Genomic DNA, 57,466 nt, shown 5'->3' on the forward strand with positions numbered 1-57,466 from the left:
CGGTCGGCGCCGGCAGCGTGCTCGCTGCGTGCTCCGACGGCACCGCGACCGCCGCCCCCGGTTCGCTCGACACCGGGTCGCTCGGATCCGGTTCCGCGTCCGGCTCCGCCGCCGGCACGAACTTCACGCCGGTCGCGCCCAACAAGGTGGACGCCCTCACGGTCCCGACCGGGTACGAGCATTCCGTCGTGATCCGTTGGGGCGATCCGCTGTTCGCCGACGCGCCCGCGTTCGACTTCGACAACCAGACCGCCGCCTCCGCCGAGAAGCAGTTCGGTTTCAACAACGACTTCGCGGGCCTGCTGCCGATCGAGGGCCGCCCGCACGCGTACCTGCTGGTGGTCAACCACGAGTACTCCACCGAGCCGTTCATGTTCCGCGGCTACGACAAGGAGAACCCCACCGCCGAGCAGGTGCGGATCGGCTGGGCCAATCACGGCCTGTCCGTCGTCGAGGTGCAGGGTGAGGCCGGATCCGGCCGTCTCACACCGAAGTTCGGCTCGTACAACCGACGGATCACCGCCCTCACCGAGTTCACCGTGACCGGGCCTGCCGCGGGCAGCGCGCTGCTGAAGACGTCCGCGGACCCCACCGGCACCCTGGTGAAGGGCACGCTCAACAACTGCTCCGGTGGCCTCACCCCTTGGGGCACTGTGCTTTCCGGCGAGGAGAACTTCAACCAGTACTTCGCGGGAGCGGCCCGGGTGACCGACCCGACGGCCGCGGCGCACCTCAAGCGCTACGGCGTCGAGGGCGACGCGTCCGAGCGCAAGTGGGAGCGCGTCGACCCGCGCTTCGACGTGGTGGCCGAGCCCAACGAGGTGCACCGCTTCGGCTGGGTGGTCGAGGTGAACCCGTGGGATGCGTCGTCGACCCCGGTCAAGCACACCGCGCTGGGCCGGTTCAAGCACGAGGCCGCGACCATCCACGTCACCTCCGACGGCACCGTCGTCGCGTACAGCGGCGACGACGAGCGGTTCGACTACATGTACAAGTTCGTCTCGTCCCGCAAGATGCAGCCCGGCAACAGCCAGGCCGCGATGCGCCACAACATGACTCTGCTCGACGCCGGAACGCTGTACGTCGCGAAGCTCACCGGCGACGCGCCCGACGCGATCGACGGCTCGGGCACGCTGCCGCCGTCCGGTGTGTTCGCCGGCAAGGGGGAGTGGATTCCGCTGCTGCGCACCGGCGACGACGGCCGTGGCGAGTCACTCGTCGCCGGCATGAGCGCCGACGAGGTGGCCGTGTTCACCCGCCTCGCGGGCGACAAGGTGGGCGCCACCAAGATGGACCGTCCCGAGGACTTCGAGCCCAACCCCAAGACCGGCAAGGTCTACGTGGCCCTCACCAACAACACCAAGCGCGGCGAGGAAGGCAAGGCGCCCGCCGACACCGCGAACCCGCGCAACAACAACAAGAACGGCCAGGTCCTCGAGATCGACGACCAGCACGCCGGCACGTCGTTCACGTGGAATCTGCTGCTGGTGTGCGGCGATCCCGCGACCGCCGACACGTACTTCGGTGGCTTCGACAAGTCGCAGGTGAGCCCCATCTCGTGCCCCGACAACCTCGCGTTCGACCCGCACGGCAACCTGTGGATCTCCACCGACGGCAACGCCCTCAAGTCCAACGACGGCCTGTTCTCGGTCGTCCTGGAGGGGGAGCGCCGCGGCGAGACGAAGCAGTTCCTCACGGTGCCGATCGGCGCCGAGACGTGCGGCCCGATCGTCGACGAGAAGCGCGTCGTCGTGTGCGTGCAGCACCCCGGTGAGACCGACGGCGCCAGCATCGAGTCGCCGTCGTCGCACTGGCCCGACGGCGGCGCCGCGCAGCCGCGGCCGTCCGTGGTGGCGGTCTGGAAGTCCGGTGGCGGACGGATCGGCCTCTAGCCGCACCCGCGTCCGAACACGCAGATGGGGTGGAGGACTCGCGTCCTCCACCCCATCGCGGTGTCTTCGGTTACGCCTGTTCCACCGAGATTGCACCGGCCAGGTCGGCGATCGAGGGATTGCGTCGGAGCGTCTGCCCGCCGCTCACCTGCACCACCTGGCCCGTGACGAAGGCGGATTCGTCACCGGCGAGCCACGCCGCCACGTTCGCGACATCTTCGGCGACGCCGACCCGCCCGAGCGGGATCTCGCGAAGGTAGAGCGACCGGATCGGCGGGTAGTTCAGCCCGCCACCCGACATCGGGGCGTCCGCGACGCCACCCGGGGCAATGGAGTTCGCCCGGATCCCGCGGTGACCGTATTCGTTGGCGACACAACGGACGACGTGGTCGATGCCGGCCTTGGTACCCATGTAGGCGGCATGGTTCTCGAACATGATCGACGCGGTGACCGAGGAGATCTGGATGATCGAGCCGCCGTCCGCCATGTTCGCGACGAGTCGCTGGAAGAACTGGAACGGCCCGGTGAACTGGACCGCCGCCATCTTCTCGAGATCCTCGCGCGTGGTGTCCTCGAACGGGGTCAGCAGACCCCACCCGGTCGCGTTGACGCCGACGTCGATGCGGCCGAGCCGCTCCAGGGCGGTGGCGACGAGCGCGTCCAGGTCCGACTCCGACGTGATGTCGCACTGCTGCCACTGCGCGCCGATGTCCTCCGCAACCGACGACAGCGCGTCCGGGCGCCGACCCGCAATCAGCACTGCGGCACCGTCGTCGACGAAGCGGCGGGCGATCGCGTGCCCGACGTTGCCGGGCGCCACCCCGAGCACGATTGCGGTCTTGCCGCTCAATTTCTTGGTCATGCCGGCCACTCTCCCCGAAAACGGGTCAGCGCGCGGTCAGCTGCCGAAGAAGTTGCGGGCGTACATGTTGATGTCGCCCATCGATCCGCTGTAGACGTTGAGGTCGATGGCGGCGTTGACGCCCGGGATCCGGCCGCTGTCGGTGTACTGCCAGAACGCCCAGTTCCGCCAGCCTCCCGGCAGTGGCCCGGGGGCGTTGCCGCCGTTGTAGTCCGCGATCCACAGCGGGTAGTTCGAGAACTCGGTGGTGTTGGCCATCGCGGTGCGCCAGAAGTTGGGGTACGTGTAGATGATCGGGGTGCGGCCGGTGAGACCCTGCACGGCGTTGAGGTAGCGGCGGGTCCAGTCGATCAACTGCGGTGCCGCGAGGCCTCCGGTGCTCTCGAGATCCAGGACGGGCGGTAGTCCGCCGATCTGGTTGACGGCGATCGCGTTCGCCGCGAAGAAGGCCGCCTGCGCCTCGGGCGAGGCCGACGGATCCGCGTAGTGGTAGGCGCCGCGTGCCACACCCGCGAGCCGCATCGCGATGGAATCCTGCGCGAAGTGCGGGTTGGTGTAGAACAGGCCCTCGGTGGCCTTGACCATCCCGAATTCGTACCCCGCCCCGCGCACCGCCGACCAGTTGATGGGAGCACCGTTCGGGTGCTGCCACGACGCCACGTCGACTCCCTGCGGGTTCGCCACCGCGACGGCGGGTGCTGCGACTGTCACCGCTCCCGCCAGAAGGAGGGCAGCGACACGCGGAAGGGATCGACGACGGTTCCTCGGCATTGCCCGAGACTAAACGACTTCCTCACCGCGCGCGCCGATTTCGATCCAGCGTTCATCTTCTCCCAGTCACTTCACAGGCGCGTTCGAAACCGTGTACTAACCGAGCCAGTCCAGCACCGCGGCCGCCGTCCACGACTGCTGCATGCTGCCGAGGGGTTCGCCGGTGAACGGCTCGTAGTATTCGGCGAAACTGCCGTCGGCGGCTTGCCGCAGCCCCTCCGCCCGCAACATCAGCGACCGCTCGGCCCACCCGCGGCGCGCGAACGCCCACGAGAACAACCACGTCATCACCGGCCACACCGGGCCCCGCCAGTACTCGCGGGGCCGGAAATCGCGGGACACGGGCGACGTGGACGGCGGGACCGCGTACCGCAGATCCGGGTGCGTGCAGAAGCGGGGCCCCTCGAACGTGTGCAGCAGGGCCCGTTCGGCGTGGCGATCCAACCCGCCGCACAGCAGCGGTGCGAACATCGCGATCGTCTCGGTACCGATCCACCGACCGGTGCGCACGTCGAAGTCCCGCGCCGCGCCCGTCCGCTCGTCGGTCGTCGCCGCGACACCCTTACGGAAGTGGTCGGCCCAGTAGTGCAGTTCGCGGACATCGGCGTTGGGACGCGAATGCTCCTCCCCGATCACCGCGAGCACGTCGCACGCCAGCGCGAACACGGCGCTGACGAACACGTCCTCCACCGCGAAGCTCATCTTCTCGGCCAGCGCGTCGTCGTCGTACCGGACGCTCTTCATCTCCTCGAGCAGCCACAGGTAGCGGTCGTACTCGCCGTTGCTGGGACGCTGCGAGACGTCGGTGACGACCGTGACGTCCTCGCGCCGGTACGGCGGGACGGGACCGGGAATCACGTTGGCGTAGGCGGCATCCCATCGGGGCGAATTGTCCATTCCGGACTCCCAGCCGTGGTAGAGCGTGACGCGGCCGGCGCCGTCGCGATCACGGGCGTGCGCGAGCCACCGGTGCCAACGCATCAGGTCCGGCCACCGCCGGTCCAGGAACTCCTCCGCGACCGCCCGGGTGGTCCGGCCGTGTCGCCGGGAGTGGTCGAGGATCCGCTGCACCGCGATCGCGTGCACCGGCGGCTGCATGATGCCGGACGTGTCGATCCCGATCGGCGCGTACCCCGCCAGTTCCCGGCACGCCCAGCGCGCCGGCCCCGGGAAGTACCCGTCCACTCCGTTCGCGAACACGATGTGCGGGATCATTCCGTTGGCCCACTGCGCCGACAACAAAGTGTCGAGTTCGACGACGGCCCGTTCGACGGACAGCGGCGCGAGACCGACCGCGACGAACGCCGCGTCCCAGCTCCACATGTGCGGATACAGCCGCGGGGCTGCGGTTGTCATCGCCCCCAGGTCGTTGCCGCGCAGGAGGTAGGCGGCGCGGGCCGCGAGCTGCGTCGGAGTGAATCCGGGGTCGATCATCGTCCCATTCTGCGACTCACCCGGCGAACGCGCGCGTCCAGGTGAGCAGGTCGTCCGCCGGCCACGTGTTCACGACCCGATCGGCCTCGACGCCGCAGCGGATCGCGCGCTCGCACCCCAGCCCCTGCCAGGCCAACTGTCCCGGCGCGTGCGCGTCGGTGTCGATCGAGAACAGACACCCGATGTCGACAGCCAGATCGATCAACCGGCTCGGTGGATCGCGGCGCTCGGGCCGGCTGTTGATCTCGACCGCGACGTCGTGGTCGCGGCACGCCTGGAACACCTTCTCGGCGTCGAACTTCGACTCCGGCCGGTTACCGCGCTTGCCCTCGACGAGCCGGCCGGTACAGTGGCCCAACACGTTCACGCGCGGGTTCCGCACCGCGCCGAGCATGCGCCTGGTCATCTCGCCGCGGTCGGCGCGCAGATGCGAGTGCACGCTCGCCACCACCACGTCGAGTTCGTCCAGAAGGTCCGAATCCTGGTCCAGCGCACCGTCATCCAGGATGTCGACCTCGATGCCGGTGAGGATCCGGAAGGGCGACAGCTCCCGGTTGAGATCGCGCACCACCGCGAGCTGGTCCCGCAGGCGCTCGGGCGACAACCCGTTCGCGACCGTCAGCCGCGGCGAATGGTCGGTGAGCGCGCAGTATTCGTGCCCGAGGCCGGCGGCCGTCCGCATCATCTCGTCGATGGGGCTGCCGCCGTCGGACCAGTCCGAGTGCACGTGCAGGTCGCCGCGCAGCGCCGGCTGCAGGTCACCGCCGTACCCGATCGGCTCGGCCGCGTCACGCAGTTCCCGCAGGTAGTCGGGGACGTTCCCGGACATCGCCTGCTCGACGATGACCGCGGTCTTCGCACCCAGACCGGGCAGTCCGGTCCACCCGCCGCCGCGCTGACGCGCCTCCCGCTCACTCTCGGTGAGCCCCGCGACCACGTCCGCCGCCCGCCGATACGCCCGCACGCGGTACGTGTCGGCGCGGCCGCGCTCGAGCCAGAACGCGACCTCGCGCAGCGCCTGCACCGGATCCGGGTTCGCCATATCTCCATGGTGCCCCGCGAACCGCGGAGACAGGACCTATTCGTCGGTGACGGTCAGGGTGACCTCGATGTTGCCGCGCGTCGCGTTCGAGTACGGGCACACCTCGTGCGCCTTCTCGGTGAGCGCGAGCGCCTCGCCACGGTCCAGGTGCGGCAGCGAGACCTCGAGTGTCACCGCCAGACCGAAGCCACCGGAACCGTTGGAGCCGATACCGACCCGCGCGCCGACAGCGGAATCGGTGGTGTCGGCGCCGGCCTGGCGAGCGACCAGTTGGAGTGCCGAGTGGAAGCACGCGGCGTACCCGGCGGCGAACAGCTGCTCCGGGTTGGTGCCGTTACCGCTGCCACCCATTTCCTGCGGGATCGCCAGGTCCAGGTCCAACCGGCCGTCGGACGTGCGGGCCCGGCCGTTGCGGCCCTCGCCCGTAGCCAGTGCCTCTGCGGTGTAGACGATGTTCACGATGCCTCTCCTCGGTTGATGTCGAACTCGGTGGAGTGCAGATTGCGGCCGACGCCCATGAGGACGTCGCGCAGCCGTTCGAGGTCCGGCCCGCTCAGGCCGGTGGCCTGTGCGAGACGGGCCGGGATGTCGGACGCCCGTGCACGCAGCGCCGCCCCGGCGTCGGTGAGTCGGACGGTGACCCGTCGCTCGTCGCCGGCCAGCCGCTTCCGGTCGATGAGCCCGGCGACCTCGAGCCGTTTGAGCAGCGGCGACAACGTGCCGGTGTCGAGTTGGAGGGCGTCGCAGATCTCCTGGACGCCGCGCCCGTCCCGCTCCCACAGCACCAGCATCACGAGGTACTGCGGGTAGGTGATGTCCAGGTCGGCGAGCAGGGTCCGGTAGGCAGCAGTGGTGGCACGGGAGGCCGAGTACAGCGCGAAGCACACCTGCCGGTCGAGCGCCAGATCGTCAGTCACACCCCCGAAGGTAGACCACAATAATGTTGTGCACAACATAAATCTGCGCGCTGGGCTCGACGGTGCCATGCTGGAAACAGAGTGCCGACTCTTCCGGCGCGAAAGGCATGACGATGAGGCATCAGAAGCACGAACAGCGCAATCGGATGCTCGTAGCGGCCGCAGCGGTCGCGGCCGGGCTACTCGGCGGTGCGATCACCGGATGCGACGACAACATCGACTCGAATCCTGGACTACCGACCACCAAGGACGAAACCGAAGAAACCGAAGAAACCGACCCCGAGGATCCGAGCGGACTGCAACAGACGAACTCCTTCGGCTACATCCCCGAACACGAGAGGACCCTCGAGACCGATCCGATCGGACCCGAGGGTGGCAATATCGAGAACGACCCGTTCGAACTGGGTGGTGGCTCGAGCCTCCCCGGCGGCAGCCGACTGCCCGCCGAGGCGACACTCACCACACCCACCGGTTGACGAGGGGCGATGTCATGACAGGACAGGAAGGCCGAGGGGAACGGTGGCGGCTCGTGGTCGCCGCAGCGGCCGTGTCGACGGCCCTGCTGGGCGCAGGCGCGATCGGCGTCCTCGCCGCTACCGAGGACGCGAACCAATCCTTCCCCCAGATGACCTTCTCCCAGATGCCGCAGACGACGACCGAGGACACGGGGCTGCAACAGACCGATTCCTTCGGCTACATCCCGCAACACGAGACGACGCTGCCGACCAACGGCAACGGCCCGGGAGCGCCGGGGCCGTTCGGCAACGGCCCGTTCGACAATCCGGGTCCGCCGCTGCCGGGCGGCCCGGGACTGCCCGCGCACGCCACCGTCGCGCCGACGCTCACCTCACCCGCGGGATGAGCTTCGGTCTAACCTCGAGGGCATGTCCACACCGCACCCGACAGCCCTGATCACCGGCGGTAGCCGCGGCCTCGGTGCCGCGATCGCCCGCGAACTGGCCCCCACCCACCAGCTGATCCTCGGTGGCCGCAGTGCCGAGTCCCTCGAGCCGATCGCGGGGGAGTTGGGCGCGGCCCCGTGGCCAGTGGACCTCACCGACTACGCCGCGGTGGCCGAAGCGGTCACCGACATCGACCGACTGGACGTCCTGGTACACAACGCCGGCGTCGCGGACATCGGAACCATCGAGGAGACGTCGGTCGACACGTGGCATAGGACGTTCGAGGCCAACGTCGTCGCGGTCGCCGAGCTCACCCGGTTGCTACTGCCGGCGCTACGCGCCGCGAACGGGCATGTCGTACTGATCAATTCGGGATCGGGACTACGCGCCAACGCGGGTTGGGGCGCGTACGCCGCCAGCAAATTCGCGCTGCGCGCATTCGGGGACGCGTTGCGGCTCGAGGAGCCGACACTGCGGGTCACGTCGATCCACCCGGGGCGCATCGACACCGACATGCAGCGCGCGATCGTCGCCACCGAGGGCGCCGAGTACGACGCCGGCAAGTTCCTCACCCCGGAAACGGTGGCGGGTGCGGTCCGGAACGCCGTCGAGACGCCCCGGGACGCGCACCCCACCGAGATCGTGCTGCGACCGATGCCGAGTAAGCACTGACTGGCCGCTCCCGCATCTGCCTCGGATATTCACGACCGCTGGATCATGCGGTGAATTGCTCGCGCAGATCCCTCTTCTTGAACTTGCCGGTAGCCGTTCTGGGAATGGTGGAGACGAACTCGAACCGCTCGGGTAGCTGCCACCGTGCAAACTCACCTGACAGGTGCTCACGGAGCTGCTCCGGGTCCGCGGTCTGGCCGTCCCGGAGCACGAGCACCGCCAACGGACGCTCACCCCACCGCGGATCGGGCACGGCGATCACCGCGGCCTCCGCCACCGACGGGTGTGCCATGAGGTGGTTTTCGAGATCGACCGAGGAGATCCACTCGCCGCCGGACTTGACCAGGTCCTTGGAGCGGTCACAGATCCGGATGCAGCCGCGGTGGTCGATGCGGACGATGTCTCCGGTGCGGAACCAGCCGTCAGCCGTGAAACTGTCTGCGCCCGAACCATTGTGGTAGGAAGCCGCCACCCAGGGTCCCCGAACCTCCAGCTCACCCATGGCGACGTCATCCCACTCGATGAATCCGTCGTCTTCGTTCCGGGCTCGGATGTCGAAGAACGGCATCGCGACGCCCTGCCTGGCCCGGAACGCATACTGCTCGTCGGCCGCAGCTTCCCGCAGATCCACCGGGAGGCGGCTGACGGTACCGACCGGCGCGGTCTCGGTCATTCCCCACGCCTGGACGACGGTCAGACCGTGACGGTCATACCCCTCCAGCAGGCTGCGCGGCGCCGCCGCTCCACCGACGATCAACCGGTCGAGATGACGCAGATCCCAACGATGCGGTTCGGAGTCGAGTGCGTCGAGCATCGCCATCCACACCGTCGGCACCCCCGCAGTCATGGTGACCTTCTCGGCCTCGATCAGGTCGAGCACACTGACCGGGTCCAACTTCGGTCCGGGTAGAACGAGCCGCGCGCCGAGCAGCGCCGCTGCGTACGGCAGACCCCACGCGTTGACGTGGAACATTGGCACCACCGGCAGCAGCGTGTCCTGCACCGAGACGCCCAGAGCATCGGGCAGTGCCGCGGCCATCGAATGAAGCACCAGCGCCCGGTGCGAGTACACGACGCCCTTCGGTCGACCGGTGGTGCCGGACGTGTAACACATCGCGCCGGCTTGGCGTTCGTCGAGAACAGGCCACTGCATCGGTTCGGCCTCATCGATCAGGGTCTCGTAGTCGAGCATTCCTGCCGGTGCCGCACCGCCATGGGAGACGACGATGACATGGTCGAACTGGTGCGTGAACCGGAACCCGTCGAACACCTCGAGCAGGGACTCGTCGACCACGATCACCCGGTCCTGCGCATCCCCGACGATGAAGGCCAGCTCGTCGGAATGCAGGCGTGGGTTGAGTGTGTGGACTACCGCCCCCATCGCCGGGACCGCGAAGTACATCTCGAGGTGCTCCGCTTGATTCCACAACAGCGTCGCCACCCGGTCACCGTCCCCGATACCGAGACCGGCCAGCGCGGTGGCAAGCCGCCGCGCCCGCCGCGCACACGCCCCGAGAGTGGTCCGGGCAATGCTGCCGTCGGGGCGACGAGAAACGACGTCCTTTCCACTGTGGAAACGCTCGGCGCGCTCGACCACAGCGGTCAGCGACAACGGGTAGTCATCCATGGTCAAGCCATTGATCACGTAAAACTCCTAGATCGGGGATGGGCATTACTCGACGGCCGTAGATCCGGCACTGATCACGGCAGGGCCGGGTGTCCGGAAGAATCACCCGGACACGGGGCACGAAAGTCGGTTCCGTGCCCCGCTGTGCAACAAGCCGGTGCGCTAGGCGTGGTGGGTGAATCCGACCTGCCCCGGGCGACGGTTCGGCGCGTAGCCGAGCTTGGCGAGGGTCTCGTCGGCGTCCGCGTAGGTGGTGCCGATCTTGTAGATGTCGCGGGCGTCCTTGCCGGTGGCGACCTCGCGTCCGAGTTCACCGGCGATGCGCACCAACTGTTGGATCTGCTGAACCGAGGTCATCTTCTCGCCCTTGCGGCCCCAGATGGTGTCCTCGTTGCCACAGCGGGTGTGCAGGCCCATCGCGATCGCCATCGTGTTGACGGGCAGCACGCTGCGCATGAGGGACTCCAGGGTCAGGGCAGCTCCGTCCGGGACGCGCTGGATGAAGTTCATGATGTTGTACGGGTTCGGGCCCTCCATGCCGCCACCGATGCCGGTCCAGGTCACGTTCAGCGGGCCGGTGTAGACCCCGCGACGGATGAGCCGCTCGACGCTCTCGAGGCCGGTGATGCCGGTCAGCGCGAACAGGGGCTGGATGCCGGCGGCCTGTAGGCGACGCAGGTGCTCCTCAACCCAGGCCGGTCCGGCCGGGATCGTCATCTCCCGGTACGTCTCCTGCAGTTCCGGACGCGCCAGGGATGTGCCCGCGATGTCGTCCGCGGTCAACAGCTCCGCGATGTTCATCTGGCTGGTGTTGATCGCGATCGTAACCTGGTCCGGCTTGGGGTCGAGCTCGGCGAGCATGTGCCGGGTGTCATCGGAGAGCCACTTCGCCTCGGCGCCTTCACCTTCCGGCGCGAACGAAATCGATCCGCCGACCTGCAAGACCATCTCGGGAACCGCTTCGCGGAGCCGTCCGAGGAGTTCGTTGAACTTCGAGAGCCGCTTTGAGCCCTTGCCGTCGAGTTCACGAACGTGGATGTGCAGTACGGACGCGCCGGCCTCGTAGCAGTCCACCGCCTGCTGGACGTGCTCATCCATCGTCAACGGCAGATCCTCGCGGAAGTCGTCCGGCTCCCACTCGGGACCGTACGGCGCCGCCGTGATGACCAGCTTCTCCTGATTTTCGGGGAAGAGTGCGTCGTCATGGAAATGCATGGTGGTGCTCCTGTCGGAAGTATTGGAAAGTGTTGCCGAGTAAGGGTGTTCGATGAAACCGAGAGTCCGCGGCGATCAGATGACAGCGCCGCCGTTAGGACTGATGACCTGACCGACGAGATAGTGCGTCTCGCCGGCGAGGTAGACGGCAAGAGAGGCGTACTCCTCGGGAGTGCCGAGCCGGCCCACGGGAATAATCTGGTACAGGTTGCGCTTCTGCTCTTCGGTGGCGTTGTCGAGGTACGCCTGGAACGGCGGCGTCAAGACTCCTCCGCAGGCGATGGCGTTGACGTAGATACCCGCGCCCGCGACATCGAGGGCGACGGTCTTGGTCAGGCTCACGACTGCAGCCTTGGCGGCCGAGTAGCCGGGGCTGTGCGTGCTCGCGGTAGAGGTGCCGGCTATCGAGGCGATATTGATGATGCGGCCGTAACCCTGAGGCTCCATCAACTTCAATGCCTCACGGGTGCAGTAGAACACGCCGTGGACGTTGACGTCCCACCACTTGAGCCAGTCCTCGTCGGTGAGGCTGCTGGTGATGCCCATGGACTGGCGCTCCATCGGGGTGGTCACGTAGGCGTAGTGCCGGGCGCGCCGGACCTCGTCGGCGGGCAGGTTCGGCACTCGCGCAGCGTTGTTGACCAGGATGTGGACGGTTCCGAACTGCTCGACGGCCCGGGCGAACATCTCGACCACCTGCGCCTTGGACGAGACGTCGCAGCGCAGCGCCAAGCACTTGCGCCCCAGCGCCTCGACCTCGGCGGAGACTTCCGCCAGCTTGTCCTCTTGAAGGTCACACAGGACGAGATCCGCGCCCTCTCGAGCCATGGCGAGCGCAATCGCCCTGCCCAGACCCTGCGCCGCTCCGGTGACCACGGCGACCTTGTCGAGTAGCTGCTGCATTTCTCTGATCTCCCTCGATGAATGGAATGACAGGGCCGTCACGACGCTCAGACGGCCGACGGAATCGGATGAGCGGGGATCTATCCCGGGGACACGAGCGTGTCTGCGCCGACGGACGATGCCTCGCCGGAGGCCTTCGACTCCACCAAGGCAAGCTGGCGTAGGCCGGCCGGGTAGAGCTTCATGCCGAGGCCCAGGACCACGATGGACACGACGGATGCAAGTGGGACCCACTGCAACGCACCGAGCAGACCCAGCCGATCGGACAGCAGTCCGACGACGAACGGCCCGAGGGCCAGCCCGAAGACGTTGTTCGCGAGTACGCCCACGCCGAGGGCCGAGGCTCGGATCGACGGGTGGGACAGGCTGGCGACGACCGCCGTCGTGGCACCGGAGAATCCGGAGCAGAAGAACGCCCCGACCCCGATCAACACCATCTGCACGGGCCCGTTCGCGAGCTGGAAGCCGACCATCAGGGACGCCATCGCGATGCCGGCGAACGCGATCGCTGCACTCCACCGGCGTTCGGGTCGCCGGCGACCGAACCGGTCGGCAGCGACGCCACAGAGCACCGTTCCGGCGCCGATCAACAGTACGAAGACCGATGCCGCCAACCCGGCATCCGTGGCCGCCATGTCGTGGTAGCGGTTGAAGTAGCTGGGAAGCCAGGCGAGCAGCACACCCGAGACGAAGAACTGGATTCCGGCACCGACGTATGCACAGGTCAACGAGGCGTTCGTGAGCAGGCTCGAAATCGGGGCACGTCCATACCCGGAGGCGGGGGCCCCTGAGATCGGCCGGTCGGCGGCATGACGCGCCAGCCGCTGCTCGTTGACGAGGACCCGGAACAGGATGATCAGACACAGACCGAAGGCCGCCATGGCCAGGAAGGCCGCACGCCAACCGAGCCGATCCGCGAGCACGCCGCCGAGCGCGACACCGACGACCGAGCCGAAGAACGCCGCACCGAGGATGGCGCCGCTGAGCGAGGCATGCAGGCGCGGGGCAAAGACTCCCAGCATGACGGCCATGCCCACACTCGCGTAGGCGGCCTCACCGAACCCGAGCAGGAATCGTGCGCCGAGCAGCTGGGAGTAGTTTCCCGCCGCGGCGCACAGGATGGTCGCGACACTCCACAGCACTGCCATGAGGACCACACTGCGGACGCGACCCCAACGGTCGGCGAGCAGTGACATCGGCAGCGCCAACACCCCGACCATCAGGGCTACGACGCTGGTCAGGGCCGCAAGTTGCGAATCCGACAGATCCCACTCCGCCTTCAGCACGGGGAATACGGAACTGAGTACCTGCCGGGACATGTAGTCCGACATCATCAGACCGAAGATCAGGGTGAATACCACCCACGGGAAAACCTTCGAGTGGGCGCCGGTGCCGAGGACCTCTCGGGATGGCGTGGATTCCTGGGGCTCCAGTTCCATGCGTGCTCCTGTTCTTGAAGGGCGCGTTGAGGCGACGCGTCTCGGATGTGGCCGGTTCGGAAAGCTCGCTGCGAACCGGAACGAGGCTGTGGTTGCTCGACGTACGTGTCGGCACGAACGGCAGCGAATCGAAGGCTGTGCGTCAGGCCCTGCCGGGCGTTTTGCACGCTGGGGATCGCCCAGCGAAAGCGACCGCGCTGACCGATTCGACAACTGCGGTGACACAGGTCACGCTATACGGATTGGGGCGAGAACACTTGTCCCGTTGGGACGAATTCTTTGGCAGCTTGGGACAGGGGCTGGGGTAGTCGATGACAGTGGTGAAGGTGCGGAGTTCGGCGCTGACCGGGTACGTCGAGTTGACGCAGTCTCTCGGCGCGGACCCAGATCCGTTCATGCGTGCCGTGGGCATCGACCCGACGGCCTTGGCCACGCCGAATTCATGGCTCCCTGCGGAGCGCGTCGACGAATTGTTGGAGCGAACCGCTCTGGCAACGTCCTGTGTGGACTTCGCGGTCAAGATGGCGGACGGCAGGGGGGTGTCGATACTCGGAGCAGTGGGTTTGGCCGCCAGGGAAGAGCCGGACGTCCGTAGCGCGATCGCGCTCATACTGCGCCACATGCGGGTACACAACGAGGCGATTCAGATTCTGCTCGTCGAGTTGAACGGCCTTGTCTCACTGCGGATCGAGCCCGCACCCGGGATGACACTCGGGCGCCAGTCCATCGAACTGGTCATCGCCTCGTTGGCGCGGATACTCAGCGCGTTTCTCCCGGACGGCTGGCGACCACTGTCCACCTGCTTCGTCCACGAAGCACCGACCACGCTCGATGTCCATCACCGCGCCTTCGGGGCGGGCGTCGCATTCGAACAGGACTTCAACGGTTTCGTGCTCTACTCGAGCGATCTGGACTCCGTCAATCCGTTGTCGGACCCGATGTTCCAGCCCTACGCAAGGCAGTACCTGGACCTGCTCGCGCCGCCGGAAGATGCCTCCGCCGTCGGACGGGTACGCGAGATGATCGAGGCGCTTCTGCCGGGCGGAAGGTGCACTGCCGCCCGGATCGCGCGCAGTCTCGGGATGGACCGGCGAACCCTGCACAGACACCTGTCACAGGCGGGCGAAAACTACTCGTCCGTGGTCGATTCCGTGCGCTCAGATCTCGCGCGACGGTACATCACACGTGGCGACCGTAGCCTCACCGACATAGCGGGTGAACTAGGGTTCTCGGACTTGAGTGCCTTCTCGCGTTGGTTCCGTCGACAGTTCGGCACGAGTCCAACGAAATGGGCTGCACACCAGCACGAAACCAAGTCGGCCTGAGAGGCAGACTCTCAGCACCCCGGTCACGGGTGCGGTCGGGAACGCCGTCGAGACGCCCCGGGACGCGCACCCCACCGAGATCGTGCTGCGACCCGTATCGAGGTGAGGGCGGCCGTCACCGTCACGTCGTGATGGTGAGGATCGCGCAGGGATCGGTCATCTCGAAGGCGTCGACACACCCGGCCGGGAGCAGCACGGCCTCCTCCGTCACCGGATCGACGAGAACGACCAGCGCAGCGGGATCGGCGGCCCGGGGCGGCTCCCCGAACCGCATCGTCGCCGTGGCCGCACCACGCCGCACCATGACGTTCAACGCCCGAGTGGGCGCCTCCACGCGGCACCCCGGCGCCCACTCGCCCGGAAATGCGATCGTCTGCAGCGGCGCGACGACGTGGCGCACGACGCCGGCCGCGGCGTCCGGGGCGTCCGGGTCGGCCCCCGGCCCGAACGGAGCTCCGGTCAGTTCGATCGGGACCGCACCGATCGGCATGAACAGTCGGTCGAATCCGTCGATCACCGAGAAGGTCGACGACGTCGGTTCGTCGGCGATGCTCACCCGCCACAGATCGGTCTCGGCGACCACCTGCGTGGTGCCCTGACCGTTGCGCCAGCGCACCGACACCCGGTCGTCGCGAGTGGTGCGACGCGCCGGCGCCCCGAGCGAGTACGGTCCGTCGTTCACAGTTCCTCCGGTGACATCTCCCGCCATTACTTGTCCAGTCTTGTATATACAACCCGGCGGTGCCGCGCGCGCCCGGGGGAGCGGCACCCGCGTCGGCCCGTACGAACGACTGTGGGGTGTGGTCCGGCGTCACCTGGACACCGGGCCACACCCCACCGACAGCGGAGCGGCGTTGGCCGTCTCGTCAGCTGACGATCATGTCCTCCTGCGCCCAGTACGCGCGGGTGCTGGTGATCTTGGCGTCGTCGTCGAACGTCATGACGTCGATGGGCTCCATGACGTAGGTGGTGTCGCCGACCTTCGAGACGGTGCGGAAGTGGAAGGCGGCGCTGTTGCCCGCGACGCGAACCGTCAGCAGTTCCGCGGTCTGGTCCATCGCCTCGATCGCCTTGAAGAAGGCACGGATCTCCTCGACGCCCCGCTTGGGCTCGGTGCCGACCGGATCCTCGACAGTGGCACCCTCGGCGAACAGGGCGGCGACGGCGTCGGCGCTCTTGCTCTCGAGTGCCTTCATGTACGAGGCGACGGTGTTCTTGATGTCTTCTGCGGTTGCCATGGTCGCTGAACCTTTGCTCGTGGAACGAATTTCAGGGATTTCTCGGCGGCGAGCGTATCCCGGCTCACACACCCGACACATCGCTCGGTCCCGCCCACCGGACACTCCCGACATAGCGCCGAAGCCGCACGAGCCGCGACAATCCGGTGCTAGCGTCCCGCGCATGCCAATCCAGTACGGGGGTTTCTGGGGCCGGATACTCGTCGCTGCACTCGCGGTGGGTGTCGTGGTCGGAGGTGGTACCGCAGGCACAGCCGCGGCCCAATCGAGCGGCAGTGCGCTGCCGAACACCAGCATCGGCGGAGTGGGATCGACCGGCAGTGCGGCCGGACAGGGATTCATCGGACCCGGGTCGCTCACCGACGGCACCGGCTCGGACGGCACCGGGTCCAACGGCACGACGCCGATCACCGGCTCGTGGGGGACGGGGTCACTCGCCCGGTCCGCGTTCGGTTCCTGGATACCGGGTTCGGTGGACTCGTCGGTGTCGCCACCGGATCTGGCTCCCCCGCAGCTCGATACGCTGCACCAGGAGATGCAGCCCTCGCCGATCGGCGATCCGTTCTTCGACGAGTACCCGCCCGGCCTGCCCGGCATGACGAACGGCCAGGTCATCGAGACCCGCGACGTCACGCCGGTCGCCCGTCTACTCCCGCTCGGGCCGGTGCGCGAGGTCCGGCAGATCAAGGTGAAGTCCACCGACGCGCTGGGTGCGCCGTCGTTCGCTACCGCGACCCTCGTCATCCCCGCCGTGGACTGGACCGGTCCCGGCCCGCGTCCGATCCTGGTGAACAACGTGCCGATCAACGGCCTCGGGCGGGCCTGCACCCCCTCCCACACCCTCGCCAACGGGATCACACCATCGACCAACCCCTTCGACTTCCTCCGACCCGTCACGACGAAGGCCGAGGAACGCGGCTACGCGGTTCTCATCCCTGACCATGAGGGCCCGCAGATGGCGTACGCCGAACCGTACGTCGCCGGGCACGCCGTCCTCGACACCATCCGCGGCATCCGGAACGAGTACCCGGCGGAGTTCGGCAGCAGCAAACTCGCGATGATGGGCTACTCCGGCGGAGCGATCGCGACGCACGGCGCGGTCAAGCTGATCGATTCGTACGCACCCGAACTGGCCCCCGACATCGTCGGTGCCGCGTTCGGCGGCGTGCCCGCCGACTTCGAGATGCTCGGGCGCACCATGAACGGCAACCTCGCCAGTGGGCTCTTCCTCGCGGCGGTGCTGGGGATCTCGCGGGAGCGGACCCAGATCCTGCCCCTGATCAACAGTCTGGGGCAGCGGCTGGGCATCTCCACCATCAAGGACATGTGCGTGAGCAACCTCGGCGTGATCGGCCTCCTGAACGCACCCGTCGAGGCACTCGCGAACATCAAGGATGCGCTGAATTCCCCTGTCGCGCACGACATCTACAACATCACGAAGATGGCGGACATCAAGTCCGGTACCCCGCTGTACATCTACAACGGCGGGCAGGACTGGTGGATCCCCGCCCTCGGTGCCCGCAACCTGTACGACGAGCAGTGCGGACTGGGCGTCAGTGCCGTGTACCGGCAGGTGCCCGGTGAGCACCTGCTCGGCGAGGCCATCGGCAACCCCGGGGCGTTCGACTGGGTCGACGCCCTCTTCCAGGGACAGCCCGCACCCGACGAGTGCTGAGCGCCATCCATCGCGTTTTGCGCACTTATCGCTGAATCCCGGAGGGTTCAGGAGCGAAAAGTGCGCAAAACGCGGGTGGGCTAGAGAACGACGTTGACCATCTTGCCGGGCACGACGATCACCTTGCGGGGATCCTTGCCGTCCAGCAGCGCGACGATCTTCTCGTCCGCGAGGGCGATCTTCTCGATGTCCTCACGGGCCTCGTCGGCGGCGACGCTGATGCGGCTGCGGACCTTGCCGTTGACCTGGATCGGGTACTCGACGGTGTCCTCGACCAGCCACTTCTCGTCGGCGGTCGGGAACGGACCGTGCGCGAGCGACTCGGTGTGACCCAGACGCGACCACAGTTCCTCCGCGAGGTGCGGTGCGATCGGACCGAGCATGAGCGCCAGCGGCTCCACCACCGACCGCGGGGCGCCGCCCGGGTACTCCTTGGTGAGGTGGTTGGTGTACTCGATCAGCTTCGCGACAGCGGTGTTGTCGCGCAGCGCCGCGTAGTCCTCGGAGACACCGGCGATCGCCTTGTTCAGCGCCCGCAGTGTGTCCTCGGACGGCTCCGCGTCGGTGACGCGCAGGTCGCCGCTCTCCTCGTCGACGACGACGCGCCACGCGCGCTGCAGGAAGCGGTGCGCACCGATGACGTCCTTGGTCGCCCACGGACGGGACGTGTCCAGCGGACCCATCGCCATCTCGTACACGCGCAGCGTGTCGGCACCGTACTCGTCGCAGATCTCATCCGGCGCAACGGAATTCTTGAGGCTCTTGCCCATCTTTCCGTACTCGCGCTTGACCTCGGCGCCCTGGTAGAAGAACTTGCCGTCCTCCTCGGTCACCTCGGCGGCCGGCACGTAGACGCCGCGCTCGTCGGTGTACGCGTACGCCTGGATGTAGCCCTGGTTGTACAGGCGGCGGTACGGCTCGCTCGAGCTGACGTAGCCCAGGTCGAACAGCACCTTGTGCCAGAACCGCGAGTACAGCAGGTGCAGCACCGCGTGCTCCACACCGCCGACATACAGGTCGACGCCACCGGGATCGTTGGGGCCGTGGATGTCCGGACGCGGACCGGTCCAGTAGGCCTCGTTCTCGGGCGCAACGAACTGCTCGCTGTTGGTGGGATCGATGTAGCGCAGCTGGTACCACGAGCTGCCGGCCCACTGCGGCATCACGTTGGTGTCGCGGCGGTAGTCCTCGAGGCCGTCGCCCAGATCCAGTTCGACGTCGACCCAGTCGGACGCCTTGGCGAGCGGGGGAGAGGGCTCGGAGCTGGCGTCGTTGGGATCGAACGACACCGGTGCGTAGTCCTCGACCTCCGGAAGTTCCACCGGCAGAGCCGATTCCGGCAGCGGATGCGCGACACCGTCGGCGTCGTACACGATCGGGAACGGCTCGCCCCAGTAACGCTGACGCGCGAAGAGCCAGTCGCGCAGCTTGTACTGGATGGTGCCCTTGCCGACGCCCTCCGCCTCGAGGCGCTCGATGACCGCCTTCTTCGCGTCCGCGACGCTCAGGCCGTTCAGGTACTCCGAGTTCACCAGCGGTCCGTCACCGGTGAACGCCGCCTCGGACAGATCGCCGCCGCCGATGACCTCGACGATGTCGAGACCGAACGCGGTCGCGAACTCCCAGTCGCGCTGGTCGTGGCCGGGCACGGCCATGATCGCGCCGGTGCCGTAGCCGGTGAGCACGTAGTCGGCGATGAACACCGGCAGCTTGTGCCCGTTCACCGGGTTGACGGCGTAGACGCCCAGGAAGACGCCGGTCTTCTCCTTGTTCTCCTGCCGCTCGAGGTCCGTCTTCGCGGCGATCGACTCGCGGTACGCCTTGACGGCCTCGGCCGGCGTGGCCGCGTCCCCGGTCCAGCGCGGGTCGACGCCCTCGGGCCACTCGGCCGCCACCAGCCGGTCCACCAGCTCGTGCTCGGGGGCCAGCGTCACGTACGTGGCACCGAACAGCGTGTCCGGACGCGTCGTGAAGACCTCGATGTCGTGATGCTGTGCCGAACCCCCGTCGCTTCGCTCGGACCGCGCGGCGAACTTCACCTGCGCACCGTGCGAGCGCCCGATCCAGTTGCGCTGCATGGACTTGACCTTCTCGGGCCAGTCCAGGTACTCGAGGTCGTCGACCAGGCGGTCGGAGTACGCGGTGATCCGCATCATCCACTGCTGCAGGTGCTTACGGAACACCGGGAAGTTGCCGCGCTCGCTGCGGCCGTCCGCGGTGACCTCCTCGTTGGCCAGCACGGTGCCCAGACCGGGGCACCAGTTGACCATCGAATCCGAGTGGTAGACCAGGCGGTACGAGTCCAGCACCTTGCTGCGCTCGACGGCATCCAGCGAGGCCCAGCCACGGCCGTCGTCGAGAGTGCGCTCACCCGAAGCGAACTCGGCCTCGAGTTCGGAGATGCGGCGGGCCTTGCCCTGCGCCGTGTCGTACCAGGCGTTGTAGATCTGCAGGAAGATCCACTGGGTCCAGTGGTAGAAGTCGACGTCCGTCGTCGCCACGGAGCGGCGCTCGTCGTGACCCAGGCCCAGTCGGCGCAGCTGACGCTGCATGTTCGCGATGTTGGCCTCGGTCGTGGTGCGCGGATGCGTGCCCGTCTGCACCGCGTACTGCTCGGCCGGCAGACCGAACGCGTCGTAACCGAGGGTGTGCAGGACGTTGTGGCCCTGCATCCGGTGGTAGCGCGCGAAGACGTCCGTCGCGATGTAGCCGAGCGGGTGGCCGACGTGCAGACCCGAGCCCGACGGGTACGGGAACATGTCCTGCACGAACAGCTTGTCCGCCGGCACGTCACCGGCCAGCGGGCCCACCGGGTTGGGGGCGTTGAACGTCCCGCGCTCGCTCCACAGGTCCTGCCAGCGCTGCTCGATCCGGCCGGCGAGCTCCGCGGTGTAGCGGTGCTGCGGCGTCGAGTCGTCGGGGGATGAGGCTTGCTGAACTGGCTCGGTCACTGTGGTCGCTATCTACTTGGATGACGGGAATTCCGTCAACCAGGGTAAAGCGTCCGCGGTCCCCCCGAACACCCAGCAACACCGGCCCGCGCGACCGGGTCGTATCGTGTAGGCGTGGTCATCGTCGCTGTCGTGCTTTTCGTCGCCGCTCTCGCCCTCGCCGGTCTGGGCGCCGCCGCACTGACCGGCCGCCTGACGCGCAACCGCTGGGCCGGTGTGCGCACCCCCCAGTCGCTGCGCGACGACGAGACGTTTGCCCTGGCCAACAAGGTCGCGGCCCCGAGCATGCTCGGCGGTGCCGGCGTGCTGGCCATCGGCGGGCTCGCCATCCTGATCCTGCCCACCGTCGCCGGCGTGATCGCGACGATCGTCGTGATCGCCGGGGCCCTGTTCACCGTCGCGGCCGGTGGCGCGCTCGGCTCCAAGGCCGCGGGCGCGGTGCCCGACACCAGTGGCTGCGGCACATCCTGCGGCGCCTGCAGCCTCAAGGGCGCGTGCGAACCCGCCTGATCCGCCGGGCCTGATTGAATCCGGTGTGTGACCACACCCACACCGGACCCCTTCCCGCCACCCGCGCTGGCGCGCGTGATCGATCCGGCCGGCGCCGTCTTCGGTATCGGCGTCCCCGTGCTGGCGGCCGCCGCGGGCATCGTGCTGACGTACATGCTCGAGTCCCGACTGCCGGAGCAGATCGCCACGCACTGGTCCGGCGACGGTGGCACGCCCGACGGCTTCATGAGCCCCACGTCGAGTGCGTGGATGGTCGCCCTGATCCTGCTGCTCGTCGGTGGCGGCTGCTGCGCGATCGCGGCGCTCGCACAGGCGCAACTGATCATGCGCCGGATGATGCTGCTGGTGGGACTCGTCGTCGTCGGCCTCATCCTCGCCGTCGAGGTCGCGATGATCGTCGGTCAGCTCGACGCGACGTCGGTGGTCGACACCCCGCTGCCCACCACCGCGATCGGAGTGGGGGCTGCCCTCGGCGCAGTGGTCGGGTTGCTCGGCGCGTCGCTGCTGCGGGACCACCGCGTCCGCACGGTCGCCACCGAGCCCCCCGCCACCGTCCTGCCCCGCGGCGCCGTCGAGCTCCCGATCACCGACCAGGTCGGCATGAGCGCCGGTGGGCTCGCCGGGGTCGCGCTGGTGGTCGCCACGCCCGCGATCGGGGTGTCCTACCTGGCCGGGGCGTGGTGGCCCCTGGCCCTGTTCCTGCCCGCGGTGCTGCTGCTGGTCACGCTCCTGCAGTTCCGCGTCGTCGTCGACGCCGACAGCATCCGTGTGCAGAACCTGGGGATGTCGGCGATCGAGTACGGCACCGACGAGGTCCTCGGCGCCGAGGTCGACGAGGTCCGGCCGTTCCAGGACTTCGGCGGCTGGGGTCTCAAGACGAAGGGCCGCGGCAACTACGGCGTCGTCACCCGGACCGGGCCGGCCGTCGTGGTGACCTTCGCGTGCGGGCACCGGCTCACCGTCACCACCCCGAAGGCGGAGGAGATCGCCGGCGCGCTCAACACGCTGGCCGATCGGCGATTCGCGCGATCCTGAGGATCACAGCGCCGACGCCCGGATCGCCTCCATCAGGGCCGCCTCCGGATCGCTGGGCGTGCTGGCCCGGCCCAGCAGCACGAACTCGACGTCTCCCGGGTCCGGGAGCCCGAACCGCTCGCCGACCGGTCGCAGCTCGGTCGGCAGCAGCGACTGCGCGTGCACGATGAAACCCAGCCCGGCCAGGACGGCCGCGCGCAGCCCCGTCCGGCTGTTGGCCAGGCACGTGATCCGGCTGGGCAGGCGGGCCGTCTCGAGCGCGCCGAGCGCGCACGCGCGGGTGATGCTGGGCGGGGGATAGGCCACCAGCGGCACCGGCGCCGACGGATCCCACTCCGACTCCGCCGTCCCACCCCACACCAGCCGATCCCGCCACACCAGATCGCCGTGTGTCTCGCCGGGCCGACGCATCACGAACGCGAGGTCGAGATCGCCGGACCGCAACTGCGCGTGCACCGTGCGACTCAGCCCCACCGTGAGCTGCAGGTCCACCAACGGATGGGTGCGCCGGAAGTCCCGCAGGATCTGCGGCAGTCCCTTCGCGACCAGGTCCTCCGCGGCCCCGAACCGCAGCCGTCCGGTGAGTGTCGATCCCTCGAAGTACCGGCCGGCCCGGTCGTGGGCGTCGAGGATCGAGCGGGCGAACCCCACCATCGCGGTGCCGTCCGCCGTGAGTTCGACGGTGTGGGTGTCGCGGCTCAGCAGGGCGCGACCCGCGGCCCGCTCGAGCCGGGCGATGTGGCCGCTGACGGTGGACTGGCGCAGACCCAGGTGCCGGGCGGCCGCGGTGAACCCGCCGGTCTGCTCGACGGCGAGGAATGTCCTGAGGAGAACCGGATCGAACATGCGTCCTGCTTATCACGAATCACGATCGCAGTTAACGGGTTGAACGCCTTTCATGATCGAATTCGCTCCGTATACCGTTGACCGGTGAAGTTTCTGAGCAGGTTCTACATCGATGGATTCATCCTGGCCATCGTCACGGTGGCAATCCTCGGCAGCCTGTTCCCGGTATCCGGCAGCGGTCAGACGGTCCTCGACTGGGCCACCAAGATCGCGATCGGCCTCCTGTTCCTCCTGTACGGCGCCCGCCTGTCACCGACCGAGGCGCTGCAGGGTCTCAAGCACTGGCGGCTGCACTCGGTGGTGTTCGCGTCGACGTTCGTGCTGTTCCCGCTGATCGGCCTGGCGCTGCGGATCCTCGTGCCGACGATCATCACCGACGAGATGTACACCGGCATCCTGTATCTGTGCCTGGTGCCGTCGACGGTGCAGTCGTCGATCGCGTTCACCTCGATCGCGCGCGGCAACGTCGCGGGCGCGATCGTGAGCGCGTCGTTCTCGAACCTGCTCGGCGTGTTCGTCACGCCGCTGCTGGTGATCCTGCTGATGAACACCACCGGCGAGGCGACCGTCGACTTCTCGTCGGTGATCGACATCGTGCTGCAGCTGCTGCTGCCGTTCATGATCGGCCAGCTCATCCGCCCGCTCGTCATCGACTGGCTCACCAAGTACGCCGCCCCCACCAAGCTGGTGGACCGCGGGTCGATCCTGCTGGTCGTGTTCTCGGCGTTCAGCGCGTCCATGAACGAGCACATCTGGAGCACCGTCACGGTCGCGGAGGTGGCCGTTGTGGTCGCGGTGTGCTGCGGACTGCTGGCCGCGGTCCTCGGCATCACGGCGTTCGCGGGCAAGAAGCTCGGCTTCTCGCTGCCGGACCGGATCGTCATCATCTTCTGCGGCTCCAAGAAGAGCCTCGCGACCGGACTCCCGATGGCGTCGGTGCTGTTCGCCGGCCAGCCCGTCGGGCTGATCGTGCTCCCGCTGATGATCTTCCATCAGATCCAGCTCATCGTCTGCGCCGCACTGGCGCAGCGGTACGCCAAACGCACCGACCCGGAATCCGTCACGACCTGACCGGAATCCGGTTCACCCACACGTTCGGCCCGGTTCCGGTTCAATGGAGACGGAGCGAGTTCCAGTACAGGCGTTTCCCGAGCAGCTGTGTTTTCGGAGGCGAACGTGTCGAAGAACCATCACCACCGCGAATCCCGCGACTTGATCGCGCCTGCCTACACCGGCCGCTTGGCGACCGACCCCGTCCCGGCGCTGCGCCTGCCGCACGACTCGATGGATCCACGTGCCGCATACCGCTTCATCCACGACGAGCTGATGCTCGACGGCAGTTCGCGCCTCAATCTCGCGACGTTCGTGACGACGTGGATGGATCCCGAGGCGGGGACGCTGATGGCGGAGACGTTCGACAAGAACCTCATCGACAAGGACGAGTACCCGGCCACCTCGGCGATCGAGCAGCGCTGCGTCAACATGGTGGCCGCGTTGTTCAACGCGCCGGACCTGTCCGACACCGACCCGACATCCGCGACCGGCGTCTCCACCCTGGGCTCGAGCGAGGCGGTGATGCTCGCCGGGCTCGCGATGAAGTGGCGTTGGCGGCAGGCCCGCAAACTTGGCGGGCTGGACGCGTCCACACCGAAACTGGTGATGGGCAGCAATGTTCAGGTGGTGTGGGAGAAGTTCTGCCGGTACTTCGACGTGGAACCGGTGTATCTGCCGATGGAGCCGGGGCGGTACGTGATCACGCCCGAACAGGTGACCGCGGCGGTGGACGAGAACACGATCGGCGTCGTCGCGATCTTCGGCACCACGTATACCGGTGAACTCGAGCCCGTCGAGGAGATCGCGCTGGCCCTGGACGCGCTGGCCGCGGACGGCGGGCCCGACATCCCGGTGCACGTGGACGCGGCCAGCGGCGGCTTCGTGGTTCCGTTCCTGAACCCGGAACTGGTGTGGGACTTCCGGATTCCCCGGGTGGTGTCGATCAACGTCAGCGGTCACAAGTACGGACTGACGTATCCCGGCCTCGGATTCGTGATCTGGCGCGACGCCGCACATCTACCCGAGGAGCTGGTGTTCCGCGTGAACTACCTCGGCGGCGACATGCCGACGTTCACGCTCAACTTCTCCCGCCCCGGCAACCAGGTTGTGGGCCAGTACTACAACTTCCTGCGCCTGGGGCACAGCGGCTACCACAACATCATGAAGTCGCTGCGCAGCACCGCAATGTGGTTGTCCGGCAAGCTCGCCGAGGAGGGTGACTTCCGGGTGGTCAGCGACGGCTCGGCCATCCCGGTGCTGACGTTCGAACTGTCCGACGAGCCGAAGTTCACCGTCTTCGACGTCTCGCACGAACTGCGCGCCCGCGGCTGGCAGGTGCCGGCGTACACGATGCCCGCCGATGCCGAGGGCGTCGCGGTACTGCGCGTGGTGGTCCGTGAGGGCTTCAGCGCCGACCTGGCGCGTCTGCTGTTCGACGACATCGTCGAGGTGTGCAAGCACCTGCACCGCGAAGGCGTCGCGATCCACTCCGAGGCTCGGCACTTCGCGCACTGACCGCCGACGGTCCGGGGACGGTTCGGCTGATCGGGGGCGCGGGTAGCCGAGTGCCGTACCGAGCGAAGGAGAAGAGTCGAATGTCCACACTGCCCGATCCGCCCGAACCCGTACTGGAGACCGCCGCAAAGGAACTGGCGGACGCGACCTCACCGCATCCCCGCATCTACGAGGTTCCACCCGAGCAGGGACGCAAGATCCTCGCCGACCTGCAGAGCGGCGACGGGGTGGACCGGCCGGAAGTCGAGGACGAGTGGGTGGACGTCCACGCCGGACCGCACGGCCGCGTGCGGACCCGGATCCTCCGCCCGGCCGGCGCGTCCGGCGATCTGCCCGTCGTGATCTACATCCACGGCGCCGGCTGAGTCTTCGGCGACGAGAACACGCACGACCGACTGGTTCGGGAACTGGCCGTCGGTGCGGGCGCCGCGGTGGTGTTCCCGGTCTACGACCGGGCGCCGGAAGCGAAGTACCCCGTCCAGATCGAACAGAACTACGCCGTGGCCCGCTGGGTCGCGCAGCAGGGCCGCGAGCATCGCCTGGACACCTCCCGGATGGCCGTGTGCGGTGACTCCGTCGGCGGCAACATGGCGACCGTGCTGGCGTTGATGGCGGCCGACCGACGCGACGTGGCGCTGTCCGCGCAGGTCCTGCTGTACCCGGTGACCGACGCGAACTTCGAGACCGCGTCGTACCTGCAGTTCGCGGACGGCTACTACCTCAGGCGAGACGGCATGAAGTGGTTCTGGGACCAGTACCTCCCCGACCCGGCGCAGCGCGGTGACATCTACGCCTCAACGCTGCAGGGAAGCCCACAGCGGCTCGCCGAGATGCCGACCACGCTGGTGATCACCGACGAGACCGACGTCCTGCGCGACGAGGGCGAGGCCTACGCCGCGAAGCTGCGCGCGGCGGGCGTGGACGTCACTGCGGTCCGCGTCGCCGGCATGGTCCACGACTTCCTCATGCTCGACAGCCTCCGCGACTGCAGGGCCACCGTCGTCGCCCGCGAACTGGCGATCACGGCGCTGCGAAAGGCGCTGTCCGGGTAGTCCGTTTCGCTGCGCGGGCTCCCCGGGGCGAGCGTGGCGTCAGTTCAGCTCGATGTCGATGGGGTGCGTCGCGAGGAGCGCGAGGGGGAGTGGCTGCCGACGCAGCACCTGACCCCAGACGTCGGCGCGGGGCGGACTGATCACATCGGACGCCAACGCCGACAACACGATCCAGTCGTCGTGTTCGATCTCGGCGTCGAGCTGCCCGAGCGTCCAGCCGGCGTAACCGGCGAAGATCCGCAGGCCCTCGATCACCGGAGCGATGGGCTCGGGGTCGGCATCGAGGTCGACCATCACGACCCGGCCGTCGATCCGGCGCAGTCCCGGGATGCCGGTGATGTCGGCGCCCGTCCGCAGCGTCGCCAGGCACAGCGCGGCGTCACGAGTGACGGGCCCGCCGATGTACAGCGCCTGCGGTTTGGCGGCGAGAGCGGTCCACTGCGGCAGCACCTCCTGCACGGAGGTGTCGCTGGGCCGGTTGAGGACGACGCCGAGACTGCCGGCGTCGTTGTGTTCGATCACGTAGACGACGGTCCGCCGGAACGTCGGCTCGGCGAGGTCCGTCGACGACACCAGCAGGCTGCCCGGCCGCACCGCCGGCTGTGCCGGGGCCGTGCGGTCCTCAGGTTCCTCCGAGTGCGCCACCGGGTCATCATCTCATCGACGGGCCCCGGACGGGAGATTCGAACGCGAACGAATTACGCCGCGTCGGGATCGGGCTGCGCGACCGTCCCCGGCGCGGGCACCGAGCAGGACGCACCGCGCGGCACACCAAGCTTCTGCAGCAGCAGGCTCATCGGGCACCAGCCGACGATCCCGTAGAGCACCAGATTCGCGGACGCGAACGCCGTCAGGCCCCGCCACTTGGGCGAGTGCGTGCGGCCGAGCAGCAGGCTCGTGCCCACCACGGATCCACCCAGCAGCGGGACGATGCGTTCGACGGTCCAACCGGAATGCTTCGGCAGTGCCATGTTCGTGTACTCCTCGTGTGACGTGACGGTCAGTCCGGAGTGGTGATCGCGAGGCCGGCGCGGCGCCAGGCGTCGATGCCGCCGCGCACCAGGTAGGTCTCGGCGCCCGCCCGGGCCAGCTGACGCGCCGCGTTCGCCGATCGTCCGCCGGAACGGCAGATCACGACGACGGGTCGACCCGCGACCACGTCGATGCCGTCGTCGATCACCTCGTGCAGCGGCAGGTGGGTGGCACCCGGCACGTGGCCGGCGTCCCACTCCGGACGCGATCGCACGTCCAACAGGACCGCGCCCTCCTCGACGAGGGTCTGCGCCCTGCTCGCGTCGACCGTTCCGTACGACTTTCGAAAGATGCCCACGACGTTCGACCCTAGGGCCACCCTGCTCGCTCACTCCAGACCCCCTGGGGGGATCCTTTCTCCACCCGCGACTTTATACCCCTAGGGGTATGTCGTCGACGTGTCGTCGGCCACGTTCCGACAGCTCAGTCCAGCCCCAGGATCCGGTCCAGCACCGTCAGGTGGTGCTCGAAGAGCGCCGCCGGATCAGCGAAGGTGTCGGCGCCGTACTGCCCGAACACCTCGAAGTTGATCGCACCGAACAGCGCCGCCCAGGCCATGACGCCGCGCGCGAGCAGCTCGTCGGGCACCGTCAGGCCCATCTCGGCACGGATCCGATCGAGGTCGGCGGACAGCCCCGGGTCGACCGGCGCCGACGACGACAGCGGTGTCAGCGCATCCGCCCGGTGCGCCCCCTCGATGATGCCGACCAGCGCGACGATCACGCGCGTACCCGGACCGGTCGTGCGCTCCGCCGGCGCGTGATAGCCGGGGACCGGGCTGCCGAACAGCAGCGCATAGCGGGCGGGCTCCCGGATCGCCCACGATCGCACCGCGTGGGAGAGCGCGTGCAGCCGACCGCGGTGATCGTCGTCCGCCAGCGCATCGACGGCGGCATCCACCTCCGCACCCAGCTCGGTGTAGCCATCGATCACGAGCAGCGTGAGCAGCTCGTCGCGGCTCGCGACGTACCGGTACACCGCCGACGACACGACGCCCAGATCGCGCGCGACGGCACGCAGCGACAACGCGGCCGCGCCCTGTGTTGCCAGCTGCTCCCGTCCGATGCGGGTGATCTCGGCGAGCGTCTGCTCGCGGGCGCGTTCGCGGGGGGTGACCGTCATGCACCCACCCTGCCCGAGAAACGAGAGCACTGTCAACAAAAGAGAGCAGTGCTCTTGACAATGGCCCCGACCCGAGCGCATCGTAGAAAACGAGAGCAGTGCTCTCGATTCCGAAATCCTCTTCGAGAAAGCGAGCACGTGATGTCGAATCTGCAGGTAGTGACCGGTGCGGGCCCCGTCGGCTGGACGGTCGCCGAACAACTCGCCGACGCCGGCTACGACGTCCGGGTCCTCACCCGCTCGGGTAGCGGGCCGGACCATCCGCGGATCGAGCGCCGCAAGGTGGACGTCTCCGACCCGACCGCCCTCGCGGCCGCCCTCGACGACGCCACCGCCGTCTTCCACTGCATCCACGGATCCGCCTACGACGCCCGCGCCTGGGAACGCGAACTGCCCGCCGCCGAGCAGGTGGTGCTCGACGCCGCCGGACGGATAGGCGCGGTCGTGGTGTTCCCGGAGAGCCTGTACTCGTACGGCCGCCCGGACGGCCCGATGACGGAGGACGGCCCGCGCGACGCGACCACCGGCAAGCTCGGTGTCCGCACCCGTCTACTCGCGGCCCGCGCGGCGCACCGCACACCGACGGTCAGCGTCGTCGCGTCCGACTTCTTCGGCCCGCACGTCCTGACCGCGCATGCCGGCGAGCGGATGGTGCCCCCGGTGCTGAAGGGGAAGACGATCCGGGTGATGGGCCGCGCCGACGTCGCCCACTCGTTCACCTACGTCCCCGATCTGGCGGCGGCCATGATCACCGCAGCGCACGATCCGGACCGGTGGAACACGGTGCTGCACGCGCCCACCGCTCCTGCGGTGACCCAGCGACAGCTGGTGGAGGCGTTCGCGAAGGCCGCGCAGGTGCCGACGCCCACGGTGGGCACGCTGCCCGGGTGGGCGCTGCGGGCGGTCGGGACGGTGCACCGCCCGACCCGAGAGCTCGCGGAGACGCTGTACCAGTTCGAGGCGCCGTTCGTGATGGACTCGCGTCGCAGCGAGGAGGTCCTCGGGCGCGCACCCACCCCGTTGGACGAGGCCGCGGCCGTGACGGTCCGGTGGTGGCGGCAGGAGTTGGCGACGGCGGGCGCCCGATAGGGTCACCATGTGCGCACATGGAATCCGTCGTCTGTCCGACAGACGTGGAGTTCCGCGGCCACCACACTGCGGCACTCACCGGGGCTGGGCCGCCTGACGGCGGTCCGGTTCGCGAGCCAGTTCGGCGACGGACTCTTCCAGGCGGCGCTCGGCGGGGCCATCCTCTTCAATCCCGAACGCGAGACCGAACCGCTCGCCATCGCCGCCGGATTCGCGGTCCTGCTGTTGCCGTACTCGGTGATCGGTCCGTTCGCGGGCGCCCTGCTGGACCGCTGGGACCGGCGGGCGGTGTTGCTGTGGGCGAATCTGCTCCGGGGCAGCCTGATCCTGTTGATCTCGGCGCTGCTGATCGCGGGCGCCGGGGAGACGCCGCTGTTGCTGATGGCACTCGCCGCGATCGGCGTCAGCCGGTTCGTCCTCGCGGGCATCTCCGCCGCGTTGCCGCATGTGGTGCGGCAAAGTTGGCTGGTACCAACAAATTCGGTGCTCGCATCGGCAGGATCGGTGTTCTCGGCGGTCGGGGCAGGGACGGCCGTGGCCGTGATCGCTGGGATCGGCGAGGGCGATCTGGGCTCCGGCGTCGCGGTGGCGGTCGGGGCGCTCGGATCGGTGATCGGCGCGTGGGCGGTGCACGGATTCGGCCGTCGCGCGCTGGGCCCCATGGACGGCGTCACCACCGCACGAGGCACGGTCACCGCCGTCCTGTCCGGCCTGCGCACCGGCGCGACGGCGGTGTGGCAGGCGCCCGGGGTCACCACCGCGATGATCGGAATCGGCGCCCATCGCATCGCCTTCGGCGTCAACACCCTTGTGATGGTGCTGATCCTGCGCGACCCCGCGTCGAGTGGCGCGCTGCCCGGCGGCCTGGCCGGATTCGGTGTGGCCGTGGGGGCGACGGCCGCCGGCATGCTGCTCGCGGCCCTCGCCACCCCCTGGTTGATTCCCCGCCTCGGACGCCCCCGCACCGTGACCGTCGCACTCGCGTTCGCAACCGTCGTCCAGTTCACGCTGATCACGACGCTGTCGCAGCCGCTGCTGCTGGCCGGTGCGTTCCTGCTCGGGTTCGCCGGGCAGACCGTCAAGCTCACCGGCGACGCCGCGATGCAGATCGAGATCGACGACGACCGCCGCGGCCAGGTGTTCGCGCTGCAGGACACCGTCTTCAACATCGCCTTCTGCGCTGCCGTGGCCGCCGCCGCGACGGTGGTCGCTCCCGACGGCCACTCGCTGGGTCCGGTCCTCGCGGCCGGTGGCGTCTACACGCTGGGCCTGGTCGCGATCGCGTGCAACGCGCGCCGCACGGTCGACTGACCGGTCACCGCACGTCCCGCCGGACGGTGTCCACACGGCCGTCGGTGTCGGTATCGCTGAGTTGCACCGACATCCGGCCCGGATCCTCCTCGGCGACCAGCACCGTGTCGAACCGGGCCGGATCCCGCGTCGAGACCAGCACGACGTCGGGTTCGCCGTCGCCGTCGAAGTCGACGAGCGCGTCGTCCGCCGCACCGTCACCGTCGTAGTCGATGCTCCGCCACCCGGCCGGATCGGGTGGTGCGGGAGACCGCGGCGCGGGGACCGGGTGCACGGATTGCTGTGTCCGCGAGACCTGCTGGTCCCAGACGCCGGCGTGCACGGGGTCCGCGAAGTACCGCGCCGATGCCGCCCCGACGTCCAGCACGGAGCGGTCGGCAGCACCGTCACCGTCGCTGTCCCACATCGCGTCGTCGAACAGACCGTCCCCGTCGAAGTCCAGACGCACCGCGTCGAACTCGCCGTCGGCGTCGAGGTCGAGATCGGCCAACGAGGTCCACGTGGTGGTCGCACCGTCCCCCGTGCCGAACCAGTACTCGAGTGATCCCATACCTCTGTGGACGCACCGCGACGTGACACGGTTCCGTCACGGTCACCGGGATTGTCGGTGAACACCCCCGCACCTCGGTGCTACCTTTCCTCGAAACACCAGGTAGTGAACGGTTTCGGACCAATCGCCCAGGGGTGAACCATCATCAGACGCCTGACGTCGATGCTCGCCGTCACGGTCGCGGGCCTCGCGCTCACCACCGCCCCCGCACTCGCGGAACCCGCGACGGGGCCCACCAACTCGTGCGGCGAGGCGGGATTCGATCCGTCGGCGCCGGACCCGGAACCGCCGCCGCCGACGTCCCCGCCCGTCATCGGGGTCCCGCTGCCGTACCCGCAGTTCGTCCCCGTCCCACTACCCGATCCCGCCCCCGACCGGACCCGGGTGGCGCAGGATCCCCTGCCGGCGGACCCCTGCCAGGACCCGTGCCCCGACCTCACCGATGCGACCGACGATCCCGGCGGGCCGGACGCCGCACCCGGTTCGTCGGGTTCGGGATCGGGCTCGAGTTCGGGATCGGATTCGGGATCCGGTTCGGGTTCGGGTTCGGGTTCGGGATCCGGTTCGATCACCCTGCCGCGCATCCAGATCCAGCCGCGGCCCGAGACCGTCCCGATTCCGGTGCCGGGCGGCGACCCGGGTCCGGATCCGCAGCCCGCACCGCCGCTCGACATCGGCACGATCGACCCCGGGCCCGTCACCGCACCGCTCGGCACCCCGGCTGTGGGGGCGGTGAGTCTGGTGTCGCAGGTGACCGGGCCCGGATCCGAGAACCGCACCGACAAGCGGTGGCAGGTCGACGGCACCGACCTGGGCATCACGTGGGAGAGCCGTCCCGGCGAGGTCGCGGTGGCGTTCGGCGACACGTTCGGCGCGGACTGGCAGCCACCCGGTGCGAACGGCCGGGACTGGCGCAGCAGCGTGCTCGGGCACAGCACCGACACCGATCTGTCCGACGGCATGACGATCGACAGCATGGTGCAGGACAGTCGCTGTCACGCCGCCGAGATCATCGACGCCCGGCACATCGCGAACTGGGAGACCACCGCCATCCCCACGTCGGGCTTCGCGATCGGCGCCCGCCAGTACCTGAGCTACATGTCGGTGCGCCGCTGGGGCGAGCCCGGCATGTGGGTGACGAACCACGGCGGCATCGCGTACTCCGACGACAACGGTCAGACGTGGACCAAGGATCAACATGCCCAGTGGGACAATATCTTCGGACAGGGCCTGTTCCAGGTGACCGCGATGGTTCCGCAGGGCGACCACGTGTACATGTTCGGCACCCCCAACGGCCGGATGGGCATGATCGGCCTCGCCCGCGTCCCCGCCGGCGAGCTACTCGACACCAGTGCGTACCAGTACTGGGTCGACGGCAACTGGGTCCCGGTGGTGGAACACCTCGCCACACCGCTCGTCTCGGGTCCCGCGGGCGAGCTGTCCGTGCGCTACGACGCCGATCGGCAGCGGTGGCTCATGAGCTACCTCGACCAGGTCGACGGACGAATCCTCCTGCGGCAGTCGTCGAGTCCGCAGGGCACCTGGTCCGACGGCGCGACTCTCGTCGACAGTACCGAGTACCCGAAGACGTACGGCGGTTTCATGCACCCCTGGTCCACACCCGACGAGCTGTACTTCACGATGTCGGAATGGGACAGCTACAACGTCTACCTCATGCGGGCGAAGTTGAACTGACCCGAGCCGACGCGAACCGACCCGGGCTACGTGAACGATGCGTCACCCGGCTCCGGAACCCTGAGCCGGAACGTACCGACCGCTCCCGTCCGGAGCGAGGACGGCGGCGGATCCGACGTAGCCGCCCGGCGGGCACCCCGGGTGCTCGCTCTGCCGGCAGTACTCCGGGGAGATCCGATCGGTGGGGGTCACGGACGTCTCGGAAGTGGTCGACGTGCCGGACGCGGGTGGGGGAGCAGCGGTCTCGTCTTCGCAAGAGGTCACGAGCAGCGGCACGGCCGCCGCGACGAGCAGAGTCTTCCAGCGGCGAATCATCGTTCCCTTCCTTTCGGCGGGACCTGGTTCGACGATACGCCCGGGTTGTCCGCTCGGAGGTGGGCGATTCCCGACGCGCCTCGAGTGCCGGCGGACCCGCTGCGCGGCGGTGGCGACTCAGGTGGTGACGGCCCGCTCCGGCAGATCCGCGATGATCGCGGCCAGGTTGTAGCCGCTGGTCCGCAGGCGTCCGTTGGCACCCGTCCGGGGATACTCGCTGTGGCCGGACGCGCCGTCGCGCGTCACTCCGTCGGGTGTCGTGGCGGCATCGGTCGCGAGATGGGTGAAACCGTCCGTCGCGTACGGTCCACCGCCGAACGGTCCGGGGCCGAACCGGTTGAGACGGGCGATCACGTCACCGTCCGCCGTCATCTCGTACGCATGCCCCGGAACCAGTCCGAGATCGCTCGGCGAGCGGACGCCGACCAGGCCGGGGGAGCCGTAGACGACCAGGTCGTCCACCGGGTGGTGGCCCGGTTCACGCAGCGCCAGACCGGTGGTGACCGAACCGTACGAGTGCCCGATCGCGGTGATGTGCGGATCTGATCCCGTGTGCGCGACGCCGAGGCCGTCGTAGAACCGCGCGAGGTCCCGCGCCCCGGCGCGGGCCCGATCCTCCAGTGCCACAGCCAGTCCACCCTCGATCCGGTCGGTGATGCTCCCCGACATCTGCGGCGTGTCGTAGCCCACCCAGGCGATGGTCGCGACCGTCTCGTGTTCGCGTCCGGGCGTGGCGCGCATCTGGATCCGCGACTCGCGCTGCAGCGCCCCGGCCTCGTCGGCCATCGAACCGAGGGACCCGCGCACGGTGGAGTTCAGCCCCGGCGTGGATACCGCGATGTGATCGGCCGTGTCCGGATCACCGATCGCCACGGCGGCGTGAACCTGCTCGCCGGAGCGCACCTCCAACAGCAACAGCCTCCGGTCCGGGTGCTGCTCGAGCGCGCTCTGTACCGTGTCGATATCGGCCAGCCGCCGGCCGACGTCCACGAGTTGCTGTCGCGCAAAGAGCGATTCGAGGTTGTTCGGGCTCCGCACTCGATCCGACAGCTCCCGTCGCGTCGCCTCCAGTGCGGCCCGCTCGACCGGCAGACGATCGACGTTGGCCCGGTGGCGCACCGCGGCCGGTAGACCGTCCCGGTTGCCGACGCTCGCGGGCGTGGTCTCGATCAGCATCCGCTGCTGCCCCGTCGTGAGCGCATCCCACCACGTGCGGTTCGCCTCCGCACTCGCACCGTCCGGGGGCGGCGGAACGGTCTGCACCCCGGCCCATCCGGTGCCCGGATCACCGGCGCGGGGAAGCTGGGCGAACGCGGTGGCGATCAGCGACGTCACCCGGCCGTCGGCCGCGGCGAGTTCGCCGAGTGCAGCCCGGATCATGGTCTGGTGCCGGCGCGCCCGGTGGTCGAGTACCGCCGTCGCCATCGCTGCGCCCGACCCGGATCCCAGTGCGGCCAGGAAGATCCCGGGCGGGACACCGACGGCGCCGTCGTCCGCCACCTCGAATCCCTCCGCCCGGGCCGCGGCGACCGTGGCGAGGACGCCGTCCCGCGCCCCCTCGAGTTGCGCCGCACCGGAATTCGCCGCTTCGGCGGCCGCCTGCAGTGCCGACGCGGTCCGCGTCGCGATCGCGCCGATCTCCCCGGCTCGCGCCCATGCCGCGTCCGCGGCGACGCCACCCCAGTGATCTCGCGCCCCGTCCACCGCCCGCACGTATCCGTCGATCTGCGCGTCGACGACACGGGCGCACCTCTGCCACTGCGCGCCCTGACCCCGCAACACCGACGGAGCCCACGACTCCGCGAGCGACACCGTCGGTGTCGTCACCGACCGCCGTCCGATCCCCGCAGTCCCGCAACGAGTCCGACGAGAGAAACGGCCTCGGCGGTGTCGGCGCGCGCGTACCCGGCCGCGGCCCTCGCCGTGCTCGCGGACCAGTCGTGCAGCCGGCCGGCGACGACGGCCAGCACGTCCGACACCGCCCTCGATCCCGCCCCGCATGCCCGGCCCACCCGTGATCCCAGCAGTCCGGTGCCGGTTGCCGCCGACTCCGTGCCCGCCCGCGCGTCCGCGATCACGTCCCCGATCGCCGACACGGTCCGCGCGGTCTCGCCGAGCCGGCCCGGATCGACCCACATCTCCGCCATGACACCCCCCTCCGTCCGCATCCCCCGGATCCGTTCCGGACGATACTGCAGCCGTTTCGCGGTATGAGACGATCGCCGCCGGTCACCGACCGCGGATCACGAGGGGAGACGGGATGAACCACAGAGCACCGGGGCACTCGCACGGATGGACCGAAACCGTTGTCGACCAGCAGGATCGGCTGCTGATTGCCGCGGCGACCCGTCGATCGCGCGCCGAGTCCGCGGACGGGGCCGTCGCGGTCGAGGCCACGGCCGACGGACTTATCCACAACTGGCACATCGGGGAGGAACTGCGGGGTACGGACGTGCGCGAGGTGGTCGCGGCCGTCGTCCGGCTGCAGCACGAGGCGGTGGCCGACGCCCGGGCCGAACTGGCCGCGGCCGCCGCCGCGCTGCGCGAGGACCCCCGCTTCCGCGCCGTGGTCGACCGTCACGTCGACGCGATCGATCGGCCGGTCGTGTCCGAGACGACGCCGGACAACGACGGCTACTTCGCGCACCTCACCGTGTGGGATCGCGGCTGACGAATCCGAGTCTCTCGGGTCACCAGACGGGTCGCGGCGTGCCGCCTCTCCCGATCTCCTCGAGCGCACGGACCAGAGATGCCATCGTGTCCGCGCCCAGCACCGCACTCGCCGCATGCCAGCGCGCCAGGGCCGCGTCGGTGGCCGCCGCGGTCACGTCCAGCCCCGCGGAAGTCAGTCGGACCAGCTGCGCCCGGCGATCTTGGGGGTGAGGTTGCTTGTCGACATAGCCGGAGGCCGTCAGCTCGTCGACGATGACAGCGGCCGACTGCTTGGTGATGCCCAGGAAAGCGCCAATCTCACTGACCGTGGCACCGTTCCCGGCAACCCGGACGAACACGAGACCGTGCGCCGGACGCAGCGTCGAATTCCCTTGCACGACAATGGCTTCGTTGATCTGCTCGGCCAGCGTGGACGCGGCGCGCATCAGCAGCATCAGCAGATCGGCACGAGGCTCATCCCTTGACATACCGTCAGTCTACCTGTCCAATAAAGACAGCTAAACTGACGAGAAGGGGGTTCGCGATGCCAGTCCGAAAAGATGGTGACCATCTGACACACCGAATGCACGAGTCTCGATTCCACTCCTACGTGGCACCGTCTCGTGGCAGCCGACAGCTGTGCGCCTGGCGCACAGACCTGGCACCCGGGTCCGACGGTGCCCCGCACACCGTCTCGCACGAAGAGGTCTTCCTCGTGCTCCACGGCTCACCCACAGTCACCCTGGACGGCCGCCGAACTCCGCTCGCCGCCGGAGACGTCGTCCTGGTTCCGGAGGCGGCAACGGTTCAGCTCGACAATCACGGCGACGGCACGGCCTCGCTGTGGGTGACGACATCGGTGGGGCCTGACCGCCACCACCGCCGACGGTGGCATCATCACGCCCCCGTGGACTCGATGATCCAGTCGGCGGGCAACATTGCGGGCGCCTTCGGGTGCTGCCCGGTTCACCGCGCCGGGTAGACCGCCACCTCGGTCGCCTTGACGGCGAACCACACGTCGTCGCCGGGGGCCAGATCGAGTTCGGCGACGGCGGTGGCCGTGACGTCGGCAACCAGACCGGCCGAACCGTCGACGTGATCGTCGGTGCGGACACGAATCGCGTGCCCCCGTCCCTCGATCTCCGCGATCCGTACCCGGAAGATGTTGCGGGGGCTGCCTTCCGGATGCTCGCGGTGGACTGCGACAGCGGTGGGGGAGAACACCGCGACGGCATGGTCCCCGTCGCCGCACCCGTCCTCGCCGATGCCACTCACCGCCCCCGCGGCGGTGTCCAGGACGCCGTCGCGGATCTTGCCCGACAGCAGGTTGATGCCGGCGATCCGGGCCGCGAAGGCGCTGCGCGGCCGGGTGAGTACCCGGTCCACGGATCCCTGCTCGACGATGCGCCCGCCGTCGAGAACGACGGCCCGGTCGGCAAGCGAAAGCGCTTCCAGCACATCGTGAGTCACGAGGATAGCGGTCCGGTCCCCGGTGCGCAGAACCCGGCGCAGCAGGGCCCGCAGCGCCGGCGCGGCGGCGACGTCCAGTGCCGCCATCGGCTCGTCGAGCAGCAGCACCTGCGGGTCGGCGGCGAGCGCCCGCGCCACCGCGACCCGCTGTGCCTGACCGCCGGACAGTTGCCGCGGCCGCCGCGCCGCGAGGGCAGCCGCATCCACCTCGTCGAGCCACCGCTGCGCCGAGGCATACGACTCGCGCCGCCCCAACCCCGCGCTGCGCGGGGCGAATGCGACGTTCTCTCGGACCGTGAGGTGCGGGAACAGCAGCGCCTCCTGGGCCAGCAACGCCACCGATCGCTGGTGCGGCTGCACCGCAACATTTTTCGCGACATCGGTGAGCACCCGGTCGCCGAGTTCGACACGGCCGGAGTCGGGTCGCAGCAGCCCGGCCACCACGTCCAGCAGCGTCGACTTGCCGGCCCCGTTGGGGCCGAGCACCGCGAGCACCTCGCCCGGAGCGACGTCGAGCTCGACGTCGAACCCGCGGGCATCGACCCGGGCCCGCACGCTCAACCCGTTCACAGCGCACCGGCCGCGCGACGCGTGCGGGCCCCGAGGACGATGGCGACGGCCACCACCACCAGCACCAACGACAGCGCGACCGCGGCCTCCGGATCGGTCTCCCGCTGCAGGTAGATCTCCAGCGGCAACGTCCTGGTGACGCCCTGCAGGCTCCCGGCGAACGTCAGTGTCGCGCCGAATTCGCCGAGGGCGCGCGCGAAGGCCAGCACCGCGCCCGAGATCAGTCCGGGCAGCACCAGCGGCAGGGTGACCCGGCGCAGCACCGTCGTGGGTGGAGCGCCGAGCGTGGCGGCCACCGCCTCGTAGCGCCGCCCGGCGGTGCGCAGCGCGCCCTCGAGACTGATCACCAGGAACGGCAGCGCGACGAACGTCTGCGCCAACACGACCGCGGTGGTGGAGAACGCGATCTGGATGCCCGCCACCTCGAGGTGCTGCCCGATCAATCCGCGTCGGCCGAACGTGTAGAGCAGCGCGAGGCCGCCGACGACGGGAGGCAGCACCAGCGGGAGCAGCACCAGCGCCCGCAGCGCTGCGAGCCCGGGAAACGAGCAGCAGGCCGACACCATCGCCATCGGCACCCCCAGCAGCACACACAGCAACGTGCTGATCGAGGCCGTCTTCAGACTCAGAACCAAAGCGTCCAAGGAGGATTCGGAAGTGACGAGCTCCCAGAAGTTGGGCCAGTCGACCCCGACGAGCATCGCGACCAGCGGCAGCACCACCAGCAGCGCGCCGACGGCCGCGGGAACGTAGATCCAGACCGGCAGACCGGCCGGAACCCGTACCCGCGGCCGCACGGTCACGGGGCGCCGAACCCGGCCTCGGACAGGACCGCGCGGCCCTCCGGACCGGTGACGTACCCGGTGAATTCGCTCGCCGCCTCCGGGTTCCCGGAATCCTTCAGCACCACGATCGGGTAGGTGTTGACGACCTTCGTCGCCTCCGGAAACGGGATCTCCGCGACCTTGTCACCTGCGGCGGTCGCGTCGGTGACGTACACCAGCCCGGCATCGGCCTGACCGGTGACGACCTTGCCGAGCACGTCGGTGACCGACGATTCCTCGCTGACGGGAGTGAGGCGGATCCCGGTGGCGTCCTCGATCTTCTGGGTCGCCGTGCCGCACGGCACCTGCGGCGCGCAGACCACCACCTTCACGTCCGGGCGGGCCAGGTCCGCGAACGACGCGATGTTCGCCGGATTACCGGGCGGCACAACGATGGTCAGAGTATTGGTCGCGAAGTTCACCGGCTCCGACGCCGTCAACCCCGCCTGGACCGCCTTCGTCATGTTCGCGGTGTCGGCCGACGCGAAGACGTCGCCCGGGGCGCCCTGATCGAGCTGAGCCACCAGGTCGGACGATCCGGCGAAGTTGAACACGACCCGGGTGCCGGGATGCTGCTCCTCGAAACGCTGCCCCAGTTCGGTGAACGTCGACTTCAGCGACGCTGCCGCGAACACCGTGATCGAGTCTCCGCCCTCGGTTCCCGCGTCGGTGGCGCCGCTGCACCCGGCAAGGGCCGTCGTCAGCACCGCGGCGACCGCGACCACCGCACCCCGCATCCACCTCACGACGGGACCCCCGGCGTCTCGACGATCACGGTGGTCGCCTTCACGACGGCCACCGCGATGCTGCCCGGTTCGAGCTTCAGCTCGCGGACGGCCTCGGCACTCATCAGCGAGACGACGGAGAACGGCCCGCACTGCATCTCCACCTGGGCCATCACCCCGTCGGCGACGACCCGGGTGACGAGACCGACGAACCGGTTGCGGGCCGAGCTGCCGACCCCGAGCGGGTTCTCGGGCGTGGGCGCCGCGTTGGCCCGCGCGTACTCGGCGAGCTGCTTTCCGTCGACCACCATGCGGCCGGAGTCGTCCTTGTGGGCGGCGAGGGTGCCGGCGTCGACCCACCGGCGGACGGTGTCGTCGCTGACGCCGAGCAACTGGGCCGCGTCGCGTATCCGGATGTCTGGCATTCCGGGAGTCTAGATCCGCAGACGCGGAAGATTCAATCGATTCGATCCGCGGATGCGTGCTTGCGACCTAGCTCTCCGGCTGCTGGTTCTCCGACTGCTCCGCCCACCACTTCAGCAGCTCCGCCTCGGCCTCGTCCCGATCGAGCGGTCCACGGTCCAGGCGCAGCTCCTTGAGGAACTTCCACGCCTTACCCACCTGCGGGCCGGCCGGGATGCCGAGCAGTTCCATGATCGCGTTGCCATCGAGGTCGGGGCGCACCCGCGCCAGATCCTCCTGCTCGGCGATCCGGGCGATCCGCTGCTCGAGGTCGTCGTACGTGGCCTGCAGCGCCGCGGCCCGACGCTTGTTGCGGGTGGTGCAGTCGGCGCGCACCAGCTTGTGCAGCCGCGGCAGCAGGTCACCGGCGTCGGTGACGTAGCGGCGCACCGCCGAATCCGTCCACTGCCCCTTGCCGTAGCCGTGGAAGCGCAGGTGCAGGAACACCAGCTGGCCGACCTCGTCGACCATTTGTTTGGAGTACTTCAGCGCCCGCATCCGCTTGCGGACCAGCTTGGCGCCCACCACCTCGTGGTGGTGGAAGCTGACGCCGCCGCCGGGCTCGTTGCGCTTGGTGTCCGGCTTGCCGATGTCGTGGAGCAGCGCCGCCCAGCGCAGCACCAGGTCCGGGTCGCCGTCCTCGAGGTCGATGGCCTGCTTGAGCACCGTCAGCGAATGCCAGTACACGTCCTTGTGCTGGTGGTGCTCGTCGATCTCGAGCTTCATCTGCGGCACCTCGGGCAGCACGTGATCGGCCAGGCCGGTCTCGCACATCACGTTGATGCCGTCGATCGGGTGTTCGCCGAGGATCAGCTTGTCGAGCTCGGTGTGCACCCGCTCGGCGGTGATCCGGTCGATCTGCCCGGCCATGTCGACGATCGCCTGGTGCACCCGCGGCGCGAGCGTGAAACCGAGTTGCGAGACGAATCGGCACGCGCGCAGCATCCGCAGCGGATCGTCGTTGAAGGAGATCTCCGGCGCCGCGGGAGTGTCCAGGACGCCGGCGAGCAGCGCATCCATGCCCCCGAGCGGATCCACGAACTCGAACGTGCCCTCCGCATCGATCCGCACGGCCATCGCGTTGACCGTGAAGTCGCGTCGGACCAGGTCCTCCTCGAGCGTCGTGCCGTACTGCACCTCCGGGTTCCGCGTGACGCCGTCGTAGGTGTCGGTGCGGTAGGTGGTGATCTCGATCTGGTCGTTGCCCTTGGCCGCGCTGATCGTCCCGAACGCGATGCCGGTGTCCCACTGGTTGTCGGCCCAGCCGCGCAGGATCGCCTGCACCTGCTCGGGGTGCGCGTCGGTGGTGAGGTCGAGGTCCGTGCCGAGACGGCCCAGGACCGCGTCGCGCACACTGCCACCCACCAGGTACAACTCGTGACCCGCGTCGGCGAACCGGGCCCCGAGCGGGGTCAGCACGTCCGACAGGGCGCTCAGGGTCTCGTGCGCACCGCGCAGCAGTCGGGCACGCCGGTCCGCGTCGGGGGAAGGGGCATTCACGTGAGCAAACCTTACCGAGGTCGACAAATAGCCGGACGTGCATCAGTGACCCTGCACGCACGCTGGCGTGGGAGTCAGGCCGAACGGGCTCTGTCAACTACGATCGATGAGGTGTCCGCCGCCGAACGTGCCAACCGTAACCGCCGCTCCTCGCGGCGTCGCGGCACGGGCGCGGATTCCGCGACTCCGCACATGCGGACCGTCCGCGAAACCTCCGCCGGGGGACTGGTCGTCGACGGCCTCGGCGGCCCCGAGGACAAACTGTGCGCGGCCCTCATCGGGCGGACCGACCGGCGTGGCCGGCTGCTGTGGTCGCTGCCGAAGGGACACATCGAACAGGGCGAGACCGCCGAACAGACCGCGATGCGAGAGGTCGCCGAGGAGACCGGTATCCGCGGATCCGTCGTCGCATCCCTCGGCAGCATCGACTACTGGTTCGTCACCGAGGGCCGCCGCGTCCACAAGACCGTGCACCACTACCTCATGCGATCGCTCGGCGGTGAACTGTCCGACGCCGACATCGAAGTCACCGAGGTGGCCTGGGTGCCGCTGTCGGAACTGGACTCCCGCCTCGCCTACGCCGACGAACGCAAGCTCGCCGAGATCGCCGGTCAGCTCATCGCCGAGATGGAACCCTCGCGCGTCAGGGGGACCGACGCGGAATGACAGTGGCATCGCGTCCGGCATGGCGACGATCCGGTGCCAGAGTTCTCACGGCGCTGACGCTCGTCCTGATGATGATCGGCGCCGTCGTGGGCGCCGGGGCCGCGGCCGCCCAACCCACGACGCAGACCCAGCCCGAGTCGACGACCGGGGCGCCGGTGACGAAGTCGCGCGCACAACCGAAGTTCCTCGAACTGCACATCGACGACGTCACCCCGACCGCGGTGACCACCACGACCGACCCGGTGGTGACCGTCCGGGGAACCGTCGCGAACATCGGCGACCGGCCGGTCACCGACGTCGGTGTCCGGCTGCAGCGGGCACCCGCGGTGGGCTCGAGCGAGGAACTGCGCACCTCCCTGGACCTCGATCAGGGCGAGTTCGACGTCGTCGGACCGTTCGTGGAGGTGGCTTCCAGCCTCGAGGAGGGTGAACGCAAGCAGTTCACGCTGGCGCTGCCGCTGCGCTCGATCTCCGGGTGGTCGCTCGACATCACCGAACCCGGCGTCTACCCGCTCCTGGTCAACGTCAACGGAACCCCCGCGTACGGCGGGCAGGCCCGCCTCGACGACGCCCGGTTCCTGCTGCCCGTGCTGGGACTGCCCCGAGCGGCGGGGACCGCCGACAGCGCGCCGCAGGGCACCGACTCCGGATCGGTGACCGCGCCCGTCCCGCCCGACACGTCCGACCCGCTCGCGGTCACGATGCTGTGGCCGCTCGCCGACCAGCCGCGACTGGCGGCCGGGATCCCGGGCTCCGTGAACGACAAGGTCCGGCTGGTCGACGACATCCTCGCGGGCTCCCTGTCCCAGGGCGGACGGCTCGAGCAACTGCTCGCCGCCGCCGAGTTCGCCACCGGACCCGACGTCGACAAGGACAAACGGCTGACCGACAGCGTGTGCCTGGCGGTCGACCCGGACCTGCTGATCACCGTGAGCAACATGTCCGGCGGGTACCTCGTGGTGGACGACCCGGCGAATCCGTCCGGACCCGCGCACGAGGGCGCCGGACGCGACGCCGCGGCCGCGTGGCTCGATCGCCTGGAATCGCTCGCTCACAGCATGTGCGTGACCGCCGTACCGTTCGCGCAGGTGGACCTCGCGGCGCTGAGCCGGGTCGACGACCCGTCACTCACCGCGAGCGCACTGCAGTCGCCGTCCGACATCGTCGACTCGATCCTCGGGGTCACGTCGCTGCGCAACGTCACCTGGCCGGACTCCGGCGTCCTCGACGACTCGTCGGCGCAGATGCTGCACAGCCGCGGGCCGACCACGACGCTGCTGGCCGCCAACGCGGTGGAGTCCACCCAGTCGTCGGGCAAGACGGTGACGATCGCCGGTGGGGGAGCGGACGCCGTGACCGCCGCACTGTTCGACGTGTCCGCGGCCGCGGCGCTGGCGGCGGTCGGGTCCAGCCCGCAGACGCCGTCGTACGTGCCCGAGCGGGCGCGCTACAACCTGGACCGGGACTCGCGCACGGCCCGCCTGCAGGATGCGCTGGGCGCGGTGACCTGGTCGTCGCTGCAGAGCCCCGACACCGCGAGCCGAACGGTCGACCGTTCGATGCTGATCGCGCCGCCGCAGCTGTGGTCCGCCGACGGCGACGAGGCCGCGGCCGTGCTGTCGACGGTGTCGACGCTGCTCCGTACCGGACTGGCGACGCCCCGGCCGCTCGCGAAACTCGCCGAGCAGCGGCCCGCGACACCCGAGATCGCCTCGCTGGCCTACCCCCAGCGCGCGATCGTCGACGGCACCCCCGAATCCGTCGAACGGGGAGTGGGCGCGCAGGCGCCGCGCATCGACGAACTGATGCGGACCCTGGTCGATGATCCGCAGGTCCCGCTGACGCCGACCCGGTTCATGGCGCCGCTGCGCGAGGATCTGGTCCGGGCGATGAGCCTGTCCGGCCGACGCGACCAGAACACCGCGACCACGACCGCCGCCGACGAGGCCGCCCACGTCCGGGTGAACAACGTGGCGACCGCGATCGACGCCATGTACGCCGCGGTCACGGTCCTCGCGCCGGGCGGGGTGTACTCGCTGGCCTCCGAGCAGAGCCCCCTGTTGCTGGTGGCCCGCAACGACCTCCCCGTCGCGATCAACGTGAAACTGCGCGTCGACGCCCCCGACGAGATGCACGTCACCGACATCGGACCGCAGCAACTACCCCCGCGCGGCAGCCGATCGTTGCAGGTACCCGCGGAGGTCTCCGACTCCCGGACCATGGTGGTCGATTTCTCACTGACCACCGAAAGCGGCCAGAACCTGGGCGAACAGACTTCCGTCACGGTGCGGTCGAACGCGTACGGTCAAGCATTGGCGATAATTACCGCGTGTGCTGGTGCACTCCTGCTGTTCCTCGCCGGGCGACGCCTCTGGCACCGGTTCCGGGGCCAGCCGGATCGAGCCGACGAAGGGTATGAACGTCCATGACCGAGAACTCTCGCGACGAGGGCTATCGGTCGTCGGCGCGGCCGGCGCCGTGGGAACGGGGTCCCCAACCAACCCAGCAGAACCGTGACCAGCAGGGACAGCCACCGAGCGATCAGCGACCCGGGCCCCCGCAGGGACCGCGACCGATGCCGCCGGGCGGTCAGCAACCGCCGGCTCGGGGCGGGCAGCAACCGGTGCCCCCGCAGGGACCGCGCCCACCGATGCGTCCGCGCCCCGACCAGCCGGGCGCACCCCGCCAGCCGCAGGGCGCTCCGCGGCCGATGCCGCCGCGTCCGGTACCCCCGAACGGTCAGCGTCCCGTGCCCCCTCAGGGACCGCGACCGATGCCGCCGAGCGATCAGCGACCCGGGACACCGAGCGGTCAGCGACCCGGGACACCGAGCGGTCAGCGACCCGGGACACCGAGCGGTCAGCGACCCGGGACACCGAGCGGTCAGCGACCCGGGACACCGGGCGGTCAGCGCCCCGTTCAGGGCGGCCCACGGCCCACACCTCAGCGCGGTCCCGGTCCGATGCCCCCGAGCGGGCAGCGACCCATGTCACCGGGCGGTCAGCGACCCGTTCAGGGCGGCCCGCGCCCGGTGCCGCAGCAGGTCGGCCCGCCGCGGCCGATGGCCGCACATCCGGCCGAGGCTCCGGCTCCGGCTCCGGCTCCGGCTCCGAAGACCGAGACCCAGACCGCGACCCCCGACGAACCGCAGAAGAAGAGCCTGCTCGCCGCGACGGGATCGATCGCGTTCGCGACGTTGATCAGTCGCGGTACCGGCTTCCTCAAGCAGTTGCTGCTGCTGACCGCGCTCGGCCCGGCCGTGGCCAGTGCGTTCACCGTCGCCAGCCAGATCCCGAACATGATCTCCGAGCTGGTCCTCGGCGCGGTCCTCACCGCGATCGTCGTCCCGGTCCTGGTGCGCGCGGAGCGGGAGGACCCCGATCAGGGTGCCGCGTTCGTCCGAAGACTCTTCACGGCGGCGCTCGCGCTGCTGGGCACGGCGGCGCTGTTCGCGACGGCGGCCGCGCCGATCCTCACCACCTACGTCTTCCTACCGGAGGACGGTGAGGTCAACACCGAGCTCACGACGGCACTGTGTTTCCTGCTGCTGCCGGCGATCCTGTTCTACGGCATGTCCGCTCTGCTCACGGCGATCCTCAACACCCGGCAGGTGTTCAAACCCGGCGCGTGGGCGCCGGTGCTGAACAACGTCGTGGTGCTCGGCATCCTGGCGGCGTACTGGCTGGTGCCCGGCGAGATCTCGCTCGACCCGGTGAGCATCAGCGACCCGCACGTCCTGATCCTGGGGCTCGGTGTGACCGCCGGTGTCGTGACGCAGGCGGTGAGCCTGGTGCCCGCGATCCGTCGGCAGGGCATCTCGCTGCGGCCGCTGTGGGGGATCGACGACCGGCTCAAGCAGTTCGGCGGCATGGCCGTGGCGATCGTTCTCTACGTGCTGATCAGTCAGCTCGGCATGATGTTCGCGACCCGCATCTCGGCGGCCGCCGACGAGGCCGGCCCCGCGATCTACACCAATGCGTGGCTGCTGCTGCAGCTGCCGTACGGCGTCCTCGGTGTCACGGTGCTCACCGCGATCATGCCGCGACTGAGCCGCAACGCGGCCGCCGAGGACACCCCCGCCGTCGTCGACGACCTGTCCGTCGCGACCCGGCTGACGATGATCGCGCTCATCCCGGTCGTCACGTTCTTCACGTTCGCCGGTCCGCAGATCGGGCACGCGCTGTACGGGTACGGCAACTTCGGCGCCGGCAACGCCGAGCGCCTCGGTGAGGCCGTCAGCTGGTCCGCGTTCACGCTCATCCCCTATTCGCTGGTGCTGATCCACCTACGCGTGTTCTATGCCCGCGAGCAGGCCTGGACGCCGACGTGGATCATCCTCGGCATCACCGGTGTGAAGATCGCGCTGTCGGCGCTCGCCCCGGTGCTGTCGTCCGACAGCCAGCACGTCGTGATCCTGCTCGGCGTCGCGAACGGACTCGCGTTCGTGGCCGGCGCGTTGATCGGCGGCTACCTGCTGCACCGCAGCCTCGGCGACCTGCGGATGGCGAACGTCGGCAAGACGGTGTGGGTGGTGCTGCTCGCATCCGCGGCGGGTGCGATCTCCATGTTCGCGGCGGACAAGCTGCTGGGCCTGGATCGGTTGTCGGAGTCGTTCGGCGGACCCGGCGCGATGATCCGCGTCGCGATCACGGGCGCCCTCATGCTCGTGGTGACGTTCATCCTGATGTGGCTCGCCAAGGTGCCGGAGATCATGGCGATCACCGTGGCCGTCACGCGGAGGATTCCGGGACTGCGCGGTCGAGCCACGGCGGAGGAGGCACCGGCGACGGTGGCCATCGGATCCTCGTACGAGCCTGATACCGAATTGATTCCGGTCATCCGCGACCTCCCGCGGGCGCTCGATAGACCTGACGGTCTCCCGTACCCTGGACGCAGCGAGGCATACGTCGGCGGGGACTACATTCCCGACGAGTTCATAGAAGGAGCACGTGTGAGCGACGACGACGGTGCCGACAAGCGAACCGGCACGTCCGACGACGTCACTGGCGTCGAGAACGGCAACACCAAGGTGGCAGACGCCGCAACCACTTCGACGAATCCCACGGACGAGCCGTCCGACGCGTCGCCCGCTCCGAGCAACTCGGACGAAAACAACTCTGCAGCAGAGAATTCCGCCACCGCCTTCGACGATGCGGCCGCGAGCCGGGATCGCCGACGTCGTGGCGACCTGAACGTCGACACCGGTGTGTTCTCGATCGGTTCGCCGATGCCGCCGTTGCGCGTGGCCGGCGCCGTCCCGGAACCCCGTCCGCAGCTGCGCGGTCCGCAGCTGATGCCCGGGGCGTCGGTGGCCGGTGGCCGCTACCGCCTCCTCGCACCGCACGGCGGTGCCCGCGGACTCCAGTTCTGGCAGGCACTCGACATCAAGCTCGACCGCGAGGTCGCACTCACCTTCGTCGACGCCGATCAGCGCGCCGAGGGTCCGGCGGCCACCGGACCCGACGGGCCGCAGGCGATCCTGTCCCGGACGCTGCGACTGGGACGGATCAACTCGTCCGGGCTCGCGCGGGTGCTCGACGTGGTCCGCGGTAGTTCCGGCGGCATCGTCGTCGCCGAGTGGACGCCGGGCCGCTCGCTGAAGGAGATGGCGGACACCGATCCGTCGCCGATCGGTGCGGCTCGCGCAGTCCGGGCGCTCGCGGCGGCCGCGGAGGCGGCGCACCGTGGTGGCAGCGCCCTGTCCATCGACGATCCCGACCGGATCCGCATCAGCACCGCGGGCGATGCCGTTCTCGCCTTCCCCGGCACCCTGTCCGACGCCGACCCTGCCTCGGACGTGCGCGGGCTCGGCGCAATGCTGTACGCGCTCATCACCGCCCGCTGGCCGCTGGACGACGGCACCGAGTCGTCGGAAGGCATGCGCCCGGCCGACCGGGACCCGTCGGGTCGCCCCGTCGAGCCCCGCGCGATCCGGCCGGAGGTCCCGTTCGAGATCTCCGCCGTCGCGGTCCGGGCCCTCGGCGGCGACAGCGGCATCCGCGCGGCCGCGACGGTGCAGCACATCCTCGACCAGGCGACGGTCGTCGACCAGAAGACCGATCTCATGCCCGCGCTCCGGCTGGGCCAGCGGGCCCCCGGCAGCGACTCGCACGCACTGGCCGACCCGGAGGCGGTGGCGGCCGAGAAGCAGAAGTCCAACCGCACGCTCATCGCCCTGGTCTCGCTCGGTGCGCTCACCATCGTGGTCCTCGCACTGATCGGGTGGTGGCTCGCGAACCTGCTGGCGGGCGGCAACTCCGACGAACCGTTGACGAACCAGAACCTGGGTCTGACGACGACGGCAGAGGCGCCCGCGACGTCTGCGGAGTCCTCGGCGGCCGCCCCGCCGCCCGCGGCGACGCGTCCGGTCACGCCGGCGGGCGCCGCCGTGTTCTCGCCCCAGGGCACTCCCGACAGTGCCGCGAACGCCGGCCTGGCGATCGACGGCAACCCGGCGACGGCGTGGAGCACCGATGCGTACTTCCAGCCGTTCCCGGCGCTGAAGAACGGCGTGGGGCTCATGGTGACGCTCCCCGAGGCCGCGAACCTGTCCGCCATCCAGATCACCTCGACGAGCCCGGGGACGCAGGTGGAGATCCGCTCCGCACCGGCGCCGAACACCTCGCTCGACCAGACGCGTGTGATCGGCAACGGCACCCTCGAGGACGGCGTGACGGAGATCCCGCTGAAGACGGACGGCGCCACCAAGAACGTCATCGTGTGGATCACCGAACTCAGCACGAAGGGCGGCAAGAATCAGTCCGACGTGGCCGAGGTGTCCTTCACCGCCGCCCCCTGAGCCGGCCGCCGGCGGCGCCCCTACGACGCGTGACGGGCAATTGATCGGCTAACATCCGCCGGTGCGAATCTTCAGGGGGGTCGCCAAAGCTGATTTGTCGGATGCACAACTCTTGGCAGCGCACGCGTCGGGTGACGGGGGCGCGTTCGCGGAGCTGCTGAGCAGGCATTACGACCATCTTTGGCATGTTGCGAGGAGAACGAGCTACACCGTCGAGGACGCGGCCGACGCGCTACAGGACGCGTTGCTGTCCGCGCACCGTACGGCGGGGTCGTTTCGGGAGGATGCGGCCGTGCGCAGCTGGCTGCACACGATCGTGGTGAACGCGTGTCTGGACCGGATCCGGCGGAACCGTGTCCGTCCGACGGTGTCGCTGTCCGCCGACGAGACCGTCGATCCTCGCGACGAGCGTGACCACATCGCCGAGAGCGAGACGGCGATGCTCGTCGACCGGGCCCTGCTGCGGCTGTCGGCGGAGCAGCGCGCCGCGATCGTGGCCGTCGACATGGAGGGTTATTCGGTGGCCGAGGCCGCCGCGCGGCTCGGGGTCCCCGAGGGGACCGTCAAGAGTCGCTGCGCCCGCGCACGGGCCAAGCTGGCGGGACATTTGGAATACTTGCGAGATGTAGGGAACCGATCTTGATCTCCCGGCGTCTGAACTAATTGAAGGCACAATCGTGTCCCGGACATTGCGGGTTGGAGGTGGGATGACGGACCACGACGACGGAGAACCGCTCGGCCCCCCGTTCTCGACGGAGCTTCTCGCCGACCTGCATGCCGACGCTCTGACCGACGACGTGAGCGCCCGACTGTGGCCGCTGGTGCGCCAGGACCCGGACGCGCTCGCCGTTCTGGATTCGCTCGATGCCGTCACCGCCCGACTCGGCGAGGCCGGGCGCGATCACAGCGTCGAGACCCCCATTCCGCAGGACGTCGCCGCTCGCATCAATTCCGCTCTCGGACTGGATGATTCGCAGACTCCACGCAGCGTGACGGCGCTGTCCGACGCGCCGTCGCGCCGTCGGATGATCACGTGGATCACCGTGTCCGCCGCCTCGATGGCCGCGGCCGTCGCCGTCGTCTTCGCACTCACCAGCCTGGACGGCTCCGAATCCGCGCCACCGACCGTGATCGCGACGCCCAGCTCGACCGCAGCGGAGCCCGCACCGCCGTCCGCCGTCGATCTCGGCACGGACCTCGACGGCGACCAGGTGCTGGCCCTCATGCGCGAGTCGAGGTCCACGCGGACCGAGACGGGCATCGGGGAACTCGGGAACCCGGCCGTCCGGAGCGCGTGCCTGCAGGCCATCGGGATCGACCCGGCGCGTCCCGTGGTGGGCACCCGGGAAGTGTCGTACCGGGGGAGCGCCGCCGTGTTGATGCTGATCGCGGGCCCCCGTCCGCCCGCCCTCACGGCGGTGGTCGTCGGGTCCGGCTGCAACGCCGGCGCACCGGATCTGCTCGCTCAGACCGAAATCGGCTGAGCCGCAATCAGTTGTCGTCGGCTTGGAGCTCCCGGTCGGCGACGGGTGTCAGCAGTTCCCGGATCCGCGCGCGCAGCTCGGGGGTGTCGTCGTCCTTCGCGATGAGGCTCGAGAAGAGGGCGGCACCGGCGGCCGCCACCAGCACGGCCTTGGCGTCGCGCAGATCCCGCGCCCGGTCCTCCTCGCTGGCGTCGTCGCTGCCGTGCGCGACGAAGAGCGCCGTGGCCGGACCGCTGAACCCCTGCCACAGTGCGGCACGCATGTCCTCGTGGTCACGCAGCGCCGCCAGCAGTCCGGGCAACGCCTCCCGCACATCGGGCCGGGAGAACAGCTGCGCGCTGCCGGTGACGACCCAGTCGATCCAGCCCGCGCGGTCGGTCCCCTCGAACGGCTCGAGGTCCGGTGTCGCGCCCAGCAGGGCATCGAGCACGAGGTGCGCCTTCGACGCCCATCGCCGGGACAGGGCCGCCCGGCTGACGCCGGCGCGGGTGGCGATGGCGCGCAGGCTCAGTTGCTCCCAGCCCACCTCGAGGAGCATCTCGCGGGTCGCGGCGAGGACGTCGGTGTCGATCCGGGGGTCCCGGGGCCGCCCGGTGGGCGGTACGCCGGCAGTTGTCTGTGCACTCATCGCCTTGAATTGTCGGACACCGCGCCGTATCGCGCTATAGGCTCCATTTACGATCCCAGTGGCAACAGAATTGTGGGGCCGGAAGGATGCAGATGAGGATCGCGGTGACCGGCGGGACCGGCTACCTCGGCGCGCACACGACCCGCGCCCTGCTCGACGACGGACACCGCATCAGGCTGCTCGTGCACCCGAACGAGTCCGCCACCGAGATCGTCTCGCTCTTCGGTGACGCCGCCGACCACGTCGAGGTGCGCTCGGGCGACATCCGGGACCCCGAGGTCGTCGCGGCGCTGCTGGACGGCTGCGACGCGGTGCTGCACGCGGCCGGCGTGGTCGGCACCGACAACAGCCGCGAGGCCCTGATGTGGGAGGTCAACACCGCGGCCACCGCGACCCTGCTCACCCGCGCGGCGCTGCTGGGGCTGGATCCGATCGTGCACGTCGCCAGCTACAGCGCGCTGTTCCCGTCGCCGGATCCGGTGATCGGCCCGGACAGCCCGACGGCGCCGGGCCGCAGCGCCTACGGCCGCACCAAGGCCGCGGCCGACCGCATCGCACGCGCGCTGCAGGACGCCGGCGCGCCGGTGGTCATCACGTATCCGTCGAGTGTCGTCGGACCGGGACTGGGCGGCATGCGCGGGGTGACGGCGACCGGGTGGGCACCGATGGTCGCGGCCGGCGCCGCACCGCGGCTGCGGGGCGGCATGCAGATGATCGACGTGCGCGACGTCGCGGCCGTGCACGCCGCGGCGATGCGGCCGGGCCGTGGTCCGCGCCGGTACATGTGCGGCGGCGAGCTGATCGGGTTCAACGAGCTCGTCGACATCCTCGAACGCGCGTCGGGCCACCGAATCCGACGGATTCCTATGGCGCCGAGCATGTTCCGCGGAGCCGGACGGGTCGCCGATCTGATCGGCACGGTACTGCCGGTGAGCGCCGGGTTCAGCTACGAGGCCGCGTGGCTGCTCACCGCGGCCACCCCCACCGACGACTCCCGGACGCTGTCGGAACTCGGATTGACCTGGCGCCCCGTGCGCGACGCCCTGACTGCGTCGGTGACACCGTGAATCCGACGCCACCGCCCACGCCCGCATCGGCGATCTGGGAGCCGGCCCGGCTCGGTCCGCTGACGCTGCGCAACCGAATCATCAAGGCAGCCACCTTCGAAGGCGTCATGCCACGCGGCCGGGTCACCGACGAGCTGATCGACTTCCACGCCGAGGTGGCCCGCGGGGGAGCGGCGATGACGACCGTCGCCTACTGCGCCGTCTCACCGGGCGGACGCGTGAACAACCACGCGCTCGTCCTCGACACGAACACGGGACGGGACCTGCGGCGGCTCACCGACACCGTGCACGCCGAGGGGGCGCTGGCCTGCGCCCAGATCGGGCACGCCGGCCTGGTCGCGAACCAGCGGGCGAACAAGTCCCGCACGCTGGCACCGTCGACCCGGATCAGCGCTCCCGCAATGGGTTTGGTACGCGCAGCGACACTCGACCAGCTCGAGCAGGTGGCCCGGGACTTCGAGAACGCGGCGCGGGTGGCCGTCGACGCCGGGTTCGACGCGCTCGAGGTCCACCTGGGCCACAACTATCTGCTGAGCAGCTTCATGAGCCCCAACCTCAACAGGCGCACCGACGGGTACGGCGGCAGCGTCGTCGCGCGGTCCCGCTTTCCGCGCGAGGTGCTCGAACGGATCCGCGCGGCGGTCGGCGGTTCCGTCGCGGTCACCGCCAAGTTCAACATGGCCGACGGCGTCCCGGGGGGACTGTGGCTGGACCAGAGCCTGCAGATCGCCCGACTGATCGAGTCCGACGGCCACCTCGATGCGATGCAACTCACCGGCGGCAGTTCGCTGCTCAACGGCATGTACTACTTCCGCGGTGAGGTTCCGATGGCCGAATTCGTTGCCGCGCAACCGAAACTGGTGCGGCTGGGGCTCAAGGTCTACGGACCGCGGATCCTTCCGACCTACCCGTTCGAGGAGGCCTTCTTCCTGCCCCTCGCCCGGCAGTTCCGCGAGGCGCTGTCGATGCCGCTGATCCTGCTCGGCGGCGTCAACGATCTCGACACCGTCCGCACCGCACTCCACGACGGCTTCGAGTTCGTCGCGATGGCACGCGCACTGCTCCGCGATCCATACCTGCCGGAGAAGTTCCGACGCGGGCGCGCGACCGAGGGGCTGTGCATCCACTGCAACAAGTGCATGCCCACGATCTACACCGGGACGCGGTGCGTGGTGCGCGAGGCGCTGTGGGAGAACACCCGGGCCCGATAGCCGGGCGAGAGCAACGTCACCCAACTTACCGACAGCGCGTTGGTATATTTGCCGACAGGCCGTCGGGAAGATTGAAGTTCCCTCGTCGGCTCCATCGACAGATCACACCGACCAGGAGTTCACAGATGTTCCTCGCCCTGCGGGAGCTACGGTTCGCGCGATCCAGATTCGGCCTGATGGGTGGTGTCATCGCCCTCATCTCGGTGCTGATGGTGCTGCTGTCCGGGCTGTCCTCCGGCCTCGTCGAGGACGGCGTCTCGGGCCTGAAGGCCATGCCGGTCGACGGGTTCGCATTCAACGAAGGCACCAAGACCGACTCCGCGTTCTCGCGCAGTGTCGTCACCGACGAGCAGGTCGACGCCTGGCGCGCGCAGCCCGGCGTCGCCGAGGCCCAGCCGTTCGGCAACATGCTCGTCAACGCCCACAACGACAAGGACGTGCCGGTCGATTTCGCGCTCTTCGGCGTCCCGGCCGACTCGTTCCTCGCCCCGTCCGCCGCTCGAGGCACCGGACTGGGCGAGCCGAACGGCATCGTCATCAGCAAGAGCGCCCTCGACGCCGGCGTCGACCTCGGTGACACCATCACGATCGATCGTCTCGGCACCGAACTGAAGATCGTCGGCGTCACCGACGGCAAGCAGACGTTCGGCCATGTCGACGTCGCCTACCTGCCGATCGACACGTGGCGCGAGTTGCACTCCGGCGTCCGTCCCGGCGAGCCCGTGCCCGCGCAGGCGATGACCGAGTCCACCGCCGTCGCGTTGCAGGCACAGCCCGGCGCCACGCTCGACTACGCCGCGGGCGACGCGGCAGCGGCGACGTCCACCGTCGCGCTCGAGGATTCGTTCGCGTCGTCACCGGGCTTCAGCGCCGAAACCATGACCCTGGACCTCATCAAGGTGTTCCTCTACGCCATCTCCGCGCTCGTCGTCGGCGCGTTCTTCACGGTGTGGACGATCCAGCGCAAGCACGAGATCGCGGTGATGCGCGCGATGGGCGCCTCCACCGGATACCTGCTGCGCGACGGCCTGGCGCAGGCGTTCATCCTGCTGCTCGGCTCCGTCGCAGTGGGCGCGGCGGTCGGCTACGGCTTCGGCTCGCTGATCGGCGGGGGAGTGCCGTTCCTGCTCGAACCGGCGGCCGTCGCGGTCGCCGCGGTCCTGCTGACGGTCCTCGGACTGGTCGGCGCCGCGATCGCGATCATCCGCATCGCCTCGGTCAACCCGTTGAACGCGCTGGGAGGCCAGCGATGAGCGCCCGGCGAAGCAGCGCACAGGAGAACACCGTGAGCACGACCGAAACCGCAATCGAGACCGCCGCCCTCGACATCGTCGACGCCAATCTGCGTCTCGGTGACGGCGAGCAGACCGTGACCGCACTCGACAAGGTGAGCCTGACCGTCCGGCCGGGCGAGATGGTCGCCGTCGTCGGCCCGTCGGGCTCGGGCAAGTCGAGCCTCCTCGCGGTGGCGGGGGCGCTCACCACACCGGACTCGGGCACCGTCCACGTGGGCGGCCGCAACCTGCTCGATATGAAGCGCGCCGAGGCGGCGAAGTTCCGGCGGGCGCACATCGGGTTCGTGTTCCAGAGCGGCAACCTCATCCCGTCGCTCACCGCCGCCGACCAGTTGCGGCTGGTGTCGCATCTCGGCAACAGCAAGGGCCGCACGTTCCGCGACCCGATCGCGCTGCTCGAGCAGGTGGGTCTGGGTCACAAGGTCGACCGACGCCCCGACCAGCTCTCGGGCGGTGAACGTCAGCGCGTCGGCATCGCCCGCGCCCTGGTGTCGTCGCCGTCGCTGCTGCTGGTCGACGAGCCCACCGCCGCCCTCGACCGGGCCCGCAGCCACGAGATCGTGCAACTGCTGGCGCGTGAGACCCGGGAGTCGCGCGTAGGGACCGTCATGGTGACCCACGACTACGATGTTCTCGACTATTGCGACCGCGTGGTCGAGATGACGGACGGGCGACTCGAACCCCGGTAACCGAGACGAGTGCGAAGAGGAGGGCGCGTGCCGCGGATCAGTGCACCGACTGTCGGTGAGCATCGAGCCGCGCAACAGCGTGCCCTCCTCGACGCCGCTCGGGAGGTCCTCGCCGAAGGCGCCACGGAGATCCCCCCGTTCGGCGAGGTCGCGGCCCGCGCCGGACTCGCGCGCTCGAGCATGTACCAGTACTTCCGGTCCCGGCAGCACCTGCTCGAGGCGCTCATCGAGGACTCCTTTCCCCGGTGGTCGGCCCGGGTCACCGCCGAGATGTCCGACGCCGGCGGCCCCGATCAGCGGGTGCTGGCCTACGTCGACGCGAACCTGAAGCTGGTGGCCGAGGGGGAGCACGCCATCGCCACGGCGCTGGCGCAGATCGCACCGGGTCCCGAACTCGACGCCAAGAGCCGCGCGATGCACGCGGACCTCGTGACTCCGCTGTCCGACGCGCTCGCCGAACTCGGGGTGCCGGATGTGGCGACGACGTCCGAACTCGTCAACGCCGTGCTGCACGCCGCGACCCGCCAGGTGGAGCGGGGCGAGGACGTCGATCATGTCCGACGCACCGCCGCGGCCCTGATCCGCCCGTTCGTCACCGACCTCGCCGGCCGGCCGGAGTGACGGTGGGGGGAACTATGACTCGTTCCACACGTCCGGTTCCACGTGAAACGTTCGACAGCGCCGGTGCCGTGCGGCTCACGGACGCGGGGAACAACACCCATTAATCTGTTGTTGACCTGACCGACTCCGCGAGCTGCGCCGCCACCGGCGGAATCGCGCGAGCAGCAGTGAACCACCGCATCGCACGACTGCATCACAGGAACAGGAAAGGCCCGCATGACTACTCCGACCACGGTCCGTGACCTCATCATCGTCGGCTCCGGACCCGCCGGATACACGGCCGGCGTCTACGCCGCCCGCGCGGAGCTCGAGCCCCTGCTCTTCGAGGGCACCCAGTTCGGCGGCTCGCTGATGACCACCACCGAGGTGGAGAACTTCCCCGGCTTCCGCGAGGGCATCATGGGCCCGGACCTGATGGACGAGATGCGCGAGCAGGCCAAGCGCTTCGGTGCGGACATCCGCACCGAGGACGTCGAGGAACTCGAGCTCGACGGCCCGGTCAAGAAGGTCGTCGTGGCCGGCGAGACGTACTACGCGCGCGCCGTCATCCTCGCGATGGGCGCCGCCGCCCGCTACCTGGGCATCCCCGGCGAGGAACGCCTCCTCGGCCGCGGCGTCAGCGCCTGCGCCACCTGCGACGGCTTCTTCTTCCGCGACCAGGACATCGTCGTGGTCGGCGGCGGCGACTCCGCGATGGAGGAGGCCACCTTCCTCACCAAGTTCGCCCGCAGCGTCACCCTCGTGCACCGCCGCGAGGAGTTCCGCGCGTCCCGCATCATGCTCGAGCGCGCCAAGGCGAACGAGAAGATCCGC

The 57,466-nt window shown here is 69.3% G+C and carries 55 protein-coding genes and 1 pseudogene (2 of these 56 cut by a window edge); 27 read left to right on the forward strand and 29 right to left on the reverse strand.

From position 1 onward, the window contains the following. Positions 1-1,892, forward strand: partial view of a PhoX family protein gene (locus tag J2X34_RS11905; RefSeq protein ID WP_429517391.1) — the 3' portion only. The gene continues 199 nt to the left of window position 1, outside the view; the window shows 1,892 of its 2,091 coding nt (coding positions 200-2,091); the start codon falls outside the window, past its left edge; its stop codon occupies positions 1,890-1,892. 70 nt (positions 1,893-1,962) lie between these two features. Here the strand turns inward: J2X34_RS11905 and J2X34_RS11910 are convergent, their stop codons facing one another. The 6 genes from J2X34_RS11910 to J2X34_RS11935 form a co-directional block, all read right to left on the reverse strand. Then, positions 1,963-2,754: an SDR family NAD(P)-dependent oxidoreductase gene (locus J2X34_RS11910; protein ID WP_429517393.1), complete on the reverse strand. Its 792-nt coding sequence runs from the start codon at positions 2,752-2,754 to the stop codon at positions 1,963-1,965. A gap of 36 nt (positions 2,755-2,790) precedes the next feature. Next, on the reverse strand, positions 2,791-3,525 hold the full coding sequence (locus J2X34_RS11915) for a glycoside hydrolase family 25 protein (RefSeq protein ID WP_429517395.1): 735 nt from the start codon (positions 3,523-3,525) through the stop codon (positions 2,791-2,793). 96 nt (positions 3,526-3,621) lie between these two features. Continuing rightward, entirely contained in the window at positions 3,622-4,959 is a 1,338-nt protein-coding gene (gene ggh, locus J2X34_RS11920; protein ID WP_114720168.1) for a glucosylglycerate hydrolase, read from the reverse strand. 16 nt (positions 4,960-4,975) lie between these two features. Then, positions 4,976-6,001 carry a PHP domain-containing protein gene (locus J2X34_RS11925; RefSeq protein ID WP_429517398.1) on the reverse strand — a complete coding sequence of 342 codons (1,026 nt, stop codon included), beginning with the start codon at positions 5,999-6,001 and terminating at the stop codon, positions 4,976-4,978. A 36-nt stretch (positions 6,002-6,037) separates the two neighbouring features. Beyond that, positions 6,038-6,460, reverse strand: a complete 423-nt coding sequence (locus J2X34_RS11930) for an organic hydroperoxide resistance protein (RefSeq protein WP_114720172.1) — start codon at positions 6,458-6,460, stop codon at positions 6,038-6,040. Then, on the reverse strand, positions 6,457-6,918 hold the full coding sequence (locus tag J2X34_RS11935; protein ID WP_114720174.1) for a MarR family winged helix-turn-helix transcriptional regulator: 462 nt from the start codon (positions 6,916-6,918) through the stop codon (positions 6,457-6,459). The genes J2X34_RS11930 and J2X34_RS11935 overlap by 4 nt, the downstream gene beginning before the upstream one ends. A gap of 113 nt (positions 6,919-7,031) precedes the next feature. Here J2X34_RS11935 and J2X34_RS11940 point away from each other — a divergent pair, with 113 nt between their 5' ends. From J2X34_RS11940 to J2X34_RS11950, 3 genes are read left to right on the forward strand one after another with little or no spacing between them, the layout of a single operon-like run. Then, complete coding sequence (locus tag J2X34_RS11940) at positions 7,032-7,394, forward strand: hypothetical protein (protein WP_429517401.1); 363 nt, start codon at positions 7,032-7,034, stop codon at positions 7,392-7,394. A gap of 14 nt (positions 7,395-7,408) precedes the next feature. Next, positions 7,409-7,780 (forward strand): hypothetical protein, encoded by a 372-nt coding sequence (locus tag J2X34_RS11945; protein ID WP_258557749.1) that lies wholly within the window; start codon positions 7,409-7,411, stop codon positions 7,778-7,780. A 22-nt stretch (positions 7,781-7,802) separates the two neighbouring features. Then, positions 7,803-8,492 (forward strand): SDR family oxidoreductase, encoded by a 690-nt coding sequence (locus tag J2X34_RS11950; protein ID WP_114720176.1) that lies wholly within the window; start codon positions 7,803-7,805, stop codon positions 8,490-8,492. Positions 8,493-8,535: 43 nt separating this feature from the next. Here J2X34_RS11950 and J2X34_RS11955 read toward each other — a convergent pair whose 3' ends face one another. The 4 genes from J2X34_RS11955 to J2X34_RS11970 form a co-directional block, all read right to left on the reverse strand. Further along, positions 8,536-10,137: a long-chain fatty acid--CoA ligase gene (locus J2X34_RS11955; protein WP_429517404.1), complete on the reverse strand. Its 1,602-nt coding sequence runs from the start codon at positions 10,135-10,137 to the stop codon at positions 8,536-8,538. A gap of 144 nt (positions 10,138-10,281) precedes the next feature. Next, positions 10,282-11,334 carry a 3-keto-5-aminohexanoate cleavage protein gene (locus J2X34_RS11960; protein WP_174914199.1) on the reverse strand — a complete coding sequence of 351 codons (1,053 nt, stop codon included), beginning with the start codon at positions 11,332-11,334 and terminating at the stop codon, positions 10,282-10,284. A gap of 75 nt (positions 11,335-11,409) precedes the next feature. Beyond that, positions 11,410-12,237, reverse strand: coding sequence for an SDR family NAD(P)-dependent oxidoreductase (locus J2X34_RS11965; protein ID WP_174914201.1), 828 nt, complete (start codon positions 12,235-12,237; stop codon positions 11,410-11,412). Between the two features lie 80 nt (positions 12,238-12,317). Beyond that, positions 12,318-13,676, reverse strand: coding sequence for an MFS transporter (locus J2X34_RS11970; RefSeq protein ID WP_429517413.1), 1,359 nt, complete (start codon positions 13,674-13,676; stop codon positions 12,318-12,320). A 311-nt stretch (positions 13,677-13,987) separates the two neighbouring features. Between J2X34_RS11970 and J2X34_RS11975 the strand changes: the two genes are divergently transcribed. Further along, entirely contained in the window at positions 13,988-15,001 is a 1,014-nt protein-coding gene (locus J2X34_RS11975) for an AraC family transcriptional regulator (RefSeq protein WP_174914205.1), read from the forward strand. Positions 15,002-15,122: 121 nt separating this feature from the next. On the opposite strand, the gene J2X34_RS11980 is transcribed toward J2X34_RS11975, so the two are convergent. Beyond that, entirely contained in the window at positions 15,123-15,683 is a 561-nt protein-coding gene (locus J2X34_RS11980) for a HutD family protein (RefSeq protein ID WP_429517416.1), read from the reverse strand. 184 nt (positions 15,684-15,867) lie between these two features. After that, complete coding sequence (locus J2X34_RS11985) at positions 15,868-16,239, reverse strand: nuclear transport factor 2 family protein (protein ID WP_429517418.1); 372 nt, start codon at positions 16,237-16,239, stop codon at positions 15,868-15,870. Positions 16,240-16,402: 163 nt separating this feature from the next. On the opposite strand from J2X34_RS11985, the gene J2X34_RS11990 reads away from it, so the two are divergent. Then, on the forward strand, positions 16,403-17,914 hold the full coding sequence (locus tag J2X34_RS11990) for a lipase family protein (protein ID WP_258557752.1): 1,512 nt from the start codon (positions 16,403-16,405) through the stop codon (positions 17,912-17,914). Positions 17,915-17,994: 80 nt separating this feature from the next. Here the strand turns inward: J2X34_RS11990 and leuS are convergent, their stop codons facing one another. Further along, entirely contained in the window at positions 17,995-20,865 is a 2,871-nt protein-coding gene (gene leuS / locus J2X34_RS11995; RefSeq protein WP_429517420.1) for a leucine--tRNA ligase, read from the reverse strand. Between the two features lie 114 nt (positions 20,866-20,979). On the opposite strand from leuS, the gene J2X34_RS12000 reads away from it, so the two are divergent. Together J2X34_RS12000 and J2X34_RS12005 are read left to right on the forward strand one after the other, a co-directional pair. Then, on the forward strand, positions 20,980-21,375 hold the full coding sequence (locus tag J2X34_RS12000) for an SdpI family protein (RefSeq protein ID WP_114720192.1): 396 nt from the start codon (positions 20,980-20,982) through the stop codon (positions 21,373-21,375). 27 nt (positions 21,376-21,402) lie between these two features. Then, the gene (locus tag J2X34_RS12005; protein ID WP_429517423.1) at positions 21,403-22,410 is read left to right on the forward strand and encodes a DUF1648 domain-containing protein; all 1,008 of its coding nucleotides are present in this window, start codon (positions 21,403-21,405) and stop codon (positions 22,408-22,410) included. 3 nt (positions 22,411-22,413) lie between these two features. Here the strand turns inward: J2X34_RS12005 and J2X34_RS12010 are convergent, their stop codons facing one another. After that, positions 22,414-23,256, reverse strand: coding sequence for a LysR substrate-binding domain-containing protein (locus J2X34_RS12010; protein ID WP_174914211.1), 843 nt, complete (start codon positions 23,254-23,256; stop codon positions 22,414-22,416). An 84-nt stretch (positions 23,257-23,340) separates the two neighbouring features. On the opposite strand from J2X34_RS12010, the gene J2X34_RS12015 reads away from it, so the two are divergent. From J2X34_RS12015 to J2X34_RS12025, 3 genes and pseudogenes are all read left to right on the forward strand, one after another. Next, positions 23,341-24,327, forward strand: a complete 987-nt coding sequence (locus J2X34_RS12015) for a bile acid:sodium symporter family protein (RefSeq protein WP_114720196.1) — start codon at positions 23,341-23,343, stop codon at positions 24,325-24,327. 105 nt (positions 24,328-24,432) lie between these two features. Then, positions 24,433-25,824 carry a glutamate decarboxylase gene (locus J2X34_RS12020; protein ID WP_114720462.1) on the forward strand — a complete coding sequence of 464 codons (1,392 nt, stop codon included), beginning with the start codon at positions 24,433-24,435 and terminating at the stop codon, positions 25,822-25,824. 80 nt (positions 25,825-25,904) lie between these two features. Further along, positions 25,905-26,876: pseudogene (locus tag J2X34_RS12025) on the forward strand (alpha/beta hydrolase). A gap of 39 nt (positions 26,877-26,915) precedes the next feature. Here the strand turns inward: J2X34_RS12025 and J2X34_RS12030 are convergent. From J2X34_RS12030 to J2X34_RS12045, 4 genes are all read right to left on the reverse strand, one after another. Then, the gene (locus tag J2X34_RS12030) at positions 26,916-27,521 is read right to left on the reverse strand and encodes a YqgE/AlgH family protein (protein ID WP_114720198.1); all 606 of its coding nucleotides are present in this window, start codon (positions 27,519-27,521) and stop codon (positions 26,916-26,918) included. Between the two features lie 53 nt (positions 27,522-27,574). Further along, positions 27,575-27,847, reverse strand: a complete 273-nt coding sequence (locus J2X34_RS12035) for a YgaP family membrane protein (protein WP_114720200.1) — start codon at positions 27,845-27,847, stop codon at positions 27,575-27,577. A 29-nt stretch (positions 27,848-27,876) separates the two neighbouring features. Beyond that, positions 27,877-28,206 carry a rhodanese-like domain-containing protein gene (locus J2X34_RS12040; protein ID WP_114720202.1) on the reverse strand — a complete coding sequence of 110 codons (330 nt, stop codon included), beginning with the start codon at positions 28,204-28,206 and terminating at the stop codon, positions 27,877-27,879. A gap of 125 nt (positions 28,207-28,331) precedes the next feature. Continuing rightward, positions 28,332-29,030 (reverse strand): TetR/AcrR family transcriptional regulator, encoded by a 699-nt coding sequence (locus J2X34_RS12045; protein WP_114720204.1) that lies wholly within the window; start codon positions 29,028-29,030, stop codon positions 28,332-28,334. 141 nt (positions 29,031-29,171) lie between these two features. On the opposite strand from J2X34_RS12045, the gene J2X34_RS12050 reads away from it, so the two are divergent. Both J2X34_RS12050 and J2X34_RS12055 read left to right on the forward strand, forming a co-directional pair. Next, positions 29,172-30,119, forward strand: coding sequence for an NAD-dependent epimerase/dehydratase family protein (locus J2X34_RS12050; protein WP_429517427.1), 948 nt, complete (start codon positions 29,172-29,174; stop codon positions 30,117-30,119). Positions 30,120-30,128: 9 nt separating this feature from the next. Beyond that, a complete protein-coding gene (locus J2X34_RS12055; protein ID WP_429517429.1) occupies positions 30,129-31,430 on the forward strand; it encodes an MFS transporter in 1,302 nt (433 codons plus the stop codon). A 4-nt stretch (positions 31,431-31,434) separates the two neighbouring features. Here the strand turns inward: J2X34_RS12055 and J2X34_RS12060 are convergent, their stop codons facing one another. Next, positions 31,435-31,980, reverse strand: a complete 546-nt coding sequence (locus J2X34_RS12060) for a hypothetical protein (RefSeq protein ID WP_114720210.1) — start codon at positions 31,978-31,980, stop codon at positions 31,435-31,437. A 162-nt stretch (positions 31,981-32,142) separates the two neighbouring features. On the opposite strand from J2X34_RS12060, the gene J2X34_RS12065 reads away from it, so the two are divergent. After that, a complete protein-coding gene (locus J2X34_RS12065) occupies positions 32,143-33,675 on the forward strand; it encodes a DUF4185 domain-containing protein (protein WP_114720212.1) in 1,533 nt (510 codons plus the stop codon). Positions 33,676-33,717: 42 nt separating this feature from the next. On the opposite strand, the gene J2X34_RS12070 is transcribed toward J2X34_RS12065, so the two are convergent. The 3 genes from J2X34_RS12070 to J2X34_RS12080 all read right to left on the reverse strand — a co-directional run bounded on the left by J2X34_RS12070 (position 33,718) and on the right by J2X34_RS12080 (position 36,137). Next, entirely contained in the window at positions 33,718-33,990 is a 273-nt protein-coding gene (locus J2X34_RS12070) for a hypothetical protein (protein WP_114720214.1), read from the reverse strand. A gap of 117 nt (positions 33,991-34,107) precedes the next feature. Continuing rightward, entirely contained in the window at positions 34,108-35,817 is a 1,710-nt protein-coding gene (locus J2X34_RS12075) for an alpha/beta hydrolase (protein ID WP_429517433.1), read from the reverse strand. After that, positions 35,814-36,137 (reverse strand): hypothetical protein, encoded by a 324-nt coding sequence (locus J2X34_RS12080; protein ID WP_181818715.1) that lies wholly within the window; start codon positions 36,135-36,137, stop codon positions 35,814-35,816. Before J2X34_RS12080 ends, J2X34_RS12075 begins: the two co-directional genes overlap by 4 nt. Before the next feature lie 113 nt (positions 36,138-36,250). Here J2X34_RS12080 and J2X34_RS12085 point away from each other — a divergent pair, with 113 nt between their 5' ends. Continuing rightward, complete coding sequence (locus tag J2X34_RS12085) at positions 36,251-36,661, forward strand: hypothetical protein (protein WP_114720220.1); 411 nt, start codon at positions 36,251-36,253, stop codon at positions 36,659-36,661. A 19-nt stretch (positions 36,662-36,680) separates the two neighbouring features. On the opposite strand, the gene J2X34_RS12090 is transcribed toward J2X34_RS12085, so the two are convergent. Further along, on the reverse strand, positions 36,681-37,130 hold the full coding sequence (locus tag J2X34_RS12090) for a MarR family winged helix-turn-helix transcriptional regulator (RefSeq protein WP_429517435.1): 450 nt from the start codon (positions 37,128-37,130) through the stop codon (positions 36,681-36,683). Between the two features lie 122 nt (positions 37,131-37,252). Here J2X34_RS12090 and J2X34_RS12095 point away from each other — a divergent pair, with 122 nt between their 5' ends. Then, complete coding sequence (locus tag J2X34_RS12095) at positions 37,253-37,624, forward strand: cupin domain-containing protein (RefSeq protein ID WP_429517437.1); 372 nt, start codon at positions 37,253-37,255, stop codon at positions 37,622-37,624. On the opposite strand, the gene J2X34_RS12100 is transcribed toward J2X34_RS12095, so the two are convergent. The 5 genes from J2X34_RS12100 to J2X34_RS12120 form a co-directional block, all read right to left on the reverse strand. Next, the gene (locus J2X34_RS12100) at positions 37,609-38,682 is read right to left on the reverse strand and encodes a sulfate/molybdate ABC transporter ATP-binding protein (protein WP_429517439.1); all 1,074 of its coding nucleotides are present in this window, start codon (positions 38,680-38,682) and stop codon (positions 37,609-37,611) included. The genes J2X34_RS12095 and J2X34_RS12100 overlap by 16 nt on opposite strands. After that, the gene (locus J2X34_RS12105; RefSeq protein ID WP_114720228.1) at positions 38,679-39,485 is read right to left on the reverse strand and encodes an ABC transporter permease; all 807 of its coding nucleotides are present in this window, start codon (positions 39,483-39,485) and stop codon (positions 38,679-38,681) included. Before J2X34_RS12105 ends, J2X34_RS12100 begins: the two co-directional genes overlap by 4 nt. Beyond that, entirely contained in the window at positions 39,482-40,243 is a 762-nt protein-coding gene (gene modA, locus J2X34_RS12110) for a molybdate ABC transporter substrate-binding protein (RefSeq protein WP_429517587.1), read from the reverse strand. Before modA ends, J2X34_RS12105 begins: the two co-directional genes overlap by 4 nt. Positions 40,244-40,248: 5 nt before the next feature. After that, the gene (locus J2X34_RS12115; protein WP_114720232.1) at positions 40,249-40,656 is read right to left on the reverse strand and encodes a TOBE domain-containing protein; all 408 of its coding nucleotides are present in this window, start codon (positions 40,654-40,656) and stop codon (positions 40,249-40,251) included. Positions 40,657-40,723: 67 nt separating this feature from the next. Further along, the gene (locus tag J2X34_RS12120; protein WP_429517442.1) at positions 40,724-42,193 is read right to left on the reverse strand and encodes a CCA tRNA nucleotidyltransferase; all 1,470 of its coding nucleotides are present in this window, start codon (positions 42,191-42,193) and stop codon (positions 40,724-40,726) included. A gap of 111 nt (positions 42,194-42,304) precedes the next feature. Between J2X34_RS12120 and J2X34_RS12125 the strand changes: the two genes are divergently transcribed. The 5 genes from J2X34_RS12125 (at position 42,305) to J2X34_RS12145 (ending at position 51,142) form a co-directional block, all read left to right on the forward strand. Continuing rightward, positions 42,305-42,859, forward strand: a complete 555-nt coding sequence (locus J2X34_RS12125; RefSeq protein ID WP_429517444.1) for an NUDIX hydrolase — start codon at positions 42,305-42,307, stop codon at positions 42,857-42,859. Then, positions 42,856-45,288, forward strand: a complete 2,433-nt coding sequence (locus tag J2X34_RS12130) for a DUF6049 family protein (protein ID WP_429517446.1) — start codon at positions 42,856-42,858, stop codon at positions 45,286-45,288. The genes J2X34_RS12125 and J2X34_RS12130 overlap by 4 nt, the downstream gene beginning before the upstream one ends. Positions 45,289-45,920: 632 nt before the next feature. After that, positions 45,921-49,658 (forward strand): lipid II flippase MurJ, encoded by a 3,738-nt coding sequence (locus J2X34_RS12135; RefSeq protein WP_429517589.1) that lies wholly within the window; start codon positions 45,921-45,923, stop codon positions 49,656-49,658. Between the two features lie 61 nt (positions 49,659-49,719). After that, on the forward strand, positions 49,720-50,301 hold the full coding sequence (gene sigM / locus J2X34_RS12140) for an RNA polymerase sigma factor SigM (RefSeq protein WP_114720242.1): 582 nt from the start codon (positions 49,720-49,722) through the stop codon (positions 50,299-50,301). Between the two features lie 64 nt (positions 50,302-50,365). Continuing rightward, the gene (locus J2X34_RS12145; RefSeq protein WP_429517448.1) at positions 50,366-51,142 is read left to right on the forward strand and encodes a hypothetical protein; all 777 of its coding nucleotides are present in this window, start codon (positions 50,366-50,368) and stop codon (positions 51,140-51,142) included. 7 nt (positions 51,143-51,149) lie between these two features. On the opposite strand, the gene J2X34_RS12150 is transcribed toward J2X34_RS12145, so the two are convergent. Beyond that, the gene (locus tag J2X34_RS12150; protein ID WP_114720246.1) at positions 51,150-51,770 is read right to left on the reverse strand and encodes a TetR/AcrR family transcriptional regulator; all 621 of its coding nucleotides are present in this window, start codon (positions 51,768-51,770) and stop codon (positions 51,150-51,152) included. Positions 51,771-51,862: 92 nt separating this feature from the next. Between J2X34_RS12150 and J2X34_RS12155 the strand changes: the two genes are divergently transcribed. The 6 genes from J2X34_RS12155 to trxB form a co-directional block, all read left to right on the forward strand. Continuing rightward, positions 51,863-52,837 carry an NAD-dependent epimerase/dehydratase family protein gene (locus J2X34_RS12155; RefSeq protein WP_114720464.1) on the forward strand — a complete coding sequence of 325 codons (975 nt, stop codon included), beginning with the start codon at positions 51,863-51,865 and terminating at the stop codon, positions 52,835-52,837. Beyond that, positions 52,834-54,048, forward strand: a complete 1,215-nt coding sequence (locus tag J2X34_RS12160) for an NADH:flavin oxidoreductase (protein WP_258557755.1) — start codon at positions 52,834-52,836, stop codon at positions 54,046-54,048. The genes J2X34_RS12155 and J2X34_RS12160 overlap by 4 nt, the downstream gene beginning before the upstream one ends. 125 nt (positions 54,049-54,173) lie before the next feature. Then, on the forward strand, positions 54,174-55,301 hold the full coding sequence (locus J2X34_RS12165; RefSeq protein WP_114720248.1) for an ABC transporter permease: 1,128 nt from the start codon (positions 54,174-54,176) through the stop codon (positions 55,299-55,301). Positions 55,302-55,333: 32 nt separating this feature from the next. Beyond that, positions 55,334-56,032, forward strand: a complete 699-nt coding sequence (locus tag J2X34_RS12170) for an ABC transporter ATP-binding protein (RefSeq protein ID WP_397484504.1) — start codon at positions 55,334-55,336, stop codon at positions 56,030-56,032. A gap of 27 nt (positions 56,033-56,059) precedes the next feature. Further along, positions 56,060-56,653 (forward strand): TetR/AcrR family transcriptional regulator, encoded by a 594-nt coding sequence (locus J2X34_RS12175; RefSeq protein ID WP_114720251.1) that lies wholly within the window; start codon positions 56,060-56,062, stop codon positions 56,651-56,653. A gap of 216 nt (positions 56,654-56,869) precedes the next feature. After that, positions 56,870-57,466: the 5' portion of a thioredoxin-disulfide reductase gene (gene trxB / locus J2X34_RS12180; protein WP_114720253.1), read on the forward strand. 393 nt of this gene lie beyond the right edge of the window; 597 of the gene's 990 nt are visible here — the first part of the coding sequence; its start codon is at positions 56,870-56,872; the stop codon falls past the right edge of the window.

Origin of the sequence: Rhodococcus sp. BE178, assembly GCF_050433545.1 — a bacterium.
Taxonomy (GTDB): Bacteria; Actinomycetota; Actinomycetes; order Mycobacteriales; family Mycobacteriaceae; genus Prescottella.

What these genes read in the sequence shown, in the direction of transcription:
- J2X34_RS12045 (WP_114720204.1), bottom strand. Translation starts at nt 29,030, where the DNA reads ATGACGGTCACCCCCCGCGAACGCGCCCGCGAGCAGACGCTCGCCGAG.
- J2X34_RS12165 (WP_114720248.1), top strand. Translation starts at nt 54,174, where the DNA reads ATGTTCCTCGCCCTGCGGGAGCTACGGTTCGCGCGATCCAGATTCGGC.
- J2X34_RS12155 (WP_114720464.1), top strand. Translation starts at nt 51,863, where the DNA reads ATGAGGATCGCGGTGACCGGCGGGACCGGCTACCTCGGCGCGCACACG.
- J2X34_RS11960 (WP_174914199.1), bottom strand. Translation starts at nt 11,334, where the DNA reads ATGCATTTCCATGACGACGCACTCTTCCCCGAAAATCAGGAGAAGCTG.
- J2X34_RS12060 (WP_114720210.1), bottom strand. Translation starts at nt 31,980, where the DNA reads ATGGGATCACTCGAGTACTGGTTCGGCACGGGGGACGGTGCGACCACC.
- J2X34_RS11940 (WP_429517401.1), top strand. Translation starts at nt 7,032, where the DNA reads ATGAGGCATCAGAAGCACGAACAGCGCAATCGGATGCTCGTAGCGGCC.
- J2X34_RS12085 (WP_114720220.1), top strand. Translation starts at nt 36,251, where the DNA reads ATGAACCACAGAGCACCGGGGCACTCGCACGGATGGACCGAAACCGTT.
- J2X34_RS12070 (WP_114720214.1), bottom strand. Translation starts at nt 33,990, where the DNA reads ATGATTCGCCGCTGGAAGACTCTGCTCGTCGCGGCGGCCGTGCCGCTG.
- modA (WP_429517587.1), bottom strand. Translation starts at nt 40,243, where the DNA reads ATGCGGGGTGCGGTGGTCGCGGTCGCCGCGGTGCTGACGACGGCCCTT.
- J2X34_RS11970 (WP_429517413.1), bottom strand. Translation starts at nt 13,676, where the DNA reads ATGGAACTGGAGCCCCAGGAATCCACGCCATCCCGAGAGGTCCTCGGC.
- J2X34_RS12115 (WP_114720232.1), bottom strand. Translation starts at nt 40,656, where the DNA reads ATGCCAGACATCCGGATACGCGACGCGGCCCAGTTGCTCGGCGTCAGC.
- J2X34_RS12145 (WP_429517448.1), top strand. Translation starts at nt 50,366, where the DNA reads ATGACGGACCACGACGACGGAGAACCGCTCGGCCCCCCGTTCTCGACG.
- J2X34_RS12080 (WP_181818715.1), bottom strand. Translation starts at nt 36,137, where the DNA reads ATGGCGGAGATGTGGGTCGATCCGGGCCGGCTCGGCGAGACCGCGCGG.
- J2X34_RS11945 (WP_258557749.1), top strand. Translation starts at nt 7,409, where the DNA reads ATGACAGGACAGGAAGGCCGAGGGGAACGGTGGCGGCTCGTGGTCGCC.
- J2X34_RS11985 (WP_429517418.1), bottom strand. Translation starts at nt 16,239, where the DNA reads ATGGCAACCGCAGAAGACATCAAGAACACCGTCGCCTCGTACATGAAG.
- J2X34_RS12050 (WP_429517427.1), top strand. Translation starts at nt 29,172, where the DNA reads ATGTCGAATCTGCAGGTAGTGACCGGTGCGGGCCCCGTCGGCTGGACG.
- J2X34_RS12090 (WP_429517435.1), bottom strand. Translation starts at nt 37,130, where the DNA reads ATGTCAAGGGATGAGCCTCGTGCCGATCTGCTGATGCTGCTGATGCGC.
- J2X34_RS11925 (WP_429517398.1), bottom strand. Translation starts at nt 6,001, where the DNA reads ATGGCGAACCCGGATCCGGTGCAGGCGCTGCGCGAGGTCGCGTTCTGG.
- J2X34_RS12150 (WP_114720246.1), bottom strand. Translation starts at nt 51,770, where the DNA reads ATGAGTGCACAGACAACTGCCGGCGTACCGCCCACCGGGCGGCCCCGG.
- J2X34_RS11975 (WP_174914205.1), top strand. Translation starts at nt 13,988, where the DNA reads ATGACAGTGGTGAAGGTGCGGAGTTCGGCGCTGACCGGGTACGTCGAG.
- J2X34_RS12130 (WP_429517446.1), top strand. Translation starts at nt 42,856, where the DNA reads ATGACAGTGGCATCGCGTCCGGCATGGCGACGATCCGGTGCCAGAGTT.
- J2X34_RS11910 (WP_429517393.1), bottom strand. Translation starts at nt 2,754, where the DNA reads ATGACCAAGAAATTGAGCGGCAAGACCGCAATCGTGCTCGGGGTGGCG.
- J2X34_RS12035 (WP_114720200.1), bottom strand. Translation starts at nt 27,847, where the DNA reads ATGGCACTGCCGAAGCATTCCGGTTGGACCGTCGAACGCATCGTCCCG.
- J2X34_RS11950 (WP_114720176.1), top strand. Translation starts at nt 7,803, where the DNA reads ATGTCCACACCGCACCCGACAGCCCTGATCACCGGCGGTAGCCGCGGC.
- ggh (WP_114720168.1), bottom strand. Translation starts at nt 4,959, where the DNA reads ATGATCGACCCCGGATTCACTCCGACGCAGCTCGCGGCCCGCGCCGCC.
- J2X34_RS12010 (WP_174914211.1), bottom strand. Translation starts at nt 23,256, where the DNA reads ATGTTCGATCCGGTTCTCCTCAGGACATTCCTCGCCGTCGAGCAGACC.
- J2X34_RS12135 (WP_429517589.1), top strand. Translation starts at nt 45,921, where the DNA reads ATGGCCGCACATCCGGCCGAGGCTCCGGCTCCGGCTCCGGCTCCGGCT.
- J2X34_RS11965 (WP_174914201.1), bottom strand. Translation starts at nt 12,237, where the DNA reads ATGCAGCAGCTACTCGACAAGGTCGCCGTGGTCACCGGAGCGGCGCAG.
- J2X34_RS11915 (WP_429517395.1), bottom strand. Translation starts at nt 3,525, where the DNA reads ATGCCGAGGAACCGTCGTCGATCCCTTCCGCGTGTCGCTGCCCTCCTT.
- J2X34_RS12065 (WP_114720212.1), top strand. Translation starts at nt 32,143, where the DNA reads ATGCTCGCCGTCACGGTCGCGGGCCTCGCGCTCACCACCGCCCCCGCA.
- J2X34_RS11990 (WP_258557752.1), top strand. Translation starts at nt 16,403, where the DNA reads ATGCCAATCCAGTACGGGGGTTTCTGGGGCCGGATACTCGTCGCTGCA.